The 44265-nt window shown below is 69.7% G+C and carries 45 protein-coding genes; 26 read left to right on the top strand and 19 right to left on the bottom strand.

Annotated elements, in window-relative coordinates; all coding sequences use genetic code 11:
• The first annotated feature begins 455 nt into the window (after nt 1-455).
• The 3 genes from QR78_RS36580 to QR78_RS04640 all read left to right on the top strand — a co-directional run bounded on the left by QR78_RS36580 (nt 456) and on the right by QR78_RS04640 (nt 3994).
• Nucleotides 456-1310 carry an adenylyl-sulfate kinase gene (locus QR78_RS36580; RefSeq protein WP_342027900.1) on the top strand — a complete coding sequence of 285 codons (855 nt, stop codon included), beginning with the start codon at nt 456-458 and terminating at the stop codon, nt 1308-1310.
• Between the two features lie 340 nt (nt 1311-1650).
• Nucleotides 1651-3228 (top strand): gamma-glutamyltransferase family protein, encoded by a 1578-nt coding sequence (locus tag QR78_RS04645; protein WP_048426335.1) that lies wholly within the window; start codon nt 1651-1653, stop codon nt 3226-3228.
• A gap of 10 nt (nt 3229-3238) precedes the next feature.
• A complete protein-coding gene (locus QR78_RS04640; RefSeq protein WP_048426334.1) occupies nt 3239-3994 on the top strand; it encodes a 2-keto-4-pentenoate hydratase in 756 nt (251 codons plus the stop codon).
• A 75-nt stretch (nt 3995-4069) separates the two neighbouring features.
• Here QR78_RS04640 and QR78_RS04635 read toward each other — a convergent pair whose 3' ends face one another.
• Nucleotides 4070-6436: an EAL domain-containing protein gene (locus QR78_RS04635; RefSeq protein ID WP_053220794.1), complete on the bottom strand. Its 2367-nt coding sequence runs from the start codon at nt 6434-6436 to the stop codon at nt 4070-4072.
• A gap of 376 nt (nt 6437-6812) precedes the next feature.
• On the opposite strand from QR78_RS04635, the gene QR78_RS04630 reads away from it, so the two are divergent.
• From QR78_RS04630 to QR78_RS04570, 14 genes are all read left to right on the top strand, one after another.
• Entirely contained in the window at nt 6813-8024 is a 1212-nt protein-coding gene (locus tag QR78_RS04630; protein ID WP_048426333.1) for an ABC transporter substrate-binding protein, read from the top strand.
• A gap of 4 nt (nt 8025-8028) precedes the next feature.
• Nucleotides 8029-9255 (top strand): cytochrome P450, encoded by a 1227-nt coding sequence (locus QR78_RS04625; RefSeq protein WP_048426332.1) that lies wholly within the window; start codon nt 8029-8031, stop codon nt 9253-9255.
• Nucleotides 9256-9412: 157 nt separating this feature from the next.
• A complete protein-coding gene (locus QR78_RS04620) occupies nt 9413-9961 on the top strand; it encodes a hypothetical protein (protein WP_125901086.1) in 549 nt (182 codons plus the stop codon).
• Entirely contained in the window at nt 9961-10536 is a 576-nt protein-coding gene (locus QR78_RS04615) for a hypothetical protein (protein ID WP_048426330.1), read from the top strand. Before QR78_RS04620 ends, QR78_RS04615 begins: the two co-directional genes overlap by 1 nt.
• Before the next feature lie 9 nt (nt 10537-10545).
• Nucleotides 10546-11550, top strand: coding sequence for a hypothetical protein (locus QR78_RS04610; RefSeq protein ID WP_048426329.1), 1005 nt, complete (start codon nt 10546-10548; stop codon nt 11548-11550).
• Nucleotides 11547-12116, top strand: a complete 570-nt coding sequence (locus QR78_RS04605) for a hypothetical protein (RefSeq protein WP_125901088.1) — start codon at nt 11547-11549, stop codon at nt 12114-12116. Before QR78_RS04610 ends, QR78_RS04605 begins: the two co-directional genes overlap by 4 nt.
• Nucleotides 12116-12853, top strand: coding sequence for a hypothetical protein (locus QR78_RS33840; RefSeq protein WP_125901090.1), 738 nt, complete (start codon nt 12116-12118; stop codon nt 12851-12853). The genes QR78_RS04605 and QR78_RS33840 overlap by 1 nt, the downstream gene beginning before the upstream one ends.
• A 35-nt stretch (nt 12854-12888) precedes the next feature.
• On the top strand, nt 12889-13551 hold the full coding sequence (locus QR78_RS04600; RefSeq protein ID WP_048426327.1) for an OmpA family protein: 663 nt from the start codon (nt 12889-12891) through the stop codon (nt 13549-13551).
• Between the two features lie 91 nt (nt 13552-13642).
• Complete coding sequence (locus tag QR78_RS04595) at nt 13643-14563, top strand: aldo/keto reductase (protein WP_048426326.1); 921 nt, start codon at nt 13643-13645, stop codon at nt 14561-14563.
• Nucleotides 14553-15281 (top strand): NADPH-dependent F420 reductase, encoded by a 729-nt coding sequence (locus tag QR78_RS04590; RefSeq protein WP_048426325.1) that lies wholly within the window; start codon nt 14553-14555, stop codon nt 15279-15281. The genes QR78_RS04595 and QR78_RS04590 overlap by 11 nt, the downstream gene beginning before the upstream one ends.
• A complete protein-coding gene (locus QR78_RS04585; protein ID WP_048426324.1) occupies nt 15278-16609 on the top strand; it encodes an NTP/NDP exchange transporter in 1332 nt (443 codons plus the stop codon). Before QR78_RS04590 ends, QR78_RS04585 begins: the two co-directional genes overlap by 4 nt.
• Nucleotides 16602-17255, top strand: a complete 654-nt coding sequence (locus tag QR78_RS04580) for a class II aldolase/adducin family protein (protein WP_048426323.1) — start codon at nt 16602-16604, stop codon at nt 17253-17255. The genes QR78_RS04585 and QR78_RS04580 overlap by 8 nt, the downstream gene beginning before the upstream one ends.
• A 52-nt stretch (nt 17256-17307) precedes the next feature.
• Nucleotides 17308-17697 carry an MbcA/ParS/Xre antitoxin family protein gene (locus tag QR78_RS04575; protein ID WP_048426322.1) on the top strand — a complete coding sequence of 130 codons (390 nt, stop codon included), beginning with the start codon at nt 17308-17310 and terminating at the stop codon, nt 17695-17697.
• Complete coding sequence (locus QR78_RS04570) at nt 17675-18418, top strand: RES family NAD+ phosphorylase (protein ID WP_048426321.1); 744 nt, start codon at nt 17675-17677, stop codon at nt 18416-18418. Before QR78_RS04575 ends, QR78_RS04570 begins: the two co-directional genes overlap by 23 nt.
• A gap of 97 nt (nt 18419-18515) precedes the next feature.
• Here the strand turns inward: QR78_RS04570 and QR78_RS04565 are convergent, their stop codons facing one another.
• On the bottom strand, nt 18516-19499 hold the full coding sequence (locus tag QR78_RS04565) for an MBL fold metallo-hydrolase (RefSeq protein WP_048426320.1): 984 nt from the start codon (nt 19497-19499) through the stop codon (nt 18516-18518).
• A gap of 297 nt (nt 19500-19796) precedes the next feature.
• On the opposite strand from QR78_RS04565, the gene hydA reads away from it, so the two are divergent.
• Together hydA and QR78_RS04555 are read left to right on the top strand one after the other, a co-directional pair.
• Complete coding sequence (hydA, locus tag QR78_RS04560) at nt 19797-21293, top strand: dihydropyrimidinase (RefSeq protein ID WP_048426319.1); 1497 nt, start codon at nt 19797-19799, stop codon at nt 21291-21293.
• Between the two features lie 58 nt (nt 21294-21351).
• Nucleotides 21352-21756 carry a carboxymuconolactone decarboxylase family protein gene (locus QR78_RS04555; protein WP_048426318.1) on the top strand — a complete coding sequence of 135 codons (405 nt, stop codon included), beginning with the start codon at nt 21352-21354 and terminating at the stop codon, nt 21754-21756.
• Between the two features lie 122 nt (nt 21757-21878).
• Here QR78_RS04555 and QR78_RS35830 read toward each other — a convergent pair whose 3' ends face one another.
• From QR78_RS35830 to QR78_RS04545, 5 genes are all read right to left on the bottom strand, one after another.
• On the bottom strand, nt 21879-22256 hold the full coding sequence (locus QR78_RS35830) for a glutathione S-transferase family protein (protein WP_244276423.1): 378 nt from the start codon (nt 22254-22256) through the stop codon (nt 21879-21881).
• 232 nt (nt 22257-22488) lie between these two features.
• The gene (locus QR78_RS32375; protein ID WP_082171775.1) at nt 22489-23112 is read right to left on the bottom strand and encodes a gamma carbonic anhydrase family protein; all 624 of its coding nucleotides are present in this window, start codon (nt 23110-23112) and stop codon (nt 22489-22491) included.
• Nucleotides 23109-23627 (bottom strand): MarR family winged helix-turn-helix transcriptional regulator, encoded by a 519-nt coding sequence (locus QR78_RS32370; RefSeq protein ID WP_082171776.1) that lies wholly within the window; start codon nt 23625-23627, stop codon nt 23109-23111. Before QR78_RS32370 ends, QR78_RS32375 begins: the two co-directional genes overlap by 4 nt.
• A 161-nt stretch (nt 23628-23788) precedes the next feature.
• Nucleotides 23789-25123: an MFS transporter gene (locus tag QR78_RS04550; RefSeq protein ID WP_048426317.1), complete on the bottom strand. Its 1335-nt coding sequence runs from the start codon at nt 25121-25123 to the stop codon at nt 23789-23791.
• Between the two features lie 186 nt (nt 25124-25309).
• Nucleotides 25310-26665, bottom strand: coding sequence for an NAD(P)H-dependent oxidoreductase (locus QR78_RS04545; RefSeq protein WP_048426316.1), 1356 nt, complete (start codon nt 26663-26665; stop codon nt 25310-25312).
• Nucleotides 26666-26803: 138 nt separating this feature from the next.
• On the opposite strand from QR78_RS04545, the gene QR78_RS04540 reads away from it, so the two are divergent.
• The 3 genes from QR78_RS04540 to QR78_RS04530 are packed head-to-tail and all read left to right on the top strand — an operon-like array spanning nt 26804 to nt 28081.
• Nucleotides 26804-27241: a bleomycin resistance protein gene (locus QR78_RS04540; protein WP_048426315.1), complete on the top strand. Its 438-nt coding sequence runs from the start codon at nt 26804-26806 to the stop codon at nt 27239-27241.
• Between the two features lie 4 nt (nt 27242-27245).
• Nucleotides 27246-27692 carry a bleomycin resistance protein gene (locus tag QR78_RS04535; RefSeq protein WP_048426314.1) on the top strand — a complete coding sequence of 149 codons (447 nt, stop codon included), beginning with the start codon at nt 27246-27248 and terminating at the stop codon, nt 27690-27692.
• 5 nt (nt 27693-27697) lie between these two features.
• A complete protein-coding gene (locus QR78_RS04530; protein WP_202972695.1) occupies nt 27698-28081 on the top strand; it encodes a VOC family protein in 384 nt (127 codons plus the stop codon).
• A 21-nt stretch (nt 28082-28102) separates the two neighbouring features.
• Here QR78_RS04530 and QR78_RS04525 read toward each other — a convergent pair whose 3' ends face one another.
• Together QR78_RS04525 and QR78_RS04520 are read right to left on the bottom strand one after the other, a co-directional pair.
• A complete protein-coding gene (locus tag QR78_RS04525; protein WP_082171777.1) occupies nt 28103-30082 on the bottom strand; it encodes a potassium transporter Kup in 1980 nt (659 codons plus the stop codon).
• A 57-nt stretch (nt 30083-30139) separates the two neighbouring features.
• Nucleotides 30140-30370 carry a hypothetical protein gene (locus QR78_RS04520; RefSeq protein ID WP_048426312.1) on the bottom strand — a complete coding sequence of 77 codons (231 nt, stop codon included), beginning with the start codon at nt 30368-30370 and terminating at the stop codon, nt 30140-30142.
• 181 nt (nt 30371-30551) lie between these two features.
• Between QR78_RS04520 and QR78_RS04515 the strand changes: the two genes are divergently transcribed.
• Together QR78_RS04515 and QR78_RS04510 are read left to right on the top strand one after the other, a co-directional pair.
• The gene (locus tag QR78_RS04515; protein ID WP_048426311.1) at nt 30552-31613 is read left to right on the top strand and encodes an SDR family oxidoreductase; all 1062 of its coding nucleotides are present in this window, start codon (nt 30552-30554) and stop codon (nt 31611-31613) included.
• Nucleotides 31614-31754: 141 nt separating this feature from the next.
• Nucleotides 31755-34136 (top strand): methyl-accepting chemotaxis protein, encoded by a 2382-nt coding sequence (locus QR78_RS04510; RefSeq protein WP_053220793.1) that lies wholly within the window; start codon nt 31755-31757, stop codon nt 34134-34136.
• Between the two features lie 177 nt (nt 34137-34313).
• Here the strand turns inward: QR78_RS04510 and QR78_RS04505 are convergent, their stop codons facing one another.
• The 8 genes from QR78_RS04505 to QR78_RS04470 all read right to left on the bottom strand — a co-directional run bounded on the left by QR78_RS04505 (nt 34314) and on the right by QR78_RS04470 (nt 40958).
• Entirely contained in the window at nt 34314-35105 is a 792-nt protein-coding gene (locus QR78_RS04505; protein WP_048426310.1) for an IclR family transcriptional regulator, read from the bottom strand.
• A gap of 28 nt (nt 35106-35133) precedes the next feature.
• Nucleotides 35134-35517, bottom strand: a complete 384-nt coding sequence (locus QR78_RS04500; RefSeq protein ID WP_048426309.1) for a RidA family protein — start codon at nt 35515-35517, stop codon at nt 35134-35136.
• A gap of 19 nt (nt 35518-35536) precedes the next feature.
• Nucleotides 35537-36322 carry an amino acid ABC transporter ATP-binding protein gene (locus QR78_RS04495; protein WP_089504271.1) on the bottom strand — a complete coding sequence of 262 codons (786 nt, stop codon included), beginning with the start codon at nt 36320-36322 and terminating at the stop codon, nt 35537-35539.
• A gap of 11 nt (nt 36323-36333) precedes the next feature.
• Nucleotides 36334-36996: an amino acid ABC transporter permease gene (locus QR78_RS04490; protein ID WP_048426308.1), complete on the bottom strand. Its 663-nt coding sequence runs from the start codon at nt 36994-36996 to the stop codon at nt 36334-36336.
• A gap of 9 nt (nt 36997-37005) precedes the next feature.
• Nucleotides 37006-37662, bottom strand: a complete 657-nt coding sequence (locus QR78_RS04485; protein ID WP_048426307.1) for an amino acid ABC transporter permease — start codon at nt 37660-37662, stop codon at nt 37006-37008.
• 139 nt (nt 37663-37801) lie between these two features.
• Complete coding sequence (locus tag QR78_RS04480; protein WP_425284190.1) at nt 37802-38620, bottom strand: transporter substrate-binding domain-containing protein; 819 nt, start codon at nt 38618-38620, stop codon at nt 37802-37804.
• A gap of 743 nt (nt 38621-39363) precedes the next feature.
• A complete protein-coding gene (locus tag QR78_RS04475) occupies nt 39364-40143 on the bottom strand; it encodes a 2-keto-4-pentenoate hydratase (RefSeq protein ID WP_048426305.1) in 780 nt (259 codons plus the stop codon).
• On the bottom strand, nt 40140-40958 hold the full coding sequence (locus tag QR78_RS04470; protein ID WP_048426304.1) for an SDR family NAD(P)-dependent oxidoreductase: 819 nt from the start codon (nt 40956-40958) through the stop codon (nt 40140-40142). The genes QR78_RS04475 and QR78_RS04470 overlap by 4 nt, the downstream gene beginning before the upstream one ends.
• Nucleotides 40959-41170: 212 nt before the next feature.
• On the opposite strand from QR78_RS04470, the gene QR78_RS04465 reads away from it, so the two are divergent.
• On the top strand, nt 41171-41842 hold the full coding sequence (locus tag QR78_RS04465; RefSeq protein ID WP_048426303.1) for an RraA family protein: 672 nt from the start codon (nt 41171-41173) through the stop codon (nt 41840-41842).
• Here QR78_RS04465 and QR78_RS04460 read toward each other — a convergent pair.
• Both QR78_RS04460 and QR78_RS04455 read right to left on the bottom strand, forming a co-directional pair.
• Entirely contained in the window at nt 41839-42462 is a 624-nt protein-coding gene (locus tag QR78_RS04460) for a flavin reductase family protein (RefSeq protein ID WP_048426302.1), read from the bottom strand. The two genes, QR78_RS04465 and QR78_RS04460, sit on opposite strands and share 4 nt — an antisense overlap.
• 4 nt (nt 42463-42466) lie before the next feature.
• Nucleotides 42467-43417, bottom strand: coding sequence for an acetamidase/formamidase family protein (locus QR78_RS04455; protein WP_048426301.1), 951 nt, complete (start codon nt 43415-43417; stop codon nt 42467-42469).
• A 111-nt stretch (nt 43418-43528) separates the two neighbouring features.
• Here QR78_RS04455 and QR78_RS04450 point away from each other — a divergent pair.
• Nucleotides 43529-44265: 3-keto-5-aminohexanoate cleavage protein (locus QR78_RS04450; RefSeq protein WP_048426300.1), on the top strand; the 737-nt coding region annotated here is incomplete at its 3' end.

The following is a 44265-nucleotide window of genomic DNA, read 5'->3' as shown; positions in this document are numbered from 1 at the left end:
TCGCGGCCGGCGCCGATGGGTCGTCATATAGGCCCGCCGATTCGGCCCGTCAACCGGTTTCATGAAGGTTCGGCGACAGGAGTGCCGGTCGGGGTCCCCTCCCCTGCTGGCGGGCGTCGAAGGCGAGCCTCTGAGCTGGCGCCGCTTCGTCGATCAAACCGTGATACTCCTGGCGAGCATCCGCAGCTTCCAGAGAACGGTCCCATCCGGCGAACAGATCAGGCCGCATGGCCGAGTGGCCCGACCCTCGGTCGCGGAAGAATGCGGTGGGCAGGACAGGCTCGCTCGATGACGCTCTGACCCGGTCTTCCGGCACTCCAGCCGGGCAGCGGCCCACCCTCACGCTCGACAAGCGAACCTGGGCTGCGGCCAAAAAAATCAGGCGCCACTGATCCTCTGGATGACCGGGCTGTCCGGAGCCGGCAAGTCGACGATCGCCAACCGGGTCGAGCAGCATGGTGTGGCAGCAGGGCCGCCACACCCTGCTGCTCGACGGCGACAACCTGCGGTCCGGGCTCAACAACGATCTCGGCTTCACGGGTGCCGACCGGGTCGAGAACGTCCGCAGGACCGCCGAAGCCGCCAAGCTGGGGCTGGACGCCGGCTTGATCGTGATCCGCTCGCTGATCTGGCCGTTCCGGCGCGAGCGGATCCTGGCCCGCGAACTCGTCGGACCGAGCGAGATCCTGGACATCGTCGTCGACGCGCCGATCGAGGAATGCCGCAGACGCGATCCCGAGGGGCTCTATGCCCGCGCCTTCGCCGGGCAGATCCCAAACTTCATCAAAATTTCCCGCCCTACGAGGCGCCGGACTCGCCCGACCTGCACCTCCGGACGACCGTGCATGACGTCGAGACCCTCGTGGGTCAGGTTCTCGATGAGTTGCCGCGTCGGAGGGTCATCGCCTCCGGCGCCTGATCCGCAAAACCCTGCGAGCAGGGGAAGCTCCGGTCGGGCTCGCGAGGACGACCGCCCGGGCCTCATGCCGGGGAATTCAGACGGCGGGAGACGATTCCTCGGCCTTGGCCTCCTCCGCGCATTTGAGGCAGAGTTGGCGCTTGGCGAGGAGGGCCGAAACCGCGTTCGCGCCCTCGAAGCTGACGACGTGGCCGCATTCGAGCACGTTGAGCACCCGCTGATCGGGATCGTCGCGCTCGCCGGAGGGGTAGCAGCGGATCGCCGTCACGCGGCGCATGGGGATCTCAGCCTGCATGGCGTAACCCTGGAACCTTGTCTCGATGCGGCGGACCGGTCGCCGCCGGGGCGCTTCCGACTCTCCCGAGCCGGTCCCGCGCTGACAGCCCCATAGCACGGAACCGGTCCGGGACGCAGGGCCCTCCGGCTCGCGTCATGCCGCAGGGACCATCGTCCTGGCATGGATGGTGCTAGCTCGACAGGCCTGCGCGCCTGACCGGTGGTGGATCGGCGGATGACGTGTCAGAGCCTGCTTGACCCGCGACGGGTTCGGGATCACCGCATCGAATGCAGCGATGCGCGACGGACGCGCCTGGTCCCGGATTGCCCGTCCCGGACGGCCATTCGTCGCGGCCGGGCCGACGCCGCGGTCCGGTCCCGTGCCGCCATCCCGGCCCGCCGATACGGCGGGTCCGTGCGCAAGACAGAGAAGCGAACCAGGAAGGAACCGTTCGGTGAGGGATTTCTCGAGGCCCGGGCGTTCGCCCGTCTATGCCGCCAACGCCGCCGTGGCGACGTCCCATCCGCTCTCGACCCTCGCGGCGATCGAGGTGCTGCGCTCGGGCGGCAACGCGGTCGATGCCGGCATCGCCGCGGTGGCGGTGCAATGCGTGGTCGATCCGCTGATGACCGGGATCGGGGGCGATTGCTTCGCCCTCTACGCGCCGAAGGGCGCCAAGGCGCCGATCGCGCTCAACGGCTCGGGCCGCAGCCCGGCGGCGGCGCACGATGCCTGGTACCTGGAGCGGGGCATCGCCCTCGAGCCCACCTCGCCTCACGCCGTCACGGTACCGGGAGCGGTCGCCGCCTGGGGGAAGCTCCTTCGGGATCACGGCACCCGCAGCCTCGGCGAGGTGCTGCAGCCGGCGATCCGCTACGCCGAGGACGGCTATCCGGTGCAGCCGCGCGTCGCCCTCGACTGGTCGCGCAGCGTCGAGCGCGTCGCCGGCGATCCGGCCTCGGCCGCGACCTACCTGATCGAGGGCCGGGCGCCGCGCGTCGGCACGATCATGCGCCACCCGAAGCTCGCCGCCACGCTCAAGCGCATCGCGGCCGAGGGCCCGCGCGGTTTCTACGAGGGAGCGGTCGCCGAGGATATCGTGACCCGCCTGCGCGCGCTGGGGGGCCTGCACACCCTCGACGACTTCGCCGAGGCCGCGCCCGAAATCGTCACGCCGGTGACGACGCGCTACCGCGGCTACGACGTCTACGAGTGTCCGCCGAGCGGCCAGGGCCTCGCCGTGCTGATGATGCTCAACGTGCTGTCGCATTACGACATCGCGGCGTTGTCCGAGCTCGACCGGGTCCATCTCTTCGCGGAAGCCTGCAAGCAGGCCTATCACCACCGCGACGCGCTCTTCGCCGATCCGGTCCTCAACCGGGTGCCGGTGGAGCATCTGCTCTCCGAGGCCTGGCGGGCGAGTGCCCACGGCGCGATCGACATGGGGCGCGCCCAGGAGCCGGTGATCTGGCCGGAACTCCTGCACAAGGACACGGTCTATCTCAGCGTGGTCGACCGGGACGGCAACGCGCTCTCGCTGATCAACTCGATCTTCCAGGGCTTCGGCAGCGGCATCACCGCGCCGGAGAGCGGGGTTCTGCTGCACAATCGCGGCCTGTCCTTCCGCATCGATCCGGGCCACCCGAACACGATCGGCCCACGCAAGCGCCCGATGCACACCATCATCCCGGGCCTGCTGATGCGGGACGGCGAGACGGTGGCGCCGTTCGGCGTGATGGGCGGGCATTACCAGGCGATGGGCCACGTGGAACTGCTGACCGGCATCATCGACCGCGGCCTCGACGTGCAGGAGGCGCTCGATGCCCCCCGCAGCTTCGCCTATGGCGGCGGGATCGAGATGGAGCCGGGTTTCGCGGAGGGCATCGTGTCCGGGCTCGAAGCGCGCGGCCACCGCACCATCCCGGCCTCCGGCCCGATCGGCGGCGGCCAGATCATCTGGATCGACCGGGAACGCGGGGTGCTCGCCGCGGGCTCGGACCCGCGCAAGGACGGCAGCGCGCTCGGTTATTGAGGAGGCCCCCATGCCCATCGACATCGACGCCGCGGCTCGCGCCCTCGTGGACGCCCGCCGCACGGGGACGCGCCTCGACGCGCTGCCGGAGGGAGCGCGGCCCGGCAGCGAGGCGGAGGCCTACGCGGTGCAGGACGCCATCGCGAAAACCCTCGGGCCGGTGGCCGGCTGGAAGGTGGGGGCGCCCGGCCCCACCGCCACGCCGGCCCGGGCGTTCCTCCACGCCGACACGATCTTCGTCGAGACGGACGAGCTGCCGGCCTCGCTGTTCCACGTCATCGGGGCGGAGGCCGAGATCGCCTACCGGTTCGGCCGCGACCTGCCGCCGGAAGCCGGCCCCTACGACCGGGAGGCGGTGCTGGCGGCGGTCGCCACGATGCATCCGGCGATCGAAATCGCGGATACCCGCTTCACGGTCTTCGGCGCGGTGGATGCCCACAGCCAGCGCGCCGACCAGCAGAACCACGGCGTCCTGGTGATCGGCCCGGGCCTGACGGACTGGCGCAGCCTCGACCCGGTGACCCAGCCGGTGCGGCTCACGATCGACGGGAGCGTCCTGCACGATCACGTCGGCGGCAACTCGGCGGTCGATCCGGTGCGGCTGCTGGTCTGGCTCGCCAACGAGGGGGCCCGCTCCCTCGGCGGGATCAAGGCGGGTCAGGTCGTCACCACCGGCTCGTGCACCGGCACGGATTTCGTGACCGCGCCGACGCGGATCGTGGCGGAGTTTCCGGGGCTGGGGAGCGTGGCGCTGGCGATCGCGTGAGCGTCCCGGGGTGACCGCTCCGATCATGGGGCCGCCGACCTGGGACCATCGTACGCTCCTCGACGGTGCGCCTCGTCAGGCGGCCGCCGCCTCCAAAGGCGCCGGCCGCCCGAACAGGTAGCCCTGCATCTCCGTGCACCCCTCCCGCCGGGCCGCCGCGAGCTGGTCCTCGGTCTCGACGCCCTCGGCGGTGACCGTCGCCCCGAGTTGGACGGCGATGCCGACCACCGCGCGCACGATCGCGGCGGTGTCGGGATTGGCGATGTCGGCGATGAAGGAGCGGTCGATCTTGATCGCGTCGAAGGGGAAGCGGCGCAGGTAGCTCAGGGACGAGTAGCCGGTGCCGAAATCGTCGAGCGCGATCCGCAAGCCGAGCCGGCGCAGCGCGAGGAGCAGGTCGACGGCCTCGCCGTCGACGAGCAGGCTCTCGGTGATCTCGATCTCGAGCCGGTCGGAACCGAGGCCCGACTCGTGCAAGGCGGCCTGGATCGCGGCGATCAAGGGGCCGTGCCGGACCTGGGCGGCCGAGACGTTGACGGCGACGCGGGCGCCGTCGGTCCAGGTCGCCGCGTCGCGGCAGGCCTGGCGCAGGATCCAGGCGCCGAGGCGCTCGATCAGGCCGGTCTCCTCGGCGAGGGGGATGAACGCCCCGGGCGACACGAGACCGCGGGTCGGGTGATGCCAGCGCACCAGGGCCTCGCGGCAGACGGTGCGCCGCTCGGCCGTGGTGACGATCGGCTGGTAGTGCAGCACGAACTCGCCGCGATCGAGGCCGAGGCGCAGGTCGAGTTCGAGGCCGCGCCGTTCGGCCGCCGCTTCGTCCATCGCCGGATCGTAGAGCCGGAAGGTGCTGCGGCCGGCGGCCTTGGCGCTGTAGAGGGCCCGGTCGGCCCGGGCCATCAGGGTATCGGCGTCCTCGCCGTGGCCGGGGGCGAGCACCACGCCGATGCTGACTCCGACATGCATCGGCCGGTCGGCGACCCGGATCGGCGCCTGCATCGCCTCGACGAGGCGGGACGCGGCCTGCGTCGCCACGACGGGGTCGCCCCCGGAGAGGAGCACGGCGAACTCGTCGCCGCCGAGCCGTGCCAGGGTATCCCCGGGGCGCAGGACCGCGCTCATGCGGCGTCCGACCTCGCACAGGAGGGTGTCGCCGGCGGCGTGACCCAGGGTGTCGTTGACCACCTTGAATCGGTCGAGGTCGAGCCACAGGATCGCGCAGGGGGCTCCGACGCCGAGCCGCGCGTCGAGCCGTGCGCGGAACAGGGTGCGGTTCGGCAGGTCGGTGAGCGCGTCGTGACCCGCCATGTGGATGATCCGCCGCTCCGCCTCGCGCCGGGCGGTGATGTCCTCGACCTGGAGCAGGATCGAGGCGGAATCGGGCGGCAGGTGGAGGCGCACCGCCGAGACCTGGGCCCACATCGTGCCGCCGTCGGCGCGCGGAAAGCGCATCTCGCAGATCGCCGGCTCACCGGCCTCGCCCGCCCCCGTCAGGAGCCGGTCGAGGAGCCCGGCTTCCTCGGCCAGGCCGAGGACGGCGAGCGGCCGGCCGACGAGATCGGCGGCCTCGCGGCCGACGGCCTGCCGGAAGGCGCGGTTGGCCTCGATCAGGGTGCCGGCGGCATCGACCACCAGCATGCCGGCGGGCATCCGCTCGATGATGCCGCGCAGGTGGCTCGCGCTGCGGCGCGCCTCGGCCTCGGCGGCCCGGAGCGTCGCCTGCTCGCGCTTCAGCGTCGTGATGTCGAAATGCGCACTGGTCCGCCCGTCCTCGCGGGCGTGCTCGATCACCCGGATCCAGCGCTCGCCGGGCAGCGGCACCTCGAACGGCGCGCCCGCGAAGAGCTGCGCCTCGCGGACATGCGCCAGGAGCTGGGGCGGCGCGTCGCCGTAGGTGCCCTGCCAGGCGAGCGCCACCACCGCCTCCAGGGTCAGGCCCACCACCTCGCCCGGGGCCACGCCGTAGAGCTGGCCGAACTGCCGGTTGGCCGAGACGATGCGCCCGTCGGCATTCGCCGCCGCGATCCCGTCCGGCGTACCGCCGTCCTCGGCCGGGCGGGCGCCGGGTGCCTCCTGGGTGATGCGGCGCCACAGCCGGACCCGGCCCAGCCCCGGGATGGTGTGGGCGGCGACGCGCAGCCAGGATCCGCGATGCTCGAACTCGAACGGCCGGCTCTGGGCCTGGTGGCGGGCGATCCCGCTGGCGACGTACTCGTCGACGTAGCGGACTTCGTCCGAGGTCAGGCGGGTGCGGTAGAAGCGCCGCAGGTTCTCGCCGTAATGCTCGCCGAGATGGACGAAGCCGTCATGCTCGGGAAAGAGATACAGGAAGGTCTCGTTCCAGCCTACGACGCGGTCGTCGGCATCGAAGGCGCACAGGCCGATGTCGAGGCCGTCGAGCAGGTCGGCGAGGAGGCCGATGCTCGGCTTGGGCTTCTGCATGCTGTCGACCCCGGATTCTCCGCGCGGCACCGTCCGTCCCAGTGCCCGATACAGCCCGGGCCCCGCCCGAACCGGCTCCGACGGGGCCCTGCGCTCTATCGGACGTCACCGTCGCATGACCTGATTGACGCCGTCTTTCACTGTCGAACACTGCACGTGTTGCCGCAGAGACAGGAACGACGGTGCGGGACCGGCACCACGGGGTTGCGGCGCCGATCGGATCTCTCCCTTGCAAATCCGCCTTGCAAGTCCGCCTTGCAAGCCTCCCTCGCCAATCCCCCTTGCCAGCCGAGCGCGGATCGGCTGTGAAGGCTGAAGCGACGACAAGAGGGCGACCACGCGCGGGAACGACGCGGGCGCCCGGGAGGAGCCCACGATGATCCGTTTCACCACAGGCCTGTGCGCGGCCGCCCTGATGCTGGCGGCGCTCGCGGGACCGGCCGCGGCGCAGATCTCCGACGACGTGGTGCGGATCGGGGTGCTCACCGACCTCTCGGGGCCCTACGCCGATAGCGGCGGGCGCGGCTCGGTGGCGGCGGCCGAGATGGCGGCCAAGGATTTCGGCGGGACGGTACGGGGCAAGCCGGTCGAGATCGTCTCGGCCGACCACCAGAACAAGCCCGACGTCGCCTCGAGCCTCGCCCGGCGCTGGTACGACGTCGACAAGGTCGACGCCATCGTCGACCTGCCGGTGACGGCGATCGCGCTCGCCGTCCAGGCGGTGGCCAAGGAGAAGAACCGCACGGTGATGATCACCGCGGCGGCGACCTCCGACCTCACTGCCAAGACCTGCTCCCCGGTCAGCTCGCACTGGACCGACGACACCCACGCGCTCACCGCCGGCACGGCGCGGGCGGTGTTCGAGCGCGGCGGCAAGTCCTGGTACTTCATCACCGTCGACCACGCCTTCGGCCATGCCTTGCAGAAGGAGGCCACCACCGTCGTCGAATCGCTCGGCGGCAAGGTGGTGGGCACCTCGCGCCACCCGATCAACACCGCCGACTACTCGTCCTTCCTGCTCCAGGCGCAGAGCTCGGGGGCGGACGTGGTGGCCTTCGCCAGCGTGGGCGACGACTTCACCAAGGCGGTCAAGCAGGCCGACGAGTTCGGCCTGACCGGCGGGCGCCAGACGCTGACGGGCTTCCTCGTCTACGTCACCGACATCAAGGGCCTCGGCCTGCCGGTGGCGCGCGGCCTGACCTTCTCGTCGGCCTTCTACTGGGACCAGAACGACGCCGCCCGGGCCTTCGCCAAGCGCTTCCAGGAGCGCACCGGCGCGATGCCGACGAAGAACCAGGCGCTGATCTATGCCGCCGTGACCCACTACCTGAAGGCGATCGACAAGGCCGGCACCGACGAGGCGGTGGCCGCGAACGCCGCCATGCGGTCCCTGCCGGTGGCGTTCTTCGACCACCCCGCGACCTTGCGGGCCGACGGGCGCCTCCTCTACGATCCCGTTTTGTACCGGGCGAAGGATCCCGCAGCCTCGAAGGGCCCGTGGGACCTCTACGAGGTTTTGCGCACCATCCCGCAGGGGGAGGCCTTCCTGCCGATGAACCCGGCCTGCGCCCCGAAGGAGCGCGGGTAGAACGATGGGTGATGCCGCCCTCGCCGAAGGCTTCGATCTGCGGCGCCTGCCGGAGGGGTTCATCGCGAACCCCTACCCGTTCTACGCCGCGCTCCGCGCGCACGCCCCGGTCCACGAATTCGGTGACGGGCAGATCCTGCTCACGCGCTACGCCGACCTGGAGCGGGTCTACAAGGACGCCGCGACCTTCAGCTCGGACAAGACCGTCGAGTTCGGGGCCAAGTTCACGACTGGGGAGGTGCCCTCCCCGCTCTACCGGCACCACACCACGAGCCTCGTCTTCAACGATCCGCCGCGCCACACCCGGGTCCGGCGCATCATCGCGGGCGCGCTGACGCCCCGGGCGGTCGCCGCAATGGAGCCCGGCATCGTCGCCCTGGTGGACACTCTCCTCGACGCGGCCGAGGTGCGGGGCCGGATCGACCTGATCGAGGATTTCGCCGCCGCGATCCCCGTCGAGGTGATCGGCAACCTGCTCGGCGTGCCGCGGGACGAGCGCGGGCCCCTGCGGGACTGGTCGCTGGCGATCCTCGGCGCCCTCGAACCGGTGCTCACGCCGGAGATCGAGGCCGCCGGCAACCGGGCGGTGACCGCGTTCCTGGCCTATCTCGAACGCCTCGTCGCCGACCGGCGCCGGCACCCGGGCGATCCGGACAAGGACATCCTCACCCGGTTGATCCAGGGCGAGGTCGGGGGCGAGCGGCTGTCGCCGGAAGAATTGCTCCAGAACTGCATCTTCATCCTCAATGCCGGCCACGAGACCACCACCAACCTGATCGGCAACGGGCTCCATCTCCTCGCCGAGCAGCCCGGGGCGCGGGCGCGGCTCCTCGCCGAGCCGGACCTGATGCGAAAGGGCGTGGAAGAGATCCTGCGCTTCGAGAGCTCGAACCAGCTCGGCAACCGCGTCGCCGCCACGCCCTTCGCCATCGACGGCCGGGACTATCCGGCCGGCACCCAGATCACGCTCGGCATCGGTGCCGCCAACCGCGACCCGGCGCAGTTCCCCGACCCCGATCGGTTCGACGTCGCCCGCGACCCCAACCGCCACCTCGCCTTCGCCAGCGGCATTCATCAATGCGTCGGCATGGCGGTGGCGCGGCTCGAGGGCCGGATCGCGCTCGGTCGCTTCCTCGCGCGCTTTCCGGATTACCGCCTCGACGGAGTGCCGGAGCGTTCGCAGAGGGTGCGCTTCCGGGGATTTTCGCGGTTGCCGGCGCGGCTGGGGTGAGCCGGGACGAGAGCTTTCCCAATCCCCGATCAGATCCGCAAAGTCGATCCGGCGGCAAAACAGCTTTCCATTTGTCGCTCTATTATTCCACACCCAATCGATGCTACGCCCAAGCTGAGCCGTAAGCTCGCTCTCACGAACCTTGGGTCGTCGCACGATGTCATGCACGTCCGGACCGGGCGGCCGGCTGCGCTTGGCCGCTCTCGGCCTCGCGCTCCTCGCCGCGAGCGCCGCCCCCGCTGCGGAGGGCGACAGTCCGATCGGCACGATCATGGACGGCCTCACGGGCGGCGGCTCGCGCCGGGACCTGATGGACCGGATCGAGCGCTCGGAGAACGAGCGGGCGCGCCAGCAGGCCGAGCGGACCGCCACCGAGGCCGAGATCCGGGGTCTGCTGCGCGACATCGACGACAAGATCTTCTCGATCCGCCTGAACCTGGCGGAATTCGCCGGCAACCGCCCCTCCTGCCGCACCCTGCGCGCCCGCGCCGCCGCGCTCGACGCCCAGATCGCGGATCTCGACCACCTCGCCGCCTCCGCCCAGGCACGCTGCGGCGCCTCCTCCGACGCCGAGGCCGTGACCGCCCTGTGCCGGACCCGCCTCGCCGAGATCGCACGCGACCGCGCGGCCGCCGAGGCCGCGCAGGCCCGCGCGACCGCGAACTGTCCTTCCGATTCGAGCCCCGCCAAGGAGTTGCGGCCGTGATGTCTCTTTGTCGCCGGACGGTGTGCCGTCTGTTCGTGGTCGGAACCCTGCTCGGCGCGATGGCGGGCGGTGGGGCGATGGCTCAGCCCACCCCGCTCAGCGATCGAGCTGCCTTCATCGAACAGCGGTTGACGACGCTGAAGGCGGAGATCGGCAAGATCAAAGACAGCCTGAGGGACGCGAAAACAATCGTAGAATATTTCGATATCATCACCAATAATATGACGGAATATCGCGAAAGCTTCAGAGCATACGAAACCAACTGCTTCGAGCGCAGGCGTGAATATGAGGCGATGCGGAGGGACAACAACCCGTTCGCAGCGCGCCTCATGCCGCCCGTGCAACGCTGCGAAGCCGACAGGCCCGGCTTCGATGAATCGATCCGCAAGCTCTCCGCCTTGGCCGAGACCATCTCGCGTGACGTCAGCCTCATTAAAGCCGAGCGCGGCCGCCTCGAGGTGGAGAGCGGCCGAACCAGCAATGAGCAGAACATCTTTCAAACCGAGCAGAATCTCAGACGAACGACCCGCGAAATGGGCGATCAGATTCAAAACTTCAAGAATACCCGATTCTAGGATCGAGCGATGCGAACAGGCCATCTGATCCAGCTCATCGGCTACGGCATCATGACGGCCAGCCTCGCGGTCCGGCCCTGCATGGCGGCGGAGCTGCTGGCCATCGACCGGTCGCTCGCCGAGGCGGTGTCGAGCCCCCGCCGCGAAGCCCCGCTGGCGACGGCCTTGCGGCGCGCCTACGCCGACGCTGCGTCACCCGAGCGCCGGAATGCACTCGCCCAGCGTGAGGCGGTGACGGCGGCCCTCGACGAGGTCGCCAGAGGTGACGCAGAGGGCGGCGGCATCGGCCTGGCCGAGGCCAACCTTCTCGTCGGCGTATTCCGCTCCCTCGATGCGATCCGGCAAGCCGAAGCCGGCAAAGGCGTCGAGAACGGCATTCCCGCTCTCACCGCCGCGGTCTGGCGCCGCTACGTCGCTCCCCTGGTCGCTCGCAGCGCCGAACGAGCCCTTCAGCCGGTCGCGCCGCGCTCGACGGGAGACCTCGTCGGCCAGTGGATCGACGGCAGCAGAACGGTGCTGGCCTACGACCTCTGGGCGGACGGTCGCGCCAAGAGCCTGGCCTGGTCGCGGGCCGAGTTCGCGCTGCCGCTGCCCCGGGCCGATGCCCTCCTCGAACGGGGGCTCGTGCCGACGCCGCGGCCGCCGCGACCGCGCCTCGCGCTCTACGTCGATCTGGCGACCCTGCGTGAGGGCGACCGTACGGCCGTTCGCCGTGCCGCGGCAGGCGGCGAGGGGCCACTCCTGTTCGTTCTCGACGATTCGCAGAAGCGGCTGGACGAGTGTCTGGCGGCGCAGGCATCCGGGCAGGACGCAGGCGAAACACCCCGGCGCGACAAGGCGGAGGAGGACGGCGCGGCGCGCTGCCGGGCGCGCATCCGGCCCGAGGCCGACGCGATGCTGCTGTTCGATCCCAAGCGCCGGCTGCAGGTCCGCAGCTACGATCCGGCCGACCCCGCGCTGGCGGTGCCGCGGATCCTCGCTCAGGCCGCCGGCCTCGCGCGGGTGTGGCCATGACGGCTCCCCCGACGGTCCCCAGGCGGCATCCGCCCGGCATCCTGCGCCTCCTGGCGCCCGCTCTGCTGGGGCTTGCCGGTTGCACCGCCACCAGCGCACCGGCACCGATCCGCCCGGAAGACCTCGGCGCGACCTTCACGCCTGCGGCGCGGGCCTCCGCCGGGACCGCCCTGTTCGAGGCCTGCCGGGGGCCCGAGGCCGAGGCGGCCCAGGTCGTGGTCTCCGGCTGGTTCGACGTCGTCACCCACGTCGATGCCTGCGACCTCGCCGCCGCGCGCTACTACACCGGCACGACGATGGAGCAGGACATCGCCGCCCGCCTCGACCGGCTCGGCTCGGCCGAGCAGGCGAGCTGCCGCGTCCAGGCTCGCACGGTCCTCGCCCGAATCCGCGCCGCCAACCGCCAGGTTGCGGCCTGGATCCCGCACGCAGTCCCGACCTGCTCTCTCGCCAACCAGCGCGATGCCGTGGTGACCGATCGCGACCGGCTCGGTCGGGCCACCCGGGACATCCGTTGTCGGATAAGGCGGGACTTTCCGGAGCTGACGGGTGAGGCCTGCTCCTGATGGACTACGGCTTCCTTCTGTCTGCGATCCCAGCAGCGGCTGGGATCGCGAGCTTTATATTTGGAGTTTTCAAATTTTTTGTCGACTACAACGGATCTATCCAAAAATGGAAGGAAAATAAACAATCAGAAAAAGCGGTCAGCAACATAAAATTCGTTATATTTATATTATCAATATTCTCCGCTAGTTTAATCATATCATATTCGATGATCAAATCAGAATCAGAGAAGATACCGAAGCAAGAAAAAATTAAACAAACGGCCAGAGAAGAGATATATTCCCACAAAAACAAAATTGGTAGTGAATATAATAAAAATGAAGAAGCAAAAATAGAAGATAATAATAATCCCAAAAATGCATGCCGCGCTTTCAATAGCGACGGCGGATTTTACGAAAATTTGGAATCTTGCGTGTCGGAATTTTCCTGCGCGGCGTCGGAGTATCTCTGCACCAATATTGCGCTCTCGGCAGGGCGCATCGTGACGAGAGACATCACCTGCCCGATCGGCCTCGGTCAATCACTCCCCCTCGATAAGCGTCGGGACATTTCCGATCAGCTGCGCCTGCGCCGCTGCTATGCCGAGTCCTATTCATGGCTCGCCGGCCTCGCAGGTCCCGAGGCCAACAACGCCCGTGGCGCCTGGCGCGCCAAGGTCTGCCCCGAGGCCCCCGCGGTCTTCTCCGATCCGTCATTCTCACAACTCGGACATCTCACCGACGGGGCCTGCCCCCGCTGACGCCCTCGGCTCTCCCACCACAAGGATCCCACACCATGCTCCCGCCCGCCCTGCGCAACGCCACGGCCGCCCTCCTCCTCGGCCTCACCGGCACGGGCTGCATGACGAAGGACCCCGCCACCCGACAGGACAAGGTGCCGAACACCGTGACCCAGGGGCTGACCGGCGCGGCGACCGGGGCGGCGCTCGGGGCCTTGGGCGCGGTGACGAACGGGCGCAACGTCGCGCAGGAGGCCGTCAACGGGGCCGTGACGGTCGGGCTCAACGGCGTTCTTGCGGGCTTCGCCATGGACCGGTTCGAGGCCGGCCTGCTCAAGGAGTTCGAGGCCGTCGGCGTCAAGGCGACGCCGCGGGGGTTGAACGTGGTTCTGGAGATCGGCGACGGCATCCGCTTCGCGCAGAACAGTGCCGCCCCGAGCCCCGAGGCGGCGCGCAAGCTGCGGGCGGTGGGCCTGATCCTGGCACGCTTTCAGCGCAACCGCGTCGACGTGATCGGCCACAGCTCGGCCGAGGAGCCGGCCGGCCTGTCGGGACAGCGGGCCGCCGCCGTCGCCGGCTTCCTGGCACAGCGCGGCGTCGCCGCGAGTCGAATCCGGCGGGAGGGCAAGGGGGCGACCGAGCCGGTGCGGGTCGACAGCGCGGAGGCGACGCGCCGCCTCAACCGGCGCGTCGACGTCTTCATCGCCCCCCTGACCTGAGTGACCTCAAGCGGTCGTGTCCGGGGCGGGCATGGCGTAGCACGGTCGATGCCCTAGCTCGTGCCGGGCAGGTCGACCGAGGAGACGCCGCATGAAGCTCCACCGCCGCGCCGTGCTGGCCGGCTCCTTCGCCGGTTCCCTGGCAGCCGGGCTCCTCCCCGGCCGGCTCCTGGCACAAGGGGACGGCCTGATCCGCCGCCCGATCCCCTCGACCGGCGAGACCGTACCGGCGATCGGCATCGGCACCTCGCGGCGCTACGACGTGGCGCCGGATTCCGACGCGGTCGCGCCGCTGCGCGAGACGGTGGCGAAGTTCGCGAGCCTCGGCGGCACGGTGATCGACACCGCGCCCGATTACGGCCGGGCCGAGGAGGTGCTGGGCCGGATCCTCAAGGAGACCGGACTTCGCGAAAAGGTCTTCCTGTGCAGCAAGGTGGCCGCACGGGGGCGCGAGGCGGGAGAGGCGCAGATCGCGCAATCGTTCCGCCGGCTGGGCACCGACCGGATCGACCTGATCGCAATCCACAACCTGATCGACCCGCAGGCGCAGCTGCCGCTCCTGCGCGAACTCAAGGACAAGCAGCGCATCCGCTATCTCGGCGCCACGACCTGGGCCGAGGGGCAGTACGGCGACCTCGAAGCGCTGATGAAGGCCGAAAAACTCGACGTGATCCAGGTCAATTACGCGGTCGATGCCCGCAAGGCGGCCGAGCGCATCCTGCCCTTGGCGAAGGAGCGCGGCATCGCCGTCATGGTCAACGTGCCGTTCGGGCGCGAGCGGCTGTTCACCCTGGTCCGCGGCCGCGACCTGCCGCCCTTCGCCGCCGAGTTCGACTGCAAGACCTGGCCGCAATTCTTTCTCAAATACGTCCTGTCGCACGAGGCGGTGACCTGCCCGGTGCCGGGCACGGCGCAGGTCCGCTACGCCGAGGACAATCTCGGCGCCGCCCGCGGTCGCCTGCCGGACGCCGCCCAACGCCGCAAGATGGAGGAGTTCATCGATGGCCTGTGATCGCCGCACGCTGCTGCTCGCCGGGGCGCTCGCCCTGGTGTCGACGGCTACCCCCGCTCTCGCGCAGGAGGCCAAGACCCAAGACGCCAAGACCCCGATCGCGGTGATCGGCGGCGGCAATATCGGCGGGACCATCGGCGGCCTGTGGGTCAAGGCCGGCCATCCGGTGATGTTCGCCTCTCGCCATCCGGAGGACCTGAAGCCGCTGGTGGAAAAGCTCGGGCCGCTCGCCAAGGCCGGCACCGTCGAGCAGGCCCTCGCCTTCGGCGACGCGGTGCTGATCGCGGTGCCGTACAAGGCCTATCCGGAGCTGGGCAAGACCTACGGCGCGGCCCTGAAGGGCAAGGTCGTGCTGGATGCCGGCAACGCCACCAAGGCCCGAGACGGCGACCTCGCGGCGGAGGCCGAGAGCGCCGGCATCGGCGCCACCTCGGCCAAGTATCTTCCGGGCGCCCGGCTGGTGCGGGCCTTCAACGCCGCGAATTACCGGCTCTTCGCCCAGAACGCCCATCGCAGCGGCGCGCCGATGGCGGTGCCGATCGCGGGCGACGACAAGCAGGCGCTGAGCGTTGCGTCGACCCTCGTGCGCGATGCCGGCTTCGAGCCGGTGGTGGTCGGCGGCCTCGACGCGGCCAAAAAATTCCAGATGGGCAGCCCGGGCTTCCAGCGGGACGCCACCGGGCCCGAGGCGCGCAAGGCCTTCGGGATCGCCGAATGACGCCTGATACCGCGCAGGCGGCGCAGGCCGGCCTCAAGGTGCCGGCCTGGCTCCGGCGCCTCACCGATGTGCGGCCGGAGGAGGTGCCGGCTCTCGGCTGGGCCTGGCTCTACATCTTCGCCCTGCTCTCGTCCTACTACGTGATGCGGCCGATCCGCGACCAGATGGGGCTGGCCGGCGGGCTCGAGAACCTGCCCTGGCTGTTCACCGCGACCCTCGTCGGCATGCTGGTGCTCAACGTGCCGTTCGGCTGGCTGGTGCGCAAGCTGCCGCGCTCCCGCTTCATCCCGATCACCTACCGCTTCTTTGCCGCCAACATCCTGGTCTTCGCGGTGGTGCTGTATCGCAGCGGGCCCGAGGAGGCGGTGTGGATCGGCCGGGTGTTCTTCGTCTGGCTGTCGATCTTCAACCTGTTCGTGGTCTCGATCTTCTGGGCGACGATCGTCGACGTGTTCGACACCGAGCAGGGCAAGCGGCTGTTCGGCTTCATCGCGGCGGGCGCCACGCTCGGGGCCATCACGGGCTCGGCCGTCACCGCGGTGCTGGCGCGCGACGTTCCCATCCCCTGCCTGCTGCTTGCGGCAGCGGTGCTCCTCGAAGTGGCGGTCTTCAGCATGCGGGGCCTGTCGCGGATCTCGGATGCCCTGTCGCGCGAGCCGGGGGCGGCGACGCAAGCCATCGGCGGCAGCCCGTTCGCCGGCATCAGCCGGGTCCTCGCCTCGCCCTACCTGCTCGGCATCTGCCTGTTCCTGCTCCTGTTCTCGATCACCTCGACCTTCCTCTACTTCGAGCAGGCCGGCATCGCGAAGCGCAGCTTCCCGGATCGCGGCGCGCAGACGGCGTTCTTCGCCAGCGTCGACCTCGCGGTGAACGTGCTGACGCTCGGCATCCAGCTCTTCCTCACCGGGCGCATCGTGAAGCGGCTCGGCGTCGGGCTCACCCTGGCGATCCTGCCCCTCGTCAGCGCGCTGGGCTTCGGGCTGCTCGCGGTCGCGCCCACCATCGCCAGCGTGGTGGTGTTCGGGGTGCTGCGCCGGGCCGGCAACTTCGCCATCGCCCGGCCGGTGCGCGAGGTTTTGTTCACGGTGCTGCCGCGGGAGGACCGCTACAAGGCCAAGGCCTTCATCGACACGGTGGTCTACCGCCTCGGCGACCAGGTCGGCGCCTGGTCCTATACCCTCGTGGCCTGGCTCGGCCTGAGCGCCACCGCGCTCTCGGTCGTGGCGGTGCCCCTGTCCCTCGCCTGGCTCGTCAACGGCCTCTGGCTCGGGCGCCGGCAAGATTCTATGGCTGACGGGAGGGAGCCGCAGGAGACGGGGAATGGCTGAGACCGAAGCGAGCTTGCGTGCCGGCATCGTCGCGACCTGCCGCAGCATGGCCGACCAGGGCCTGAACCAGGGCACCGCCGGCAACGTCTCGGCGCGGTTCGGCGACGGCCTGCTCATCACCCCGTCGGGCCTGCCCTACGAGGAGATGACGCCCGACGACATCGTGCCGATGACGATGGACGGCCGGGCCGACCATGCCCTCGCGCCCTCCTCCGAATGGCGCTTCCACCGCGACATCCTGCGGGCCCGCCCCGACGTCCACGCGATCGTCCACGCCCACCCGACCTACTGCACCGCCTTCGCGATGTGCCGCAAGGACATCCCGGCGGCCCATTACATGATCGCCGCCGCCGGCGGGCCGACCGTGCGCTGCGGCGGCTACGCCCTGTTCGGCACCGAGGAGCTGTCGCAGCGGGCGCTGGAGGCGCTTCAGGACCGCACCTGCTGCCTCCTCGCCAATCACGGCATGATCGCCACCGGGCCGAATCTGGCCAAGGCCCTGTGGCTCGCCGTGGAACTGGAAACCCTGTGCCGGCAATACGCCGTGGCGCTCCAGGTCGGACGGCCGCACATCCTCAGCGAGGCCGAGGTGGCGGAGGCGATGGAGCGGTTCAAGTCCTACGGGCCACGGCCGAAGGCGGGGTAGCCACCCTTTCCCTGGAAATTTTTATACCCTATATCTTCCTGGGAGAAAGGACATGGCCATGCTCAAGTCCGCCACGCAACTCGACCGGGAGCAGCGCGAAACCCAGACCGTCAGCAAGGCCGTGGTACGGGCCGCGGCTGCGCTCGGGCTCACCAATCGGGCGCTCGCCGGCATCGTCGGTCTCTCGGAAGCCTCGGTCTCGCGCCTGACGCGAGGCGAATTCCTGCTGGACCGGCACGGCAAATCGTTCGAACTGGCCGTGATGCTGATCCGCCTCTACCGCTCGCTCGACGCGGTCACCGGCGGCGACGCGGCCGTGGCATCGGCATGGCTCAAGGGCGAGAACACGGCGCTGCACGCCGTTCCCCTGGATCTGATCCAGACCGTCGAGGGTCTGGTGAGCACCGTCCTCTACCTGGATGCCCGGCGTGCCGTCCTTTGAGACCCGGGCGCTCGCAGGAACCTGCTGGCGCCTCGTCGAGGCGCAGCACGTCATTGCGACGATGAAGCTGACGGACACGCTCGATGAGCAACAGATCCTCGAAGACCTGATCGAGGCCTCGAAGCCGCCGATGCCGGTGGAATGCCGGGAACTCGATTATCTCCTGTCGGCGCCGTTCCGCTATCGCCCGTACCCGCATGGTTCGCGTTTCCGGCGTGCCAATCAGGTGGAGGGCGTGTACTACGCGGCCGAAGCCGTCGAGACCGCCGTCGCGGAAGTGGCGTTCTACCGCCTGCTGTTCTTCGCCGAATCGCCCGGGACGCCCTGGCCCGAGAACCCGGCCGAGTACACGGCCTTCTCGGCGCGCTTCGCGGTCGACCGGGCGATCGACCTCACCACCATGCCCTATGCCGAGCAGGCGGAGATCTGGGGCCATCCGACCGAGTACGGTCCGTGCCAGACCCTTGCCGATGCGGCGCGGGCCGACGGCGTGGCGGCGATCCGCTACGCATCGGTGCGTGATCCGGGCAGGGGCACCAATCTGGCGCTCCTGACCTGCAAGGCCTTCGCAAAGAACCGCATCGTCGACCGGCAGACCTGGCGCATCCATCCCGGATCGGCGGGGATCCGCGCGATCCGGGAGTTTCCGCCTCTGCGGCTCGCCTTTGCCCAGGAGACCTTCGACGATCCGCGTCTCGCCGGGATGGTGTGGGAGCGCTGAGCCGGCCCTCAGTGGAGCTGCACGAGGCAACTCCACTGAGTTTATTGTTGTTGCATCATCTTTGCCGCTGAGCCGGGAGCACTTCGGCGAATGATGCTTAGAGATCCATCTTCATCGCCTGCGGATAGTACCGGAACCCACCCTGCCCATTCTCGGCGACATGGCCGATGCCCGGCCAAGCGAAGTGATAGGCGAGCACCGGGATGCGGTTCTTGGCCAGCATGGTCAGCATCTTGAGCCGGGTCTGGGCCGATTGCTTCGGGTCGGTGTCGTAGGCGAACTCGGTCAGGGGCTTTTCCATCAGCAGCACCGGGTGATGCGTCAGGTCGCCGAGGTAGCAGAGGCTGTCCTTGCCCGAGGTGATCATGAACATCGTGTGGCCGATGCTGTGGCCCGGCGCCGCGATCGCCTGGATCCCGGGCAGGAATTCCTGGCCGTCCTTGACGAAGACGAGGCGATCACGGATCGGCAGCAGGTTCTTGCGCGCCGTATCGAGGAAGGCGCTGAACGAGGCCGGCACCTTGGCCGGATCGGTCCAGTAATCGAAATCGGCCTGCGAGATGTAGTACTGGGCGTTGGGGAAATGCGGCGTGCCGTCGTCGCCGACGCAGCCGCCGCAATGGTCGACATGGGCGTGGCTCATCACCACGGCGTCGATGTCCTTCGGGTCGATGCCGGCCTGGCGCATCGTGGTCAGCAGCTTGCCGGTGGTCGGCCCGAACAGCTTGAGCGATCCCATCCCGGTATCGAACAGCACCAGCTTGCTGCCGGTATTGAGGATCAGGATGTTCTGCTCCAGCACCGCGTTCGACAGCGGCAGGAAGTTGCTGGTCAGCTGCGCGTCCATCTCGGCCGGGGTGAGGCCGAGGAAGTTGGCATGGGGGTCGCCGAGCGGCAGGGTGCCGTCGGAGACCATGGTGGCCTCGGCGTCGCCGAGGGTGAAGCGGTAAAAATACGGACTCTGGCTGCGCAGCAGCGGCGCCTTGGCGCTCGCCGCACCGGGCAGCCCGGCCGTCACCGCGGTGGCCGCGGCGCCGAGCATCAGGCCGCGCCGGCTGGGGTTGTCCAACCGAATCGTCATCGGGGCTCCTCCACGTTTCATCCGCGGGCGCCTTGTTGCGCGCGCTCGAAACGGGACGTCCCCCGACGCGAGCGCGGCCGGAACCTCTGCGGCCCGATCTTTGTCCGTCGGCCCGGATGGGTTGTCAAACTGGACGTTGGGTCATGTGCCGCCCGCGCGGGCATGGACGCGGCGCCGCCGCCCGAAATGCGGGCCCCCTGCCCAACCGGACGGCAACCGGCCCGATCCTCCCCGGCCCCGGAATTGACAGCGTTTCGAGGCACTTCCTACACCCCTGGCAACCACGGAGGAGCCGCGATGCCGAGCCACGATTTCGACTACGACCTGGTGGTGCGCGGCGGGACGCTCGCCGGCCCGGCGGAGGTGTTCGAGGCCGATCTCGGGGTGCGCGACGGGGTGATCGCGGCGGTCGGCCGGAACCTCCGGCGCGGGGCGGAGGAGATCGACGCCCGGGGCCACATCGTCACCCCCGGCGGCCTCGACCCGCATTGCCATATCGAAGAACCCTCCGAGGGCGGCGGCGTGCAGGAGGAGAGCTTTGCCAGCGGCTCGGCCGCAGCTTTGGCCGGCGGCACCACCTCGTTCATCTGCTTCGTGCCGCAATGGAAGGGTCACCCGATCGCGGCGACCGCGGAGGGCTACGAGGCCCGCGCCCGGGCCTCGCGGGCCGATTACAGCTTCCACCAGATCATCACCGACCCAACGCCCGACGTGCTGGAGCGCGAGGTGCCGGCCCTGGTCGCCCGCGGCATCCGCAGCCTCAAGGTCTTCCTCACCTACGATCCGTTACGGCTCACCGACGGGCAGTTCCTGGAGGTACTGGCGACCGCGCGCCGCCTCGGCGCCTTCGTGACGGTGCATTGCGAGAATTACGACGCCATCGGCTGGCGCATCCGCGCCCTGCTCGAGGCCGGCCTCACCGACCCGCTCCAGCACGCCTGGGCCCGCCCGCCGGTGGTCGAGCGCGAGGCGACGCACCGGGCGATCGCGCTCGCCGAACTCGTCGACCAGCCGATCCAGGTCTTCCACGTCTCCTGCGACGAGGCGGCGGACGAGATCGCCCGAGCGCGGGCGCGGGGCATCAAGGTCTGGGGCGAGACCTGCCCGCAATACCTGACCCTTTCGACCGACGACCTGGCGAAGCCCGATTTCGAGGGTGCCAAGGTGGTGTGCTCGCCGGCCCTCCGGGCGCCCGGCGAAGCGGAACGGATCTGGGCCCGCATCCGCGAGGGCACCCTCGACGTGGTCTCCTCCGACCATTGCGGCTTCTCCTTCGCCACCGCCAAGCGCGATCCCGGCAGCAGCGGCTACGGCCAGGGCGGCGCCGAGGCGCGACCCGACGGGATGCCGGCTTTCAACGCGATCCCGAACGGCGTGCCGGGGATCGAGACCCGTCTGCCGGTGCTCTTTTCCGAGGGCGTCTCGGCCGGGCGCATCGACCTGCCGACCTTCGTGCGCCTGACCTCGACCAACGCCGCCCGCCTGTTCGGGCTGGCCGGCCGGAAAGGCACCCTGGCGCCGGGCGCCGATGCCGACCTCGTGCTGTGGAACCCCGATGCCGAGCGGGTCCTGACCAACACGGACCTGCACCACGCCATCGATTACACCCCCTGGGAGGGGATGCGCCTCAAGGGCCTGCCCACGATGACGATCCGGCGCGGCGAGATCGCGGTGCGCGAGGGCCAGGTGCTGGCGGAACCCGGCTCGGGCCGGTTCCTCGCCCGCGGCCCCTACGCGCTCGCCACACCGTCGGGCCGGGTGCCGGACGGATTCGACGCGGCGGCCCGGCGCTGACGCCCTGGACGCGAGACACGCCCCGTCCGACCATGCCGGTTTCCTCGGGAGGACCGGCATGGCGACCGTGAGACTGTGGAGCGACGCGGAGGCGGATGCCGATCCCCGCGTCAAGGCGGTGTTCGACGACATCCGGGCTGTGCGCCGCTCGGACTTCATCAACAATTTCTGGCGCGCGCTCGCCAACCAGCCGACGGTGCTGGAGCGCACCTGGGCCGATCTGAAGCAGGTGATGGCCGCCGACGGCGCCCTCGACCCGCTGACCAAGGAGCTGATCTACATCGCGGTCTCGACCGCCAACGGGTGCAGCTACTGCATCCACTCCCACACCGCCGCGGCGCGCGCCAAGGGCATGACCGAGGCGCAGCACGGCGAGCTGCTGGCGGTGATCGGGATGGCGAACACGACGAACGCGCTCGTCACCGGGATGCAGGTGCCGGTGGACCGGGAGTTCGAGGTGTAGGGTCAAACTATGATTGGCTTGACCTTGTGAATGTCAGCCAAAAACGGGAGGCGGATGGCGCTGCTTTGGAAGGACCCAAGGTAAACGACTACGCGCAGTAGGTCGATACGCGCTATGTCACCTCAGTCCTGAGTGTTACCGGAGAGCGGCGTCGCACGCATGGATGGCCTCTGCGCGAAATCATCAAACCAGCGCGTTAAAGAAGTATTAGATCTGAAAGTCGGAAGGCCGCGAAAAACGAGCCAATCCAGCGTGGTTGCCAAGGCGATGTGGCCAATGTGGAGATCCTCCTCCCAAAATAGCTCACGCTCCAGCCAAACATAGCTTTCGATTAATTTCACCTCATAACCGGCTTGAAGCTCCGGATAGCGCAGATGCTTCGGACGGCGCTCCGCTTCCCAGCGTACCCCGATCCCAGCTTGGGCCATGTCCTGCGCCAGAGCTTCCAGACGCAAAGCACCCCAGAGGCGCTCCGGGTCATTGGGGTAAAATGACGCCATTTGATGCAATGTATCAAGATAACGACATATCACGGACGAGTCAAATAGACTTGACTATCCTGGTCGCAGCAGGACATGAACTTTTCCCAGCGGATTGCTGGCGAAAACTTCTGAGTTCGATCGTGTTGGGCTCGTTTCTTGGTGCTCAACAATTATCTTCTCGGCGAGTCCCGCTTCATGAGCGAACACGAGTACCTTCCGCGCAACGGGGAATGGGTTTGATACAGGAGTTTCATACACCCTCCTTCGAGACTGAAATCTGGCAAGATCCAGACATATGAACTCGCAAGTTCTCAGAGAGCCGCGTCGTTACTTGGCGCATGAGCGCGGGAGTGGTGCGCTCGAACCCGTAGACGAATCCCGGAAAGTCGAGCGGCTTCTGAATAGTCCAGATTTCGTCGTGTTGGTTCGGAGGAAGAATCTGTGCGGGGTCACCGACCGCAACCCATCCGATAGGAACGGTTTCACCCGCTTCCAGCCGGCTTCTCAAATGAACCGTTCCATTGATCCGGACCTCAGCCCCTCGACCGATGACGGCCCCATGAAAAATTGATGCGCTGGTCGCGACAAAGACCTCGTCTTCGATCCGCGCGCCGACGACGTGGCTATGAGGCCCGAAAAGACAATGATTTTTAATGTAACAGGGATGGCGTGATGTTGCTCGGATGACAGCGTTTTCCATGACGATGCAGCAACGCCCGATCTGGATCGCTCCTCCTCCCTCGGCGACTATCCGCGCACCGTGCAGAATCCGACTGCCCGCGCCGATGATGACGTTTCCGCACACGGTCGCGTCCGGCGCCACCCAAGCGTCCGGATCAATCGAGGGGACATGTCCTCCGTAGGAGATGATCATGCTTTGAAACCTTCCTGTTCGATTACAGTGGCCTTGTTTCCGATTGGGCAGATCCCCGGTCCACACAGGTCATGCTCACAGAGGCGGCACGTCGTTCTGGCACTCGCACGCGAGGTCGTGGCCGCTGCAAGGATGCGATCGAGTATCCCTTCGAACTCACCGATTTCATCTGGTCCAAGGATCGCAAGAAGAGAGCCGATCGAGGAAATCCGCTCACATTGAAGACGGACCACTTCCATCCGGCCCGCATCCGTGAGGCTCAAAGGGGTATAGCGACCCGCCTGCTCTCCGCGTTCAACAAGCCCGCGACGCTGGAGCCCGTCGAGCAGCCGCACAGCAGTTGGTTGACTGACCCCAACGATCTTCGACAGCTCGGTTGTGGTCATTTCAGATCGAAAGTGAAGCGTTGAGAGCACTGCTGCGGCGCTAGGCGACAGATCGCCGAAGGCGTGTGTCGTTCGCTCCTCAATCAAAGCTCCGAGTGCGCCTAGCTTGTTGGAAAGCAATTCATGCATGCGCTATGCATACATCATATGTGGCACACTGTCGAGCCCCTTCCTCGAGGTCGGCCTCGGGGAAGGCTGCTACCAACGGGAAGGGGCCGAAAGGCTTAAGGGCGCGCGCCCTAACATCAACGAGCTGAGCTGTTTTTGACGCTGGCCCGCCCCGCCCCCGCCTACGCGGCAAGCGCCATCGCCTTCGTCTCGGGCGTGGCGAGCATCGCGGCGATGCCCACCACGCTCGTCGCGATGACGTACCAGGCGGGTGCGAGCGGATCGCCGGTGACGCCGATGAGCCAGGTCACCACCAGCTGCGTCGTGCCGCCGAACACCGTGACGACGAAGGCGTAGGCCACCGAGAGGCCGGCGCTGCGCACGCTGCGCGGCAGGAGTTCGGGGATCGCCACCAAGCTCGCCGCGGCGCTCATGGCGCTGAGGGTCGCCAGCAGCGCCGACATGCCGAGCAGCGTCGCCGGGCCGGGCACCCGGGTCATCAGCAGGAAGGCCGGATAGGCGGCAAGCAGCAGCAGGACCCGCGGCACGATCATCACCCGGCGCCGGCCGTAGCGGTCCGAGAGGGTGCCCGCCAGCACCGAGAAGACCAGGATGCAGGCGCCCACCACCGCCGTCGCGGCGATGGAGAGGCCCGCCGGCAGCTTCAGGGTCGTGATCGCGTAGGTGGTCATGTAGTTGCCGACATAGGTCGAGACCGTGCCGCAGAGCAGGATCGGCACGACCAGGGCCAGGGTGCGGCCGTGGTCCCGCAGCAGCCGGGCGAGCACCGCGCCGGTGGTGGCCTCGGCATGGCCAGTGCCGTCGCCGGCGGTCTCGGGCATGGCGCGGCGGATATAGATCCCGACCGGGATGATGAGGAGGCCGAGAAGGAACGGGATCCGCCAGCCCCAGGCCTGCATCTGATCGGCGCTCAAGCCCAGGGACAGGAGCACGCCGATGGTGCCGGCGCAGAGCGTCGCGAGGCCCTGGCTGGCGATCTGCCAGCTGGCATAGAGGCCGCGCCTGCCCGGAGGGGCGCTCTCGATGAGGTAGGCGGTGGACGGACCAACCTCGCCGCCGAGCGCAAAACCCTGGATCAGGCGCCCGATCACCACGAGGACCGGGGCGGCCAGGCCGATCGTGGCGTAGCCGGGGGTCAGCGCCAGCATCAGCATGCCGATGGCCATCAGGGCGATGGTCAGCATCATGGCCGGCTTGCGCCCGGCCCGGTCGGCATAGGCGCCGATGACCACGCCGCCGATCGGCCGGGTGACGAAGCCGATGCCGAAGGTGGCGACCGAGGCGAGCAGGCTGACCCAGGCGTCCCCGGCCGGGAAGAAGGTCCGGCCGATCGTGACGGCGAAGAACGCGTAGGTGGTGAAGTCGTAGAATTCGAGGGTGTTGCCGATCACCGCGGCGACGACGCCGCGCCGGCGCGCCGCCTCGTCCGGCGGGGCCAGTACCGCCGCGGGCGGGGTTTCGGACCGCGCATCCGCGCGCAGGGTGGTGGACATCATGGGTCGCTCCTCCGGCCGTCTCGCAGGCCTCACGCGGGAGCCCCCCGGTGCGGCGTCGGCCGGGGCGGCGCCCCGGCCGGCCGTTCGCCTGCGGTCTTGGCCGCGATCCTGGCGGCGCGGCGCCTCCCTGTCCAAGACCGTTCCGGAACGACACCATTCCTGCACGGAATGACGCGGGGGGCCCGATCAGGCCCTGCCCGCCTCCGCGCGAAACACCTCTTCCATCTCCCGCCGGAACCGGATCGCCGGGTCGTCGGCCGGGACCGACACGTCGTCCCACGAGACCGGCGTACCGGCGGCGACGGGCCGGGTGAGGGTGAGACCGTGGGCAAGCCCGATCGGCAGTCCGCCGGCACGGAGCGAATCGCGCGCCGGCATCAGCCGGCCGTAGACCGTGTAGCCGCCCTCCCCGTCCAGGCGCTCGCCGGCCTTCAGGTCGCGCTTGGCGGTCGCCACCACGTCGCCGGAGAAGCCCCGTGTCGTGCCGGTGGGTTCGCCCCGCACCGCGATGCTGGCGACCGACAGGCCGAGTTCGAGCCCGATCAGGTGGTAGGGCTTGTACATCGCGCTGTAGGTGCCGCTCGGATCGGTCTTCAGGCCGTACTCCGCAAAGCACTTGCGGACGTAGTCGGAGGGTGCCTCGAAGGTGACGTAGACGCCCCAGCGCAGGTCGCGAAACACCGGGCGGCCGTCGCGCTCGAGCGACGACACCACCTCGACGGTGCCGTCCACCGGCAGGATGCCGCCGGCCGATCGCGGACGCAGCAGGGTCGGCAGGTCGTCGACGCCGCAAGCCGGGAAGGCGAGGCCGCCGGGCGGGGGCGTCAGGTCGCAGGCATTGGCCACCGCCGCCATCTCCAGCGCCGACTTGGTGCCGTCGAGGAAGGAGTTGAACATCTGCCGGTTGAAGTCGCCGCCCGCGACCTGCTCCTCGGTGAAACCGTAATGGCCCCAGACCGTGTCGGGGGTCGAGGCGTGGTAAACCGGCAGGTACTTGGTGCCCTTGCCGGCGCAGACCACGCGAAACCCCGCGGTGCGGGCCCAGTCGACGAGCTCGGCGATGAGCGCCGGCTGGTCGCCATAGGCGAAGGAATAGACGATCCCGGCCTCCGCCGCCCGGCGGGCGATGAGCGGGCCGGCCAGCGCGTCGGCCTCGACGTTGACCATCACGATGTGGCGCTTGTGCCGGCAGCAGGCGAGCGCATGGCGGATGCCGGCGCCGGGATGGCCCGTGGCCTCGACGATCACCTCGATCCCGTCGGCGGCGATCAGGCCTTCCGCGTCGTCGGTGAGAAAGGTGGTGCCGTTGCGCATCGCCTCGGCGGCGCTCGTCGCCTCGTACCGCTCCGCCGGCCAGCCGACCCGGGCGAGCGCGGCCCGCGCCCGCTGCGGATCGAGATCGGCGATGCCGACGACGTGCAATCCCGGGGTGCGCGGCGCCTGCGACAGGAACATCGAGCCGAACTTGCCGGCCCCGATCACCCCGATGCGTACCGGATGGCCGGCCGCCGCCCGCGCGGCGAGCGTGTGGTACAGGCTCATGTCCCCTCCCCCGGGCGGCCACCGGCCGCCCTTCGCGTTTCCTGTCGGCGCGCGTCGCGGGCGCCGTTGCGGCAAGCGTCACGGATCGGCAGCATGCGGTCAACCGCGCGGATCGCCGGGCGGGGATGGGATACGGACATGGCCTTCACCTTCGCGCGGCTGACCCCGGAACTCCTGATCGCCGACCTGACGCGTAGCCTGCATTTCTGGGTCGACCTGATCGGCTTCCGGATCGCCTACGACCGGCCGGAGGACGGTTTCGCCTATCTCGACCTCGACGGGGCGCAGGTGATGCTGGAGACGCGCCACCCCTCGTCTCGACAGTGGCTCACCGGCCCGCTGGAGGCGCCGCTCGGGCGCGGCATCAACTTCGAGATCGGCGTCCCGGCGGTGGAGCCGATCCTGGCCCGGCTGGAGGCGGCGGGCTGGCCGCTCTTCATGGCGGTCGAGGACAAGTGGTACCGGGCCGGCGAGGTCGAGGTGGGCCAGCGCCAGTTCCTGGTGCAGGACCCGGACGGGTACCTGCTGCGTCCCGCCGCGAGCCTGGGATCGCGGCCGCTGAGCGCACGGGGGTGACGGCATGACGGCCACGCTGACGCGCGCGACCCTGGTCCCGGAACTCGTGGTCGCCGATCTCGCCACGAGCCTGCGCTTCTGGGTCGACCTGATCGGCTTCCGGATCGCCTACGACCGGCCGGAGAACCGGTTCGCCTATCTCGACCGCGACGGAGCGCAGGTGATGCTGGACCAGTACAATCCATCCGCCCGGCACTGGCTGACCGGCCCGATGGATCGGCCGCTTGGCCGTGGGATCAACCTCCAGATCGAGGTCGCGGCGGTGGAGCCGATCCTGGGCCGGCTGGACGCGGCCGCCTGGCCGCTGTTCATGGCGGTTGAGGATGCGTGGTACCGGGCCGGCGCCATCGAGGTTGGGCAGCGCCAGTTCCTGGTGCAGGATCCGGACGGCTACCTGTTGCGCCTCGGCGCGAAACTGGGGGAGCGGCCGGTGGCCGCGACGGCACCATGACGCCAATCCGCATCCGCGCCCTCGACCACTTCGTGCTGGTCGTCCTCGGCATCGACGCGACGGTGGCGTTCTACCGGCGCACGCTCGGCCTCGAGGCGCGCGAGATTGCGCCCAAGCGCTGGGCGCTCCATTTCGGGTCCCAGAAGATCAATCTCCAGCAACTGCACGCGAGCGTCGATCCGCAGGCCCGTCACCCGAGCCGCGGCGCCGGGGATTTCTGCCTGCTGACCGACACGCCGCTCGCCGAGGTCGTCGCGCATCTGGAGCGTGAGGCCATCGCGATCGTCGACGGGCCGATCGAGCGGACCGGCGCGACCGGCCGGATCCTGTCGGTCTACTTCTACGATCCCGACGAGAATTTGGTCGAGGTGAGCAACCTCATCGCGTGAGGTCACACCCACCGGCGATCCTCAGATCTCGATCTCGGTCCCCACCTCCACCACCTGCCGGGCCGGCACGCAGAAGAAGGCGCCGGTGCGCTCGCCGTTGCGCATCATGAAGGCGAACAGGGTCTCGCGCCACGCGGCCATGCCGCGGTGGTCGCGCTTCGGGATAACCGTCTCGTGGCCGACGAAGACCGTGACGTCCTCGACGAAATCGGCCGGCAGCCCGCGATGGGCGACCGCGCAGGCCAGGCCGTCGGGGATCGAGGCATCCTCCATGAAGCCGTAGCGGAGCGTGACGCGGTAGAGGTCGGGCGCGATCCGGGTCACCTCGGCGCGCTCGGTGGCCGGCACCACCGGCATCTCCTCGTAGAGCGCGGTGACGATGGTGCAGCGGGCCGGCAGGGCGTGGCTGCGCTCCAGGAACCGGGTCATGTGCAACGGGATGCCCTTGGTGGCCGCCGACAGGAACGCTCCGGCCCCGGGCAGGCGGATCGGCGGATGCGCCTGCAGGGCGGCCACGAACGCGCCCTCGTCCTGGCGGGCGCCGACCCGGTGGGCCTCGATCAGCCGGGTGCCCTGGAGCCAGGTCAGCATCGTCACGGCGACGATCGCGGTGAGCACGAGCGGATACCAGCCGCCCTCGAAGATCTTCACGCTGTTGGCCGACAGGAATACGAGGTCGATCAGCAGGAACACGCCGTTGACCGCGAAGACCAGCAGCGGGTTGAAGCCCCACCGCCGGGCGATGAGGGCGGCGAGCAGGGTGGTGATCGCCATCAGCAGCGAGACCGCGATGCCGTAGGCGCCGGCGAGCGCGTCCGAGGTCTCGAAGATCAGGACGGCGCTCAGGGTCGCGGCGGCGAGCAGCCAGTTCACCGCCGGCACGTAGATCTGCCCCTGTGCGTCGCGCGCCGTATGGACGATGCGGATGAAGGGCAGGAAGCCGAGCTGGATCGCCTGCTGGGTCAGCGAGAACACGCCCGAGATGATCGCCTGCGAGGCGATCACGGTGGCGACGGTCGCGAGCCCGATCAGGGGGTAGTGCGCCCAGTCGGGGCTGAGGCGATAGAACGGATTCTCGATCGCGTCGGGCTCGGCCAGCAGCACGGCGCCCTGCCCGAAATAGTTGATCACCAGGGCCGGCAGGACCAGGCCGAACCAGGCGAGCCGGATCGGCCGGGCGCCGAAATGGCCGAGATCGGCATACATCGCCTCGCCGCCGGTGACCGCCAGGAAGGCGGCGCCGAGCATCGCGAAGCTGACGTGCCAGCCCGCATGGGTCAGGAACTCGACCGCCTTCAGGGGATTGAGCGCGGCGAGGATCTGCGGCGCGTGCAGGATGCCGCCGATGCCGAGCAGTGCCAGGACGGCGAACCACACCAGCATCACCGGCCCGAAGATCCGCCCGATGAAGGCCGCGCCCTTGCTCTGGATCAGGAAGAGCCCGACCAGGATGACGAGGGTGATCGGCATCACCGCGCGGGCGAGGCCCGGTGCCTCGACCTTCAGCCCCTCGACGGCGCTGAGCACCGAGATCGCCGGCGTGATCGCCCCGTCGCCGTAGAGGAGCGCGGCGCCGACGAGGCCGACGACGAGGAGGAGGCCGGCCCGGCTGCGCGGCTCGGCGTGGCGGGCGCCGAGCAGCGCCAGCATCGCCACGATGCCGCCCTCGCCGTGGTTGTCGGCCCGCAGGATCAGCACCGCGTATTTGAGCGACACCACGACGAGGAGCGCCCACAGGATCAGCGACACCGCGCCGATCACCGCCGCCGGCTCGGCCTGGCCGTGACCGGCGGCCTTCACCGCCTCCTTGAAGGCGTAGAGGGGACTCGTGCCGATATCGCCGTAGACGACGCCGAGGGCGCCGAGGATCAGGGCGGGCTTCAGGCGCTTGACCGGCTCCCGCGTCGCCGCCTTCGACGACGTATCCTCGTCCACCGTGCCGAGCTGACCCACGGGCGCCTCCCCCGGCAAGCCCGGGTGAGATCCCGCCCGCTGCCGCATCCAGGAACGCGGATCCCGCCGCGGGGCTCCGTCCGGGCCGCGGCCTAGGCGAAGAAGTTATGCCCTGATGTCGAGGAGCCGTTTCGTTGCGTCGTCGGCGGCACCGAGGATCGCGGCATTGAGACGGACCTGCAGGCGGGCGCTGACCAGATCGGCCGCAGCGGTGGCGAGGTCGGGCTCGTCGGAACCGGGACCCGTCCCAGCCCGGGCGATGCGCCCGGCGCTTGCATCGAACTGGCGGGATGCAGCGAGCAGACCGAAGGTCGCGGTGCGGACGGCATCGATCATCGTACTCTCCTCAAGTGCAGAGCCTGCCGTGGCCGCGTGAAGACAGTGTGTGGTGGATCGCTCGCATTCGAGCGTTTCGGAAGCCGCCTGCAGCAGCGGGCAGGGCGCGGCGGAGGCGGTTTGGGACCCATCCGCCCCCTCCGCGTTATTCGGCCAGAAAGCTCTCACAGAGGACGTGGACATGACGGAGACCGTGCTGATCGCCGGCGCCAGCGGGATCGTCGGCAGCGCCGCGGCGGCGGTGATGCGGGAGGCGGGCTGGACGGTGCTGGGGCTGGCCCGCAACCCGACCGGGCAGGAGGGCGTCACGCCGGTGGCCGCCGACCTGCAGGACCCGGAGAGCCTGCGCGCCGCCCTGGCACCGCACCGGCCGACCCGGCTGGTGCTGGCGACCTGGATGCGCCGGCCGACCGAGGCCGAGATGATCCGGGTCAACGGCGCGATGGTGCGCAACCTCCTCGACGCGTTGCGGCCGGCCGGCACCCTGCGCCACGCCGCCCTGGTCACGGGCCTCAAGCACTATCTCGGGCCGTTCGAGGCCTACGGGAAGGGCGCGGTCCCCCAGACCCCGTTCCGCGAGGAGCAGGGACGGCTGCCGGTCGAGAACTTCTACTACGCGCAGGAAGACGAGGTCTTCGCGGCAGCGAGGCGCGACGGGTTCTCGTGGAGCGTGCACCGCCCGCACACGATCATCGGCAAGGCGGTCGGCAACGCGATGAACATGGGCACCACGCTCGCCGTCTACGCCACGCTGTGCCGCGAGACCGGCCGGCCGTTCCGCTTCCCCGGCTCGGCCATGCAGTGGAACGGCCTCACCGACATGACCGACGCCCGGCTGCTCGCCCGCCACCTGCTCTGGGCCTCGACCGCGCCGCAGGCCGCCAACGAAGATTTCAACGTGGTGAACGGCGACGTCTTCCGCTGGAGCTGGATGTGGGGCCGGATCGCGGCCCGGTTCGGGATCGCGCCGGCGCCCTTCGACGGGACCGTGCGGCCGCTGGAGGCGCAGATGGCGGAAGACGGCCCGCTCTGGGCCGAGATCGCGAACAGGCACGGCCTCGCCGAGCCGCGCCTCGACCGTCTCGCCTCGCCCTGGCACACCGACGCGGATCTCGGCCGCCCGATCGAGGTCGTGACCGACATGGGCAAGAGCCGCCGCCTCGGCTTCCTCGACTACCAGCCCACCGACGATGCATTCCAGGATCTGTTCGAGCGCCTGCGGGCCGACCGCCTGATTCCCTGACGCTCCCGGTGCCCGGCCGCATGCCGCGGCCGGGCGCTGACAAAGCAAGAAAATGCATGATCAATCCCAGGTTGTGCACCTATAGTAGGAATTGCTTCAGATCTCACCGTTAGCGTTTTCGCGACGAGGAGATCTGAGAGAATGTCCATCAGGGCGCGCGTATTTGGGGGGTTCGGGCTGATCCTCCTGCTGACGGTCGCGGTTGCGGCGATCGGCTGGCACACCCTGACGGGCTTCGCCCGGCGGGTCGACACGGCCAACGCCGCCCAGACGCTGGCGGGCGAGATCGGCGATCTCGCGCTGGCCACCGACCGGGCCCTGAAGAGCGAGGATGCGCGCCGGGAGGACGCCCTGCGGGCCGCGATCGCGCGGGTGCGGGAGAGCGCCGGGTCGTTCTCGGGCCGGCTGGCGGGCGATCCGGCGGCGCAGGCCTCGGCCTCCGGCATCGGCACGGCCCTCGACGGGTTCGAGGCCGCGATCAAGGCCTTCGGCACCCAGAAGGCCGAGACGCGCTCGCTCCAGGACCGCCACGCCGCCCTCATCACCGAGCTGCAGACCACGGTGGCCGGCATCGGCGCGGCGCAGGAGCGCCAGCTCGCGCAGGCCGGCAAGGACCTCGAGCGCGCCCTGGCCGACCAGAAGACCGCCTACAATACCGGCGTGGTCGTCTCCTACGCGATCCGCTCCGCCCTCGAGCTGCAGGCGCTCCAGGTCGGCGTCCTCACCGGCGACAACGACGACGGCCGGATGGAGATGGAGGCCAAGGCGAACTCGGTCTCGGTGCTGATCCGGCGGCTGGCCGCCATGACCTCGATGGAGGCGGTCGAGCCCGCCAGGGTCGCCCTGGAGGCCTACCGCGCCCGTCTCGACGCCCCCGTCACGCCCGCCGAGCGCGAGGCGCGCCAGGAGGAGCTGCGGCCGATGTTCGGGGCCCTGATCATCGGACTCGGTCAGGTCGAGCAGGCGCAGAACAACGCCCAGACCGCCGCCCAGGTGACGCTGCGCCAGCAGCAGGACCGGGTCGCCTCGGGCACGAGCCTGCTCGTCGCCAGCGGCAAGGCGATCACCGCCGCCAAGGAGGCGCAGGCCCTGGAGCAGCGCCTGATCCTGGCCCGCGACGCCGAGGCCGCCAAGGCCCTCGACGCGACGGCGGCCGCCCTCATCGATCACGCCGAGACGATCCTGTACGGCGACATCGACGCCGCCTCGCAGACGGTGCTGCGCGACCTGAACACCAAGGTGCGGGCCTTCAAGGACAGCATCCCCGACATCGTGAAGGCCAACGACGCCCAGGCGACGATCCTGTCCGACCTCGACCGGCGTTCGGGCGAGCTCGTCTCGGCCGCCGAGGGCATCGGCGCCGGAGAACTCGCCCAGCTCGCCGCCGAGCGCGACCGGGCGCTGTGGCTGCTCGCCGGCGGCGTGGCGCTCGCCTGCGCCATCGGGGCGGGCCTGGCCCTGCTGATCGGGCGCGGCATCACCCGGCCGGTCGACCAGCTCTCGGGCGCGATGCGCCAGCTCGCCGACGGCGACCTCGCCACCGAGGTGCCGGCGCAGGGACGCCGCGACGAGATCGGCGCCATGGCGGCCACCGTGCGGGTGTTCCGCGAAGCCCTGCTCGCCAAGCGGGACGCCGACGAGGCCGCCGCCGCGGAGGCCGCCGCCAAGGCCGAGCGCGCCGCGCGCCTCGACGCCGTGACGCGCTCGTTCGAGGCCAACGTGGTGGCGATGACCGAAACGCTGGGCGAGGCCGCCACCGGCATGGAGGCGACCGCCCGGGCGATGACCGAGGCCGCCGAGACCACCAACGGCCGCTCGGCCGAGGTGGCGGGCGCCGCCGAGCAGACGCTCGCCAACGTCCAGATGGTGGCGGCGGCGAGCGAGGAGCTCTCGGTCTCGATCGGCGGCATCGCCGCCCAGGTCGCCCAGTCCTCCGACATCGCCCGCGACGCGGTCGACCAGGCGCGGCGCACCGACGAGACGGTGCAGCGGCTGGTGAAGTCCGCCGACCAGATCGGCGACATCGTGGCGCTGATCTCCTCGATCGCCTCGCAGACCAACCTTTTGGCGCTCAACGCCACCATCGAGGCGGCCCGGGCCGGCGAGGCGGGCCGCGGCTTCGCGGTCGTCGCGGCGGAAGTCAAGGAGCTGGCGAGCCAGACGAGCCGCGCCACCGCGGAGATCGCCCAGCAGATCGGCCATATCCAGGAGACCACCGGCGGCGTCGTGCAGGCGATCCGGGACATTTCCGGGGTGATCGAACGGATGTCGGAGATCGCCGAGGGCGTGGCCGGCGCCGTCGACCAGCAGGGCGCGGCGACCCAGGAGATCGCCCGCAACGTCCAGAACGCCGCCGAGGGCACCCAGGCCGTCACCGCCGGCATCGGCGCGGTGCAGCGCGAGGCCGGCAGCACGGGCGCCGCCGCGGCGGAAGTCCTCGGCGCCGCCGACCGGCTCGGCCGCTATGCCGGCGAGCTGGAGCGCGAGGTCGCGGTGTTCCTGAAAGGGGTGAAGGCGGCCTGACGCGGATCCGAAGCACTCGAGACGAACAGGGGGATGCGGCTGGCCCGCATCCCCCTTTCTCGTTGCGGCCGCGCCTACGGCCAGGATATCGGCGGAGACCCTGGCCCTGGCAGCGCGTGCCCAGGACGCTCAGGCCATCCCCACCACGTTCTCCCTCCCCGCGTTCGGGCCCTACCGTCAGGTGCTCCCGGGCGCGTCGCCGGCGAAGGACGGTTCGAGCGACGCCGCGGCCGATCGGAGTCTCGCCAGGTAGTCCGTGTGATTGCGCAGCGCATCGGCCCTCGGAGCGACGAGGCAGAGCGTCGCGGCGGCCGTCCCGTCGGCGCGCTTGATCGGAACGGCGAAGCAATGGGTGTAGCTGTCGACGATCGAATCGAACGTGAAATAGCCGTCGGCCACCGCACGCCGGCCCTGCGCGGCGAATTCGGCCGGATCGAGCCATTGGCCGGAGGGCAGGCGAAAATCGTCCGGCGGCACGAAGGCGCGGATCTCCTCGAGGTCGCGATGGCCGAGGAGGAGCCGGCCCGACGCCGTCCAGGGAATCGGGGTTCGCTCGCCGAGGCTCGACGAGATCCGGAAAGGCCGCGAGCCCTCGCGCATCATGGCGACCGTGTACTTGTTGCCGTCGAGCAGGCAGAACTGCGCCGTTTCATGCGTCTCGGTCGCCAGGCGCTCGAGCACCGTTGCGACACGGCTCGGCAGGTCGGAGTGCTGGCCGTAAGCCTGGCCATAGAGGAAGAGGCGGCGGCCGAGGAACACCCGGCCCTCCGCATCCGCCGCTTCCAGCACGCTGAGCTTCAGGAGCGCCGCGACGATCTCGTAGACGGTCGATCGCGGCGCCGCCAGGGCGGAGGCGATCTCGTTGGGACGGAGCGGGCGGCCCGCCTCGCGAAGCGCGTCGAGGATGTCGAACGCACGGTCGAGCCCGCGCGCCCGTCGGTTGGCGGTCTCGTCCGCGCGCTTGTCCATTCGGTCCCCGTTCCGTCCGCCTCCGGGCTTATTTCCGCTTGTAGGCGACGCAGTCAATCTCGACCTTGCAATCCACCATCATGGACGACTGCACGCAGGCGCGAGATGGCGGATGATCCCCGAAGTACTGGGCATAGACGCCGTTGAAGCTCCAGAAGTCTCGGGGATCGTCCAGCCAGACACCGACGCGCACGACATCCTCCAGCGTGTAGCCGGCCTCGGTGAGGATGGCGATCAGGTTCTCCATGGTCTTGCGAGTCTGCTGGACGATGCCGCCCGGCACGATCTCGCCGTTCTCCATGGCCACCTGGCCGGAGACGTAGAGCCAGCCGTCGGCCTCCACGGCGCGGGCGAAGGGCAGCGGCTTGCCGCCGGCCCCCGTCTCGCCGGCACCATAACGCTTGAGAGTCATGCGTCGGGATCCTGTTCTCTCAGTTGAAGCGGGAAGACTGAAGGAAGGCGGCCAGGCGCTCGGTCTTCGGCGCCGCGAACATCTCGCGCGGGTTGCCCTCCTCGCCGATGCGGCCGCCATTCATGAAGATGACGCGGCTCGACACCTCGTAGGCGAAGCGCATCTCGTGGGTGACGAGCATCATCGTCATGCCGTCCTCGGCGAGCGTGCGCACGACCTGGAGCACCTCGGCGACCAGTTCCGGGTCGAGCGCGGAGGTCACCTCGTCGAAGAGCATCAGGCGCGGGCTCATGGCGATGGCGCGGGCGATCGCGACGCGCTGCTGCTGGCCGCCCGAGAGCTTGGACGGGTAGTGGTCCTTGCGCGACAGGAGGCCGACCCGGTCGAGCCAGGTCTCGCCCAGCGCCCGCGCCTCGTCGCGCCCCATCTTGCGCACCAGGACGAGGCCGAGCGTGACGTTCTCGAGCGCCGTCATGTGCGGGAAGAGGTTGAACTGCTGGAAGGCCATGCCGGTCAGCGCCCGCTGGCGGGCGATGTCCTTGTCGCTCTTGCGCCGGCGCTGGCCGCCGCTGGTCGTGAAGCCGATCTCTTCGCCGTCGATGCGGATCGTGCCGCCCTGGAACTCCTCCAGCATGTTGATGCAGCGGAGCATCGTCGTCTTGCCGGACCCCGACGAGCCGATGATGGAGATCACCTCGCCGGCCCTCACGTCGCAATCGACGCCCTTGAGCACCTCCACCGAACCGTAGCTCTTGCGCAGGTCGCGGATCTCCAGAAGGTTCGCGGTCACAAGGTTCGCGGTCATGGGCGCGCCTCTCATTGGACGCTCACCCGGCGCTCGACGGCACGGCCGAGACGCTCGATGGCGTAGTTGACGACGAAGTAGAGAAAGCCGGCGAGAAGATAGAATTCGAGGCTGTGGAAGGCGCGGGAGATGACCTCCTGCGTGCGCAGGAGCAGTTCCGCCACACCGATGACGGAAAGGAGCGTCGAAGCCTTCACCATCTCGGCCGCCGTATTGACGAGCGGGGGCAGCGCGAGGCGCAGCGCCTGCGGTCCCAGGACGTACCGGAAGGTCTGGCCGAAGGTCAGACCGATCGCCTTGGCGGCTTCCGTCTGCCCCTTGTGCAGCGTTTGAAGTGCGCCGCGCGTGATCTCGCCGACATGCGAGGCGCAGAAGAGGGTGAGCGCGAGGACGCCCGCCTGGAAGGCCGAGAGGTCGAGTCCGACCGTGCCGAGAATGTAGAAGCTGGCGAGCACCAGGACGAGGACCGGCGTGCCGCGCACGATGTCGGTGTAGGCGCGGGCGAGGAGGCGCACGACGCGGTTGCCGTAGGTGAGCGCGAGGCCGAGCAGCGTGCCGAGCACCGTCCCGCCCAGGATGGCGAGCAGGGACACGGCGACCGTGGTGCCGAGCCCGTAGAGGAGCGGCCAGCGCGCGATCCAGACGATGTCGACGAAGGAGGGAGGGGCGTTCACGGGCTTCCCTCAGATGGCGAGGCGCGCTTCGACGCGGCGCAGGAGGGCGGCCAGGATCGAGCAGGTCGCGATGTAGAGACCGCTCGCCACGAGCCAGGTCTCGATCACCCGGAAGGTCTCGACGTTGATCTTGCGTGCTTCGAAGGTGAGTTCGGGCACGGCGATCGCCGCGGCGAGCGAGGTATCCTTGAACAGGCCGATGAAGGTGCTGCCGAGCGCGGGCAGGACGGCGCGAAACATCACCGGCAGGGTGATGCGTCGGCGGATCTGGCCTTCGGTGAGACCGATGGCGAGGCCCGCTTCGCGAAGCCCGCGCGGTACGCCGAGAAGCCCGCCGCGAAAGACCTCGGCGAGATAGGCGGCCGAGTAGAGCGCGAGCGCCAGCACGAACGAATTCTGCTTCGACAGGCGCAAGCCCAGCTGGGGCAGCGCGAAGAAGGAGAACAGCACGAGGACGAGCAGCGGCAGGTTGCGCAGGAGCGTGACGTAGGCGTTCGCGGGAACGGACAGGAGCCGGGATCGGCTGATCCGGCCGAAGGCGAGGACGAGGCCGAGGAGGCAGCCGATGCCGATGGCCGTGACGGCGAGGAGGAGACTCAGGCCGAGCCCCCACAGGAGGTCGTCGAAGTTCCGCCAGACGGCGTCGAAATTCAGGGTGTATCCCATCGGAATCGCTCGCGTGACGGAGGGGGCGGGACGGGGCGGCCCGGTCGAGGGCGTCCGGGACGCCGGATCGGCCCCCGACGGCTCTTCGCTCGCGCGCGCCGTGGCTTTCCCCGCGCCACGGACGTCTCGCGCGGAGCGCCTACTTGAACTCGACCGGGAAGCCGATCGCCGGCGGGGGCAGATCCTTGCCGAACCATTTCTTGAAGGACGCGGCATAGGTATCGAACTCGACGCCCGTCATCGCCTCGTGCAGCGCGGTGTTGACGAAGTTGAGCCAGTCCTGATCGCCCTTGGCGACGGCGCACGCATAGGTCTGCGGGCTCCAGTTGTAGCCGGCATCCTTGTATTGCCCGGGATTCTGCGTGACGTACCAGGCGATGGAGGACTGGTCGGTGGCGGCGGCATCCGCACGGCCCGACTGCAGCGCCTGATAGAGAAGGTCCTGCGACTCGTACTGGTCGACCGTCGCCTTGGGCAGCGCCTTCTGGACGAGCGCCTTGGCGTAGACGTTCTGCAGCACCGCGACGGTCACGGAGGAGCCCGCCGCCTTGAGGGCCGCGTAATCCGCGTAGGACCCTCCCTGCTTCAGCATCAGGCCGACGCCCTCGCGATAATAGGGAATGGTGAAATTGACCTGCTGGGCGCGTTCTCCCGTCACGGTCAGGAACTGGCAAGTCATATCCACCTTTCCGGTTGTTATGTTGGGAATGCGCGCGTCCGACGACTGAATGACGAACTTGACCTTGTCCGCATTTCCGAACAGCGCCTTGGCAACGATCTTCGCCATATCGATGTCGAAGCCCTGGAGCGTGTCGCCGGCATCCTTGAAGTGCCAGGGAGCATTGGTCGACCCGGTGCCGACCACCAGCGTCCCGCGCGCCAGGACGCTCTCGAGCTTGGCCGCCGAGGCCGCGTTCGGAAGAAGGGCGACGGACACAACCGTCGCGAGCCCCAGCATGACAGCCTTCGCATCCATCGCCATTCTCACCACGATAATGTCCCTTATAGCGGACACATGACCGCAATAGCGGAATGCCTTATCAACAGGCATGCCTTCTTGTTTGTCAACTGGCTTTGTGAGGGAGATTCGTACGAGGTGACCCAGAGATGCCGGCATTGGCCGTCGATCTCGCCGTCCGATGACCGTCCGAGCGGGAAGCGGGCCAACAGGCGCGGCAGACGTTCCGAGCAGAAGCGCGGGGGGCGATGCGAGGGTTGGCCCCTCCTTGCCACCGATCGTGTTTCCGCGCGCCGCACGATCTTCGGCAGGCGCGCAGCGATGGGGTCGCGATCGGGTCTCGGCCCGACCTGTGATGGATTCGCCGATCTTCCGCGGATCCGGGCAGCTTCGCTCGACGAAACGCGTTCGGCATTGCGCGAATCGCCGGCATCCGACCGGCCCGTCCCACGCGTCGTGGAACGGGTCGCGACGCTACGGGGCGATCCTTGTCGCGCGATGGGCAGGCCGCCGCCTCGACGCGCGCGACGAACATCCTCCCGGCCGGATCGTGGAACGCGTCCGGCCCGCTCGGACAGGTCTACGTCCGACCGTGCGTGGGGGTAGAACAGCGGGCGGGACGCCGCACCATGAGGGCCGACATCCGGGCAGGCGCGCACGCGATGCAGGCCGGCCGCCGCCATCGAAGGCAGGGCCCGTCATGCGCCTGAAGACCGATGGCTTCGGCCCTCCGAACCCTGAAACTACGCCCCGACCCGCACCGTCAGCGCGCCGAGGCCTCCCAGTTCCGCCCGCACCACCTCGCCCGCCTCGACCGGCAGCGGGACCGTGGTGGTGCCGGTGGTGACGACCTGGCCCCGGCGCAGGGTCAGCCCCTGCGCCGACAGGGCGTTGGCGAGCCAGGCGAGCGCGAGCCGCGGATCGTCGAGGGCGTTGCCGCCGCGGCCCTCATAGGGCGCCCTCCCCTCGGCACCGATCCGGGTCGGCATGGCGGCGAGGTCGAGGGCGCGCCAGCCCTCCGGCGCCGGGGGACCGAGGACGAAGAGGTGGGCGCAGGCGTTGTCGGCAATCAGCGCCGCCTCGCCGGCCCGCTCGAACGCCGCGAGGCGCGAGTCCGGAAATTCGATCGCCGGGTGGGCGGTGTCGACCGCCGCCATCACCTCGGCGACGGTATAGGGCTCCGCGCGAGGGGGCAGGTCGGCCCCCATCCGGAACGCGACCTCGGGCTCGGCCACCCGCATCTGGTTGTGGGCGAGCGGCACCACGTCCTCCGGCGAGAGAACGCGCTCGGCGAGCAGCCGGCCGGCGAGCGGCCCGTCGGCGCCGATATGGCGCTGGCCGGCGAGGCTCGTCGCGGCGATCTTCCAGCCGTAGAGGGGTTCGGCGCTGCGCGGCTCGAGCAGGGCCTGGATGCGGTAGGCCGCGTGGCGGTCGGCGGGGGCGAGGTCCGGCGGCAGGGCGGCGAGGAGGCGGCCCTCGCGCCAATGGTCCCAGAGCAGGTCGGAGATGGCCTGTTCCGTCATGCGGCCCTCCCGGTCAGGCCGCCATCGACGGGCAGCGCCACGCCGGTGATGTAGGCCGCCTCGTCGGAGGCGAGGAAGAGCGCCGCGTTGGCGACGTCCCAGGCGGTGCCCATCCGGCCCATCGGGCAGGCGGCGTCGCGGGCCCGCACCATCTCGTCCGGGTCCTGGTACTGGCCGGAGATCTGCTGGTGGATCAGCGGCGTGTTCATCAGCCCGGGCATGATCGCGTTCACCCGGATCCCGTCGCGCGCGTATTGCAGCGCGAGCCCGAGGGTGAAGTTGTTCACCGCGGCCTTGGCGGCGTAATAGGCGGCGTAAGGGTAGCCGGTGTAGCGGATCGCCGCCGTCGACGAGATGTTGACGATGCTGCCGGCACGCTGCGCCAGCATGTGCGGCAGGACGTGCTTGCAGGCGAGGAAGCAGGTGGTGAGGTTGAGGTCGAGGGCGCGGTGCCACTCGGCCTCGGTCAGCTCGATCGGCCCGCCCATCTGGGCGTAGCCGACATTGTTGTGCAGCACGTCGATGCGCCCCTGCGCCGCCATCACCTCGGCGACGAGGGCGGCGACCGCGGCCGAATCGGTGGCGTCGCAGGCCGCGGCCGTCGCCGCGCCGTCCTCGCGCCGGATGATCTCGGCGGTTTCCTCGGCCGCCTCGCGCCGCAGGTCGACGCAGACCACCCGGGCGCCGTGGCGCGCGAAGGTCACCGCCGCGGCCTTGCCGTTGCCCCAGCCCGGCCCCGACGAGCCGGCGCCGAACAGCAGCGCGACCTTGCCCTCGAGCCGCCGCACGCCCGGAGCGTATCCGCCCTCCCCCATCGTCTTCCTCCCCCGGTGCCCCTCGCGCGGGGGCCCTCGTGTCGTCGCGCCTGTCGGCGCGTTGCCGGGCAGCCTATAGAGATCGGGGACCGGCCGCAAAGCCAAGACGCCTGCAAAGCCAGGATGCCCGCAAAGCCAAGACGCCCGCGTGGCCGAGACCCCCGCGTGGCCGAGACGCCCGCGAAACCAGGACGGCCGGAAGAGGAGACGCCATGCCGACCCGCATCATCGCCAAGACCCCGCCCCGCCTCGACGCCGACCTGATCGCGCGCTTTGCCTCCGTGCCGGTGGCGGTGGTGGTCGATCTCCTGGAGGGCCGTACCCAGGTCGATCCGGCGATCCGGCCGCTCAGGCGCATCGCCGGGGGCCCGACGCTCTTGGGCAGCGCCGTGACGGCGGTCTGCGATCCGAAGGATTACGGCGCCGTGCACCACGCCATCGCGGTGGCGCAGGCCGGCGACGTGGTGGTGATCGATGCCGGGGGCAGGAGCGACGTCGCGATGATCGGCGACCTGCTGTCGACGGCGGCGCGCCGCAAGGGGATCGTCGGCCTCGTCGTCGACGGGGCGGTGCGCGACACCGGCATCCTCGGCGGCTGGGGCGATTTCGCGGTGTTCACCCGCCACGTCACCGCCCGCGGCCCGGCCTCGAAGGACGGCGGCACCGTCGACGCCCCGGCGACGATCGGCGGCGCCACAATCCATCCCCGCGACCTGATCCTCGGCGACGACGACGGCGTCGTGGTGATCCCGCGGGACGCCGCCGAGGGCCTGATCGCGAAGGCCGAGGAGCGGGCGCAGGCCGAGATCGGCTGGGAGAAGCGCCTCTCGGCCGGCGAGACCACGCTCGCGGTGTTCGGGGTACCGGACGCGGTGGGGGGCTAACTTCCCCTCGCCTCCTCGACCGTGACCCGGGGCACCGCGAAGCGGTCCCCGGTACGGACGTAGAGGTCGCCGTAGAGCCGGCCCACCGGCAGGAAGGCGTTCTCGCGCAGGTGGCGCCCGTCCGGGGTGAAGAGGTCGTCCCGGGCGTGCAGCGACACGACCTGCCCGAGCACGATGCGGCGCTCGGGGGAGAGGTCGATCACCGTGTGGGTGCGGCAGCCGAGGCTCGCCGGTGACCCGGCGATGCGGTGAGGCCGCACGCCGGTGCAGGGGAGCAGCGTCAGCCCCGCGGCCGGGATCTCGCTCTCGCCGGGCGGGAACTCGGCGGCGCAGACCGTCATCGCCGGCACCATCCCCTCGTCGACGAGGTTGACCACAAACTCGCCGGTCTCGGCGATGGCGCGGGGCGTGTCCTTGAGCGTGCCGTCGGAGCGCAGGTTGAAGCTCAAGGCGACGACCGGCGGCTCCTCGGCGAGCACCTGGAAGAAGCTGATCGGCGCCGCGTTGTCGAGGCCGGCCGCGGAGCGGGTGGTGACGAGGGCGATCGGCCGGGGCGTCACCAGGGCGGTGAGCAGACGGTAGCGATCGCGGGGGGCGAGGTCGTCGAAGCGGAGGTCCATGCCCTCATCCTACGTCCGGCAACGCGCTCTTCGGCAGCAGCATGTGCACGCCCTTGTTGCCGTCCACCGTCTGGGTGACGCGCAGGTTCCCGGCCAGGGAGCACAGCATGTAGGCCTGGTTGCGGGTGAGGCGGGTGCGGGCGCAGACGTGGCGGATCATCTCGCGGACCGCCTGGCGCATCGCCTCGTCCAGGCTCTCGTGCAGGCCGATCGACATCAGGTCGGTCGGCGTCTCGGCGAAGGGCCAGTCGAAGGACAGGTCCTTGCGGACCGTCAGCCGGAAGGTGCCGGTGAGGCCGGTCTCGAGCGCCGTGATGCAGACCTCGCCGTCGCCCTGCACGCCGTGGCCGTCGCCGGCATAGAAGCCCGCCCCGTCAGCGAGGACCGGCAGGTAGAGGGTTGTGCCGACCTTCAGCTCCTTGTTGTCCATGTTGCCGCCGAAGCGGCGCGGCACCGGCGAGGTCACCCGGCCCCAGGCCGGCGGCGGCGCGGTGGCGAGGATGCCGAAGAACGGATCGAGCGGCAGTTCGGTGCCCCAGGGCAGAACCGCGACGCCGCGGGCGACGTCGATATCCGGATGGATGGTCTCGTAGTCGGTGAACTCGTCCGGCAGGGTGCCGAGCAGCGGCAGGATCGCGACGAAGCCCCAGTCCATCCGGAATTGCAGGTCGAGGATGTCGACCTGGAGCACGTCGCCCGGCACCGCGCCGCGGACATGGACCGGCCCGGTGACGAAGTGGGGCCCGAGGCCCGGCGAGAGCGCGTCGAGCGCCGCGAGGTAGTCGGCCGGATGGCGAGAGGGGTCGGGATGGAGCGAGGCCCGGCCGCCGGCCGGGTGCGAGTGCAGCGTGACGGTATCGCCGGATTCCACCGTCAGCACCGGCGGCAGGGCGGCATCGAAATAGCCCAGCACCATCGTGTCGGGCGTGGCGGGGATCTCGTGGTGCGTCGGCATGGGATCCTCCCGGGAGCGTTAGCCCTTTATCGCCTGCAAGAGCCGAGCCGCGGGAGAAGACAGCGGCGTGCCGCCGGCGCATGATGCCGGCAAAATCGGGGGAGGCGCGCGATGGCGCAGATCTGGATCGAGGCGGCGCTCAACGGGCCGTGGGGGCGCGAGCGCCAGCCCGGCATCCCGATCACGGTCGAGGAGGTGGTGGCCGACGGGCTCGCGGCGGCCGCGGAAGGGGCGGCGATCGTCCACGTCCACGCCTACGATCCGCGGACCGGGCGCCAGAACGACGCCTGGGAGACCTATGCCCGCATCATCGAGGGCATCCGGGCGAAGGCCGACGTGATCGTCTATCCGACGATCCCGCTCGCCGGCTCGGACTACGCCGCGAGCGCGGCGAGCCGCTACGCCCATACCGAGGAGCTGGCCCGGCGCGGCCTGATCGAGTGGGCGGTGTGCGATCCCGGCTCCACCACCTTCCTGCGCCACGACGAGGCCGCGGAGCCGGAGAGCGGCTTCATCTACCAGAACCCGATGCCCGACATCCGCGAGGGCCTGCGCATCGCCCGCACCCACCGGATCCGGCCGGGCTACGCCATCTACGAGCCGGGCTTCACCCGCCTGGGTGCGGCGCTCGCCGCCCTGGAGCCGCGCCCGCCCGTTCCGGTCTACCGCTTCATGTTCTCGGACGAGTTCGCCTGGGGCTTCCCGCCCCGGCCGGCCTATCTCGATGCGCATCTGGCGCTGCTCGCCGAATGCGCACCGGGCGCGCCCTGGATGGTGGCGGGTCTCGGCGTCGACATCCTGCCCCTGGTGCCGGCGGCGGTGGTGCGGGGCGGCCACGTCCGGGTCGG

The sequence above is a fragment of the Methylobacterium indicum genome, from assembly GCF_001043895.1.
In the GTDB taxonomy this organism is placed as follows: domain Bacteria; phylum Pseudomonadota; class Alphaproteobacteria; order Rhizobiales; family Beijerinckiaceae; genus Methylobacterium; species Methylobacterium indicum.
Note: the sequence above shows the minus strand (reverse complement) of the source record. Positions and strands in the feature narration are given on the sequence as shown.

Excerpts from the sequence above, each read along its gene's own strand:
- QR78_RS36580 (WP_342027900.1), top strand. The coding sequence starts at position 456 with ATGGTGTGGCAGCAGGGCCGCCACACCCTGCTGCTCGACGGCGACAAC.
- QR78_RS04640 (WP_048426334.1), top strand. The coding sequence starts at position 3,239 with ATGCCCATCGACATCGACGCCGCGGCTCGCGCCCTCGTGGACGCCCGC.
- QR78_RS04635 (WP_053220794.1), bottom strand. The coding sequence starts at position 6,436 with ATGCAGAAGCCCAAGCCGAGCATCGGCCTCCTCGCCGACCTGCTCGAC.
- QR78_RS04630 (WP_048426333.1), top strand. The coding sequence starts at position 6,813 with ATGATCCGTTTCACCACAGGCCTGTGCGCGGCCGCCCTGATGCTGGCG.
- QR78_RS04625 (WP_048426332.1), top strand. The coding sequence starts at position 8,029 with ATGGGTGATGCCGCCCTCGCCGAAGGCTTCGATCTGCGGCGCCTGCCG.
- QR78_RS04620 (WP_125901086.1), top strand. The coding sequence starts at position 9,413 with ATGTCATGCACGTCCGGACCGGGCGGCCGGCTGCGCTTGGCCGCTCTC.
- QR78_RS04615 (WP_048426330.1), top strand. The coding sequence starts at position 9,961 with ATGTCTCTTTGTCGCCGGACGGTGTGCCGTCTGTTCGTGGTCGGAACC.
- QR78_RS04610 (WP_048426329.1), top strand. The coding sequence starts at position 10,546 with ATGCGAACAGGCCATCTGATCCAGCTCATCGGCTACGGCATCATGACG.
- QR78_RS04605 (WP_125901088.1), top strand. The coding sequence starts at position 11,547 with ATGACGGCTCCCCCGACGGTCCCCAGGCGGCATCCGCCCGGCATCCTG.
- QR78_RS33840 (WP_125901090.1), top strand. The coding sequence starts at position 12,116 with ATGGACTACGGCTTCCTTCTGTCTGCGATCCCAGCAGCGGCTGGGATC.
- QR78_RS04600 (WP_048426327.1), top strand. The coding sequence starts at position 12,889 with ATGCTCCCGCCCGCCCTGCGCAACGCCACGGCCGCCCTCCTCCTCGGC.
- QR78_RS04595 (WP_048426326.1), top strand. The coding sequence starts at position 13,643 with ATGAAGCTCCACCGCCGCGCCGTGCTGGCCGGCTCCTTCGCCGGTTCC.
- QR78_RS04590 (WP_048426325.1), top strand. The coding sequence starts at position 14,553 with ATGGCCTGTGATCGCCGCACGCTGCTGCTCGCCGGGGCGCTCGCCCTG.
- QR78_RS04585 (WP_048426324.1), top strand. The coding sequence starts at position 15,278 with ATGACGCCTGATACCGCGCAGGCGGCGCAGGCCGGCCTCAAGGTGCCG.
- QR78_RS04580 (WP_048426323.1), top strand. The coding sequence starts at position 16,602 with ATGGCTGAGACCGAAGCGAGCTTGCGTGCCGGCATCGTCGCGACCTGC.
- QR78_RS04575 (WP_048426322.1), top strand. The coding sequence starts at position 17,308 with ATGGCCATGCTCAAGTCCGCCACGCAACTCGACCGGGAGCAGCGCGAA.
- QR78_RS04570 (WP_048426321.1), top strand. The coding sequence starts at position 17,675 with ATGCCCGGCGTGCCGTCCTTTGAGACCCGGGCGCTCGCAGGAACCTGC.
- QR78_RS04565 (WP_048426320.1), bottom strand. The coding sequence starts at position 19,499 with ATGACGATTCGGTTGGACAACCCCAGCCGGCGCGGCCTGATGCTCGGC.
- hydA (WP_048426319.1), top strand. The coding sequence starts at position 19,797 with ATGCCGAGCCACGATTTCGACTACGACCTGGTGGTGCGCGGCGGGACG.
- QR78_RS04555 (WP_048426318.1), top strand. The coding sequence starts at position 21,352 with ATGGCGACCGTGAGACTGTGGAGCGACGCGGAGGCGGATGCCGATCCC.
- QR78_RS35830 (WP_244276423.1), bottom strand. The coding sequence starts at position 22,256 with ATGGCGTCATTTTACCCCAATGACCCGGAGCGCCTCTGGGGTGCTTTG.
- QR78_RS32375 (WP_082171775.1), bottom strand. The coding sequence starts at position 23,112 with ATGATCATCTCCTACGGAGGACATGTCCCCTCGATTGATCCGGACGCT.
- QR78_RS32370 (WP_082171776.1), bottom strand. The coding sequence starts at position 23,627 with ATGCATGAATTGCTTTCCAACAAGCTAGGCGCACTCGGAGCTTTGATT.
- QR78_RS04550 (WP_048426317.1), bottom strand. The coding sequence starts at position 25,123 with ATGATGTCCACCACCCTGCGCGCGGATGCGCGGTCCGAAACCCCGCCC.
- QR78_RS04545 (WP_048426316.1), bottom strand. The coding sequence starts at position 26,665 with ATGAGCCTGTACCACACGCTCGCCGCGCGGGCGGCGGCCGGCCATCCG.
- QR78_RS04540 (WP_048426315.1), top strand. The coding sequence starts at position 26,804 with ATGGCCTTCACCTTCGCGCGGCTGACCCCGGAACTCCTGATCGCCGAC.
- QR78_RS04535 (WP_048426314.1), top strand. The coding sequence starts at position 27,246 with ATGACGGCCACGCTGACGCGCGCGACCCTGGTCCCGGAACTCGTGGTC.
- QR78_RS04525 (WP_082171777.1), bottom strand. The coding sequence starts at position 30,082 with ATGCGGCAGCGGGCGGGATCTCACCCGGGCTTGCCGGGGGAGGCGCCC.
- QR78_RS04520 (WP_048426312.1), bottom strand. The coding sequence starts at position 30,370 with ATGATCGATGCCGTCCGCACCGCGACCTTCGGTCTGCTCGCTGCATCC.
- QR78_RS04515 (WP_048426311.1), top strand. The coding sequence starts at position 30,552 with ATGACGGAGACCGTGCTGATCGCCGGCGCCAGCGGGATCGTCGGCAGC.
- QR78_RS04510 (WP_053220793.1), top strand. The coding sequence starts at position 31,755 with ATGTCCATCAGGGCGCGCGTATTTGGGGGGTTCGGGCTGATCCTCCTG.
- QR78_RS04505 (WP_048426310.1), bottom strand. The coding sequence starts at position 35,105 with ATGGACAAGCGCGCGGACGAGACCGCCAACCGACGGGCGCGCGGGCTC.
- QR78_RS04500 (WP_048426309.1), bottom strand. The coding sequence starts at position 35,517 with ATGACTCTCAAGCGTTATGGTGCCGGCGAGACGGGGGCCGGCGGCAAG.
- QR78_RS04495 (WP_089504271.1), bottom strand. The coding sequence starts at position 36,322 with ATGACCGCGAACCTTGTGACCGCGAACCTTCTGGAGATCCGCGACCTG.
- QR78_RS04485 (WP_048426307.1), bottom strand. The coding sequence starts at position 37,662 with ATGGGATACACCCTGAATTTCGACGCCGTCTGGCGGAACTTCGACGAC.
- QR78_RS04480 (WP_425284190.1), bottom strand. The coding sequence starts at position 38,620 with ATGCTGGGGCTCGCGACGGTTGTGTCCGTCGCCCTTCTTCCGAACGCG.
- QR78_RS04475 (WP_048426305.1), bottom strand. The coding sequence starts at position 40,143 with ATGACGGAACAGGCCATCTCCGACCTGCTCTGGGACCATTGGCGCGAG.
- QR78_RS04470 (WP_048426304.1), bottom strand. The coding sequence starts at position 40,958 with ATGGGGGAGGGCGGATACGCTCCGGGCGTGCGGCGGCTCGAGGGCAAG.
- QR78_RS04465 (WP_048426303.1), top strand. The coding sequence starts at position 41,171 with ATGCCGACCCGCATCATCGCCAAGACCCCGCCCCGCCTCGACGCCGAC.
- QR78_RS04460 (WP_048426302.1), bottom strand. The coding sequence starts at position 42,462 with ATGGACCTCCGCTTCGACGACCTCGCCCCCCGCGATCGCTACCGTCTG.
- QR78_RS04455 (WP_048426301.1), bottom strand. The coding sequence starts at position 43,417 with ATGCCGACGCACCACGAGATCCCCGCCACGCCCGACACGATGGTGCTG.